Genomic DNA, 47,742 nt, shown 5'->3' with positions numbered 1-47,742 from the left:
CTTGTAGAAAACTGGCAGCGATAAGTAGCAGCATTCTTTTAGTATTATTTGGCGTGGTCCTTTCTGTGGCTTATCTTAAAGGATCTAATTCGGCTTGCGGTTGCATGCTGCCCTTTGGAAGCCAAACTATCGGTCCGGTTCATATCGTTCAAGATTTGGTCCTGCTGTTGTTATCAATTGTTATTTGGTCAAATCGAAAGTTAAATTCTCGCTAATTATGCTTAATTGGAATTAAACAAACATTCGAGCAGATAGGAGGTGCAATATGAAAAAATTAAAATTCATAATGTGCGCAATACTGCTGATGATAGCTTTGGGGTTAAGCCTCGGCACTTGGGGTTCAGGAGGTCCTCTTTTGGTCAAAATAGCTGGAGCTGCAGAAGAATGCATAAAGTGTACAGAGTTAAGCTGCGCAGGCGGTGATCTTAAGTGCGCTAGTTTTCTCTGCAGAGGTACTTTTGTGCTATGCTACACTCGGAGCCCACAGCCACAGTCACCGCCACCGCCACCACCAGCCCCAGTAGTTAATTGATTGTTTCTAGGTAAAGAATTCGCGGTCATGCTGCAGCTGCCCGACATCTCTAATGCAGTGATGACCGCTTTTCTGCGTCTAAATATTCGTGTGAGGTCTTCAATCAAGGTAGATTTAGTCCTTTTTGCAGCGTTGGTTCATGCACAGAATGTTAAATCCAAATCAAACAGGTAAAAATCATGTTTAAGCCGCGAATGTTTGTAATAGTTCTTGGACTACTTATCTTTGTAGGCCTCATAATAGGCCATTTTGCTAGCGATAATGATCGCTTCGTAAAAGTCATTCACAACCAAACAACTGCGCAAAAACTTCCGAGTGCTAAACCTCAGAATTCAGCAAATCGTCGTTTCAAACCAGCTAACGCTATGAAAGTATTCACGATAGGTTTAGGCTCCGAAGATGCTCTTTTCAATCCCTATTGGGTCAAAGTAGACAAATTTAAAAATATTTATATCCTAGATGGGGGGGATTTTACCATAAAGAAATTTAGCCCAGAGGGGAGATTCAGCAATAGATTTGGAAAAGGCAAGGGACAGGGGCCTGGAGAGTTACTAAATCCTACCGATTTTACGGTGGCAATGAACGGAGATGTTTGGATTTGTGACCCTATCGCCGGAATCATTACTATATTTAATCCAGATGGTTCTATTAAGCAGACCATCCGTCTAAAAAGTTTGCCTCAGCGAATTGTCCTTCTTAATTGCGGCGATTTTATCATAATGCCAGCCATCCCTATAACGCATTTATTTGAAAAGTATAATGCAGCTGGCAAGCTGCAATCTTCCTTTGGTTCGCTTTTGCCAAATCAAGATGAACTTCATCTTCTAATAGATGGGTGGATTGAAATCGGAAACGATAACGCATTATATTTCACTTTTGTTCGCGCTGGGCTGATAGCTTCTTTTTCTTCGCAGGGTGTGCTACGCTTCTTTGTAGAAACCATTGATCGAATCCCGCTTCCAAAGATAGAAGTTTTTGCTAAGGGATCAGGTATGCGAATCGATCAAAAAGCTCCCTTGGCAGCTTTGAGTATGAATGTCATTGATTCCACTATCTATATACTTTCTTGGGCTGGTTCTATCGGGCGAAAAGGAATGGTAGTAGATACTTATCGGACTGCTGACGGGGCTTATCTTGAATCGTTTGAGATCCCTGAGAAATGCCGATTTGCATATTTCACCGAAAAGTCTATCTATACTGTAGAAGACACTACCGTGGCAAAGTGGAAGATGGGATTCTAAGGATGGATGCTCAACAAATTTTTGACCAAGACAAACGTTTTTAAAAAGCCATCCTTTTATCTCGATTTTAAAGCGAGCACTATTTTGGTTTAACATTTTCATATGAACCAATTAGGATTGCTAGCACGGTACCCTTTAATTTGAAAAGAAGGCCTATTAACGGCTTTTTAATACTAATGAGATTATCATCACTAACATTAGATATGGCAAACCAGAAGCGATCGATGAGGAAGTCTATGCGGTTTCCAAGCTGTCTCATGCCCACGAATTTATCGGCCAATTACCCGAAGGTTACTGCACTAAAATCGGCAAACGTGGTATAGAGCTTTTTCCAGAAGAGAAACAGCGCATGTTCATCGCCCAAGCATTACTAGAAAAGCCTGACAAGCTCTTACTTAAGGAATCCGCCGCGGCTTTCGATGCCCCCCCTGAAGCAACCATCATAGCAATGATGTTCGAAAAAACCAATGGCAAAACCAGCTTCATCATTGCGCACCGCTTCTCTACTGTAACTGCCGCAGATAAAATTATTATGCTAGATAAAGGCAGGATTGTTCAAATGGGAACGCATGAGGAATTGATTGGGCAGGTGGGTTTATATCGGAGAATGTGTGAGGAGCAGATGCTGGTGAGGGATTAGTGGTTGGTGGTGAGTGCTGAGTCGTGAATGGTTAGTGGTCAGCGGTGAATCATCAAAAACATACCAGCAGTGAACAGTTCTGACCATTAGGTAGTTAAATTAACGAATTAAGTTGTTGCTTGAAATGAAATGGAAAACCAGTTTATTACCCAATTCCCAAATTACCTGATTACCCAATTACCATTTTTCTCACGAACAAATGAGTCTGATCAAATTTGCCATCAACCGTCCGACTGCGGTACTGATGTTTTTCCTCGCTATTCTGGTGACTGGCCTGATGTCGCTCTATCGTCTGCCATTGGAATTGACACCCGAGGTGGATTATCCGAAGCTTTCAGTCACCACAAGCTGGTTCAATAGCTCGGCGGAAATGGTGGAGGCCTACGTAACTTCACCGATTGAGGCAGTGGCACAAACGCTGACCGATGTGCGGAAAGTGAGCTCGGTATCCAGTGAGGGAGAATCCCAGGTAGACATCGAGTTGATTCAAGGTGCACGCACCGATTTTGTGGCATTGGAGCTCAACGAGAAACTGGCCGTTATCAGAAAAAGTTTACCTTATGGCACCTCACCTCCCAGGATCACCAAATATATCCCAGAAGAATTTCAGACCTCCGAATTTTTGTCTTACCAATTATTCGGGAATTTCTCGCCATTGGAGGTGAAGAAATATGCGCTGGAGCATCTTCGAGGGCCTTTACTAAGTGTTCCAGGAGTGGCGGAAGTAGAGATCCAGGGTGGCCTCGACGAGGAGATTCATGTCATTCTCGATGAATCAAAATGCCGTTTATTTGACATCACGCATCAACAGGTCGCACAGACGATTCGGGAGCTCTCTGCTGAACAGACGGTGGGGCATTTGGTAGAAGGAGATTATCGGTTCGATCTGGTGGTTCGCAATCCATTAGTTTCGCTCACCGAAATTGCTCAGGCGATCATCAGGACTGATAAACAACAATTAATCCGCATCCAAGATGTGGCCTCGGTGGTGCGCAATGTTCAGGATGCCACCAACCTCAGTCGGATCAATGGCAACCCTGCGATTCGGATCAACATTATTCGTGAGCCTGGCACCAATACGATCCAAGTTGCGGATCGAGTGTTCCAAAAGATCGATGAGTTATCGAAAAAATTCCCGCCGAGCATGAGATTGATCAAGTTATCCGATCAAAGCGAGGCGATCAGAGAGCAATTACGGGATCTGGGATTTCGTTCGATCTTTTCGGTGCTGGTGATCTTTCTGGTGCTTTTGCTGTTTCTCCACAAGCTGCGAATGCCGCTGATCATTTTGACCACGATCTTTTTCTCGGTTCTGCTTACCATGAACTTTTTTTATGCGGCGAAAATCGGGCTGAATCTGCTCACGTTGGCTGGGCTTTCGTTGGGATTTGGGATGCTGGTGGATAATTCCGTGGTGGTATTGGATAATATTGAGCGATATTGGCGCCGTGGTGTTCCATTGTACGATGCATGCCACCAGGGGACCGCTGCAGTGACACTGGCAATTATGGCCGCCACGCTGACTACGGTGGTCGCTTTTGTGCCATTTCTTTATTTGACTGGCGAGTTGCGGCTGTATTACGTCCCCTTTGTGATGGCTGTGGGGCTGTCGCTACTGTCGTCTCTTCTGGTCGCATTCACACTAATTCCGAGCCTTTCTTTTCAGGTTTTGAAACGAGAGCCCATGGCTCTGGAAGAGGGGAAGTCGATTGACAGCATCGTGGAATGGGGTCAGAATGTTTACCAGCGATTTTTGACTTGGGCGCTGCATCATCGATGGGTCATAGTAATTGCGACGATGTTACTTTTTATTGCCAGCTACCTCATTTTTGATAAATATGTGACTAAAGGTCGCATCTGGAGCGGCTGGGGTGGGGATACATATATTGCCGTTTCTATTCACATGCCCGGGGGGGCGGATATTGAAAGCACCGATCAAGTAGCGCGTTTCTTCGAAGAAAAAATTGCCAAACAAGAGGGGGTGGAAAAATTTGGTTCTCTGGTTACGCGTGAGCACGCTTATATTCGGGTCTACTTTCCGGATTCGCTGCAATTCACTGCCACGCCGTTGATCGTCAAAGAAAACCTGACCGCAGCGGCCACGCAATTGGCAGGCTTATCCATTGGTGTATATGGTTTTGGACCTGGCTTTTATAGCGGAGGCGGAGGGCAAGCTGCCAACTTCCGTCTGAAAGTGCTAGGGTACAATTACAATCAGGTGAAACAAATCGCCGAACAGGTAGGGCAACGATTAGAGTGTTATAGCCGAGTGAGAGATGTTGATATCAGCAGCAGCGGCTGGGGCTGGTGGGAGAATCGCTCCGAACTGGTTGTGAAACTCAATCGCGATGAGGTGGCGAAATATCGCCTTTCCAACTATGAAGTGCTGCAACAGTTGCGCACATATTTGCGGGAAAGTCTGGATTGGCAGCGCTTGAAGATCGATGGCAAGGAGATAGATTTTCGGATTAAAATGGCTGGTTTTCAGAAGTTCAATTTGCAGGATTTGAAAAATACCGTGGTGCGCTCCCCCAATGGGGAGTCGGTGCGATTAGAGCGGCTCGCCACCATCGAAGAGCGAAAAGTGTTGTCCCAGATCGTCCGTGAGGATCAGCAATATCAGCGCTGGATCACTTTTGAGTATCGCGGACCATGGAAATTAGGCGATCGGCTGGTCGAAAGCATCATCAAGACCACGCACCTGCCCCCTGGCTATGAACTGACACGCGAGACCTGGGGCTTCATGAAAGGTGAGGAACAACGCGAAATCTATCGCGTGTTAGCGCTGTCAATTTTGTTGGTGTTTATGGTTACCGCGGCGCTATTTGAATCGCTGCGCCAGCCATTCATTATTATTCTGACCATCCCGTTAGCCTTAGTTGGCGTTTTTCTGATTTTTTATTTGACAGAAACCAATTTCGATCGCTCCGCTTATATTGGTGTCATTTTTCTCTCTGGTATTGTGGTTAACAACGCGATCATTCTTGTTGATCATATAAATTTATTAAGACGTCAAGGGATGGAATTAGTTAAGGCGATCGTAAGAGGCGCTACAGATCGCGTTCGGCCGATTCTGATGACCACAGGTACAACCATTTGTGGTTTGTTGCCTTTAGTTCTATTTGCTGAAGAAAAGATCAGCATCTGGTTCTCATTGGCGCTATCAACAATCGGCGGATTAACGAGTTCCACGTTATTTGTATTGATCACGATTCCAGTTTTTTACAGCTTGATAGAGCGGAAAAGACAGATTGCCATCCGCTCTCCCAATTGAATGGAATTCATCTGAAAGCCATTCAAATGTATAAGCCGTTTCGCGTTTTGATTTTTCATTCCCTTGGCAATTTGCCGATAGAAATAAAGAAGACCAGACTCAAATTATGAGCCTGGTCTTCTCTTTTTGGTTTGCTGCCAGCCAATTTGCCAGAGAGGAGGACGGCCCTGGCAAAAGCCAGCTACATCACGTAGATCATTTTTCTGGTTGCCTGAAAACCATCGGTTTCTAATCGATAAAAATAAACGCCACTGGTTAATCTATTTCCGAAATCATCGGTCCCGTCCCAAATAACTTTGTAGCGGCCGGCCGGCTTAGTTTGGTCCACCAAGGTTCGAACCCGTTGCCCCAATCGATTGTAGATCGTAATCCGAATATGGCTTAGCTTTGGCACATCGTATCCAATTGTTGTCTCTGGATTAAATGGGTTGGGATAATTCGGATATAGCGCAAATTCAGCGGGCAAAGCGCTATCTTGGTGCGAGACATCAGCAGAATTCGATACCGTAAAAGTGGTAATCGAGCTTCCAGTTGCGCCGTAGGGATCGCGGGCATAAAAGATGATGGTCTCACTCCCCTGCCATTCGCTATTCGGCACTGTTATCGTGGCAATTCGATTCGTGATGGAAACAACCAACTCCAGAGCGCCAAAAGCTGACCATTGAATTTCTTCGTCCTTATTATCGATGTCGAACACATAATCGTCCAGCCTAATTGGCCGAAACGTTTCGCCTGGGCGAATTCGCTGGTCTGGGATCCGAGTGACTACTGGAGGATCATTTAAGGCAATCACTGTAAAACTGGCCTTGGTGCTATCACGCAATCCCTCAGGATCTGCAACCACGAGGGTCAAAACCTCTGTGCCAGCCCACTCAGAATCAGGAACTGCGACCTTCAGAATCCTATCGATGATCGATACCATCAGTTTATTATTCCCACGAAAGCTCCATGATAATTGATCATCGGCGTTATCGGGATCAGTGACGTAATTATCCAGATGCACGGCAGCGAACTGCTCATTTTCCAAAATGATCTGCTCAGGGATAGCTGAGATCACCGGTCGTTGATTTGACGGGGTCACTGTGAAAACCGTTGCGGATGTGTCGCTCCGATCTCCTGGGTCCGTGGCGATAAACAAGACCGTGTCACTCCCTACCCAGTTCTGATCCACCACAGATACTTCAGCCACACGATTCACAATGTTGACATTCACCCGTTGAACGCCACTCACCTTCCAGCGGATTTGATCGTCCAGATTATCGGGGTCTGCCACATAATCGTCCAAGTTGATTTTATTGAACGATCCTCCTTTCCGAATCGACTGATTTGGTATCTGGGAGACAACTGGAGGCTCATTCGCAATGGTGACCAGTGCAGAATCCAGTCCAACACCACCATCATCGTCCTTCACTCGCAGCCATACTTTATGCTTCTCGCCAGCGCTATAGCTTCGCTGCACATTTTTCCCAACCGTCTCGAAAATCCCATCCTCATCCAAATCCCATTCATACGTCAATACTAATGCATCATTTGGACTTGGATCTGTGGCGGAGCCGATGAAATTGATCATCTGATTCCACTTGCCATTGTATGGGCCTCCAGCCTCCGCAGTTGGTGCTATATTTGAAATGGTAACGTTCGCGCTATCTAATGAATAATCATCCTCACTATCGATGACTTTGATTTTCACCATTCCATTAAAGTCATCCGGATAGATATGACTGCTCGTGGGCACAGTCGTCGTATCGTCCCATTTGCCATCGTTTTGGAAATCCCAGAGATAGCTAACAATCGCACCATCTGGATCTGATGATTTCGAAGCATCAAATTGAATCGCCGAACCCTCTGTCCCTTTATACGGGCCAGCAACCTCTGCAACAGGTGGTTGATTAATCGTCAGCTTCAGATATCTCAATTTAATTCCAGATGTCGCGGGATAGATGACATAAAAGTTGCTCCGATAGGCTCGAACGATATGCTTGTTTCTGGCATCCGTAGTATTCCAGCCATCAGCGAGCCGGACGGGCTCCCCCCAGCTCAGACCGCCATTTTCTGAAAGTCGGGCATAAAGCGGTCCAGTTTCTGAAGCCAGGTAAGCGACAACGATCTTGGATCCATCTTCACTGGCAGCCAGAGAAGCCACCCCTACTGGAATTTTCCAGCCAGTCAATTCCCCATTTGCTGTGACACGGGTGTCTCGAACCTTATTGCCGTTTTCGATGCGTGCATATCGGACTGTGGGACCATTGATTACCGAATTATCCAGTTCGGCGCCGTAACAAACGTGAACCTTTCCCGAAGCGTCGATAAAGAGATCGGGCGAGCCGTTGGCGCCGCCGCGCGCATCACTATCATGAATGTCCCCACGGTAAACAAGCTTACCACCAGCAGAACCGGAACGCCAATAGAAAATAGGACCACCTTCCGGCGGATAAGAAAAATCACCCGATACCAGTTCAACGATCCCAGCCGAAGTGACATCCAATTCAAATCGTTCATCCCCTCGAATTTGTTGGATGTCATTCTGGCTCAATATCACTTTATTATCCTGAATGATGTAGTAATTGATCGGACCGAGCACGGTATTTAGGTCAGTCACTGATCCATGAGCAAAATGCACTCGATTAGAACCATCAATCGCTAACCGAACCACATAGCCTCGATAAACATTGTCCGCGATTTTCAATGGACTCGTCCAAGCACCGGCCTTTTTATACGTATAGAACACATCATAATAGTTATCATATTCGTTCTCTCGAAAACCAATATGGGGCATTTTATTGCTGTCGATTGCCAATGATGCTCCAAACCGCCATAAGCCGCGATCATTTTCGGTGCCAGGCACCATCTCCTGATGGAGCACCTTCCCATTTCGGTCCGTGATCACATATTTCACTCCGTTATTGGTCATCGCGGTTAAATGAAGCTGACCAGTTGCTGGATCAATTACCAAATCAGGCGTATTTCCCTGAGTGATGAAAATCTCATCCGACCATTTCACCTGGGAATAACTATTGGTCATCGTAAGAAACGCGACGATCCATAAAACAACAGCCAGTGTTCTTATTCTTTGTGCCATCTTCATGCTCCAAATCCTTTAATTCCGCTGAAAAGTTGTTGGTCATCAATTCGATTTCTCTATACTGCATCAGTTCAATGCAAACACTATGCCTCCATGATCTTAAAATTTGTTACATTTTGGCAATCAATAATCGCTAATCATTTTCAGCTTTGATTCGATCCCAATATTAATTCTATTATAATCAGAGAAAACCTGCTTAGCTTACACATTATTCAAACGACATTTAGAGATCAGCACATTGGATTCAGAAACTTTGTCCATGTTCTCAACTCCCCAATTTCATCAGCTACGAGTTCTTACAAATTTGTATCTTTAGAAATACACTTGTTTCTGCCTGAAACAAAAAATGGCTACTGGCTTTTTATTGAATTTGATAAAAATTGATCAATATTCTTGTTGATTATTAAAAGAATTCTTTTAAATTTGAAACAAGATTATGCCCAATGGAAAATGATCAATAAAAGATGCGAGGAAAGCAGCAATGGTATTTGAGCAATTTGCTGGCGTATTCGCGCCGATCCCGACTCCGTTTTCACCAAAAGATCGAGGGATCAACTTCGATTTTATACGCCGCCACATTGAATTTCTTATTGAGAAAGGTATTGATGGTATTGTTGTGCTGGGAACTAACGGTGAATTTCCCTCATTGTCGATTGAGGAACGCAAAAACGTCATTTCCTGGGTAATGAAATTCAAAAGCAATCTGAAAGTCATTGCCCAAACTGGCAGTTGCTCGTTCGTGGAAACCGTTAGTTTGTGCGATTATGCGAAGGAGCTAGGAGTTGATGGGGTGCTTATTGCAGCTCCATATTACTTTAAAAATATCAGCGAGAATGGTCTTGTCGAATATTATTTTGAGATCATGAATCGAGTGCACCATCCCATTTTTCTATATAATATGCCTCAAAACACCCATGTCCCGGTGACACATGCGGTGATCGATGAATTGCTCAGCTACCCCCATCTCCTCGGGTTGAAAGATTCTGGGGGCAAATGGGAAACACTGAAGTCTTACATTGAAAGTTATCGTCGACTTCATATCTTTGTTGGGAGTGATGAACTGCTGATGTCCGCTTTCGAACTTGGAGCAGGGGGAAGCATTACGGCTTCGGCCAATACGGTTCCAGAGTTGGTGCTGAACCTCTATCGCGCAGTACAGTATCATGGGGATGCGGGCATTTGGCAGTCGCGCTTATCTGCATTTCGACGATTAATTGCCCAATATCCCATTCAAGCAGCGACCAAATATATCCTATCGCTGCGAGGGTTTGAAGAGAGCGCGGTTCGCGCGCCGCTGACAAATTTGACCGAGGCCCAAAAACATGCATTGGAGCGCGAGCTTGAGATACAGGGTTTTCGATTCGTCAATGGAGATCTCATGTTTGATAATTGAAAGGAATTTCTATGGAATGCTTTGGAATTCAAGACAAAGTTGCGTTAATTACCGGTGCAAGCAGCGGGATCGGCAGAGCAACTGCCCTTCGCTTCGCCCAAGAGCGGGCGAAATTGATGCTTGTGGCTCGAAATGCCGATGCGCTGAGGGCGGTTGCTCAGATTGCCAGGGAATTTGGAACCACTGCTGAAATTTGCCTCGCTGACCTCACCGATGAAAAGCAAATTCATCATTGTATTAATGCCACAATTGAGGCCTTCGGTGGGATCGATATTCTAGTCAATAGCGCAGGCATTATCGGCAGTGGCAGCATCGAGACGACAAGCCTCGCCGATTGGGATTATATGATGAACATCAATCTTCGATCTATTTTTTTACTCACTCAATTGGCGCTTCCATCATTAATTGAGCGCAAGGGAAATATCGTGAACGTTTCCAGCGTAACAGGTCTGCGAGCTTTTCCGAATGTATTGGCATATTGCGTCAGCAAAGCAGGATTAGATCAATTTACCCGGTGCGTGGCCTTGGAACTTGCTGCCAAAGGGGTTCGCGTGAACGCAGTGAACCCTGGAGTAACTTTCACCAACTTGCATCGCAACAGCGGCATGGATGAACAAAGCTATCAGGCTTTTTTGGAACGCAGCAAAACCACTCATCCGCTCGGCCGGATTGGACAACCAGAGGAGATCGCCGACCTCATTTTATTTCTTGCTTCGCCACGAGCCGGATGGATTACTGGGGTGACCTATGCAATTGATGGAGGACGAAGTCAAACTTGCGCCCGATAATTCAGTAGCAATCAATAAACTTTTGATAGATAACAATACAACTACTCAATCAATTCTTGAAAGGAGCCAAGGTTGAAAAGCAAACTCACTATCGCTCTCATGAGCTCTGCATTTCTGCTTATTTTACTCAATTTTTCTTCTTGCTCTAATGAAAAGAAAACCGCTGATCAAAAGATGATGGCGGAGAAAATTTACGACGAAACAGCCGACGCTCGTGCAGATATCGAAAAAGCGATCATCAAAGCTCAGGCCCAGGGCAAGCATATTCTCCTGATGTTCGGTGGGAATTGGTGCATCTGGTGTCATCGCCTGCATCGGCTGTTCAAACAGGATCGAACAATTAGAAAATTTTTAGAGAGAAATTACGTTTTGGTGATGGTGGATGTAGGAAAACGCGATAAAAATTTGGATCTCAATGAACGGTACGGTAATCCTTTTCAGCATGGCTTTCCAGTTTTAGTTGTATTAGATAAAGATGGCCGTCAGCTTCATACTCAGGAGACCGGGAGTCTTGAATATACTGCCCTAGAGAGCAGCAAAAAAGGGCATCATCCGCAGCGTGTGTTGGAATTTTTAAAAACTTGGGCGCCGAAATCATCAGATTAAGTCCTAATTAGATTCTGTTGCAAAATGGAAATCAAAAGAAACGATGTCATTCCTGCGAATGCAGGAATCTCTTTTATAACTGATGTTTAAGTCAACCAAAAAATGAGGTGCCTGCATGCGCAGGCATGACAATTTATCCTGTTTTGATAATTTTGCAACAAGAACTGATTAGATTCTATATGAATTTCGAATGAAATTTCGTTCCCCTTTCCAAGCCAATTTTATAATCGCATCTCCCCCAAAAAGTAGATCAAGCGTCAATTTCAATTCTGAATCTGGGAATTGGTGAATCGGGAAATTAAATAAAAGAGTATCAGAGATTTTTTTCAAAAAAATAAATTCTGTGTTGACTTTTTAAAAGCAATTTGCTATATTTGACAGAAAGAAAAAAAAAAATTAAACCCCCAACCAAAATCAAGTGTCTCTTCCTTTAGGCGCGATTAGGGAGGAATGAGACGGTTATCCTGAATAAGGATACCAGCTTCCGTGAATGAGGATTAGAGCAAGCCTCGGCAAAAAATAAGCCGAGGCTTTTTTATGGAAACCTGAGATTCTAAGATCAAAAATTTATTTTTCGCTCACCTGCTAAGCACCGAAGAAAGCATCAGAGATGTCCTTGGGCTAAGATATGTCATATGATGCTATTGAATTGGCAAATAAATCAAAAATGCTATTTTTCATGACTGGGCGAGTCCGAAAAATTTACTTGGGACAGACGAACGATCTTTCATCGCTAAGTGATGACCGAGGATAACACTACCTTCTTTGGGAAATAGCCTTTTTCAATTCCTGTCCTTCAAAATCACTAATGGTGCTTAATTTTTAAAGCAAACTTGATAGATGGATGGGCGAGCATTCTTTAGATGGATTTTAAAATCTGTTTCGGTCGTTCACCATGGTTTCGCTTGTATGGATTTCTGTCAATTGTAGGGTCAACCAAATTGAAGATAACAAATATTTTTGTGACTGGGGCGATTCATTGCGGCAAAACCACGATATTAAATCGCGTGATCGCTTTTTTTCCGGAACTAAAAATCGGTGGCTTTCGCACCGTTCCAATCATCGAACATGGTGTGAAAAAGGGATTTATTCTGGAATCACTCTCTGGCGAGAGTAAGACCTTCGCTCACGTCGAGCTCAATACGAATAATCTTTTCGACATCTATCGTTATAATATCAGCATTTTTGAAGATTTTGGTGCAACGTGCTTAGCGGAGGCTCTTGCAAACAGCGATCTCATTCTGATGGATGAAATTGGTCTTATGGAACGAGATGCACACCACTTTTGTCAGATGATTTTAAGATGCTTAAATTCCAAAAGAATCGTGCTCGGGGCTTATCAAAAACGTGCCTCCTGGTTTGCCCAGATGCTTCGATTTAGAGCTGACACGCATGTCTTCGAAGTGACCATTGCCAACCGTGAGCAAATACCGGGGCAAATTATTTCTCTATTGAAAGAGTGAACATCCTCTTCCAAATTTGTAGTCCCAGGCCCTTTTCTTACGGCGCTTCAAAAATCTTAAAAAAATATTAACAACATTGATCTTGCAGGCCAGCAATTACTCAGTTTAGTCATGGGCAAAATCATCAAAATTTCCATTGCTAACTGATTATTATCTTTGGCTATTATTCATATTCGTTAATTTTTAGAAATAAGCTTGAAAAAGAACAAGCGATTCATTATATTGACATGCTGGACTTAGAAAGCGAATTATTTTTTGTGCCCGATAATTTATTGAATATCATTGCTTCTTAGTACTGCTCCTTGGTTGGCAATTCCAATGTTTTTTGCAACTCACATCAAACTTCGGGTTTTCGATGAAACTTTTGCTCATTGGTTTTCGCTACTGCGAGGTAGAACAAATTCAGGACAGGCTAATGAAGGAAATCCCGCAACTGCAGATCGATTTTGCTATTTCAGTTCGGGAAAGTTGGTATCGTTCTAATTTTGCACAATGCGATGCCGTTGTGATGGATATTAGCGATGGCATCACATCCACAAGGGACATGATCCGAGATATAATCGGCCGATGCAATGGCGCTAAACTCGTGTTTCTTTCTCCCAAAGGTCACTTGGAAGAAACCATTGGGGAGACGGGTAAATATTTGACGTGTCTTACCAAAAATCCGAACTTCATTGATAAACTAATTGCGCTGCTTAAAACCGAAAAAAACGAGAATCGTACTGAGGAACAGCTTCTCTTTGCGCTCCCAGAAATTGAAGAAAAAGCTCCATATCTGCTCCCAACCATTCAAGCTGCTTTTGAACCAATTTTAATCATCAATAAACAAATGCAAGTCGTGGCCGCAAATGAGGCTTTCTTCAAACAGTTTCGAAAATCAAGCTCTAAAGTATTGGGGAAAATGTGTTGCGAAGTGCTGGGTGACTATTTTGAATCATGTAAAAAAGATGAGCTTACTTGTCTGATACATGAAGTCATTCGCTCTGGGAGTTACTTGCAAACAACGAAAGAAGGGGATGATCAGATTGGAAAGTTTTCAGTGCGTGCCGGTCCCATTCGAAACCAGCAAGATGAGGTTGAATACGCGGTTCTTACGCTCCAGAAAACCGCCGCGGTACCTTCTGTGATCGGTCAAGTATTCTCTAATAAGAGCTTATTAGAGCAATTGCTCAGTGGTCTATCGGATGGGATCCTCTTCTGCAATGCTGAGCATCGTATCATATTTTCCAATTTGGCGGCAGAGATGATTATTGGAAAACGCCGAGCTGAATTGCTAAATCAATCGATTCTGGATCTGCCGTTGGGCGACGGGATTCAATGGTTAACCGAGGGATTGAACAACATCAGAACGGGGATCCGATTCAATTCCATTGCATTTAATGCTCTCATCAACAAGCAAAAAGTTCAAATTCGATTTGCTCCGATCTTTGGAATGGGTGACTATTATCTTGGCGGTTTTTTATATCTCACCGAAGTGGAAGAATTTCTGGCGATTGAAACAGACCCAATCCTTCAGCACGGCGATAACCAAAATTTCGAAGTGCTCCATTTGCCATCCCCTCGTGTCATTGCTGAAGGTTAGGCAATTTTTTCCTTTAACCTTCCTCAGGCTCTGTTCTCGGTTTGATTTTTCACTCAGGTCAATCTATAGACCGAAATCGTTCTCTTTTTGATTTGACAAAGTTGCTTTTTCGGCTCGGAAACGATCGAGCAATTTGCGATTTGAGAACGAGTTGATCGACTCTTCCATTTAGCATGCCTGGTTCTTCATCATAATTTGAATGTCAATGATCCCTCAAAATTAAAGCTCATTTTATGTCTTCCAATTTGATCTCCAAATTTGTTTTAAAGGTTTTGGCAATAATATCCATTTGGCGGAGATAATGCATTTTTCGGAGCCTGAAATCTGGAGAAAAGACATGCATATCAATAAAATAAATCCGAGCGGTTGGTTGATCGAAAAAGCAATACATGCGGAATGGACCGCCGGCTACCTTTTCTTCGCTTTTCCATAGACCTTTCAGTTTCATCGCACGCCGATTTAAGAAAACGACTTCCTCGGCAATGACTTGTTCATATTGTTCTTCGACGATCTCGTTTTCATAAAATTTTCTGCCGATCTCATTTCGTTTCGCAATGCACCATTCCTTGGTGATAATCGAAGGATCGGTCGCATCGATCCAGAAGACGGACATCCAGCGCAATGGTGGCTGACGTTTAAACATGATAAAACGATCACTGGCCGATTGGAGCTCGGGTCTAAAATCGATCGGCAATCGAATCGTCCATCCATAATTGCGAAGCAAATGGCGCTCAACGTCCTTCAGCTCTTTGTACTTGTAAAGCGTGGCTTCATGAAATTTATTCCAGTAGTCCTCGAATTGGTAAAAGATCTCAGCCTGCAAGTTTTCGATTCGATCCTTGAGGGTGTTTATATCAGGGCCAATAAGAAACATAACCAACTGGGGACTTGCCCATTGTTCTTTGGAGACAAAGATCAAATTGCCTGCAGCGATCTTTTTTTTGTGCTCCTCGCTGAGGCTGGCATTGATACTTTGCGATATTTCATCCGTTGCATCCAAAGTAGATATGAAAAGGATATTTTTAAACCGCTTGAAATTATTCATATCCGTTGGAATCAAGATATAATATTTCTCCGGTTGGGGATTATATTCGACGCGTTCAAAAATTTCTCGCAATAATGGCGCTGTTTGATTCCACACGGTTGAATCAGCCACCACGCGGATCTCGTGATCGACACCCAGCGGGGCCTTGGACCTGATGCAGGCGCCGAGCATAATAATGCCAACCAGCATGGTGAATTTGAATATGATGAAAAATAGTTTTCTCATTCTCATTTTCATCTCTCCTCATTTGCTAAGATCATCTAAATTTCTTAAACGGATCTTTCGAAAGCAGATTCTTGATGATGCCTCGCTTAGATGAATTTTGTAAAATACTTCAGGGAAAATCAAAGACCTCATCAAAAGATAATTCCATCTATCTTGCCCGGTGGCCTTTGTGATTGCTTTTTGAATTCGACGTTCACAATTTTTTCAAAAAATGGTCGGACCCACTTAACTTTTTTAATATAATTCAGAACGGGTTCCGCGGTTTCAATTTTTTATAGCTGATCGTTCTGATCCGACGGGATTCTCTCGGGCCTAAACATAAAGATCAATCCCCCGGGGATAGTGGCCAGCAATCCGATGAGATAGGATAGAAATTCCATTGCCACGATCGCCTCAGCCGGGATTGAATTGATCTGGGAAAACAGCGCGACCCCACTGGTCTCTCGAATGCCAATTCCTCCGATGGAGATCGGCAGACTGGATAAGAGGGCAATAGCTGGCACAAAAATGAAAAAATATTTGAGATGTACGTTAATCCCAACGGCTAATGCCGCATAATAGTGGACCACAATCCGGAGCGTTTGAATTGCAGCCGACACAATCAGCACCTGAACCAATAATTTTTGTTCGTTTTTAAACGAGTTGATGCTCACATAGACTTGTTTCATTTTCTTTTTGAGTCGAACAGGCAAAAGGAGCCGAAAAATCCAACTGATACGCCGGGCAAATCTCTCATGAAATAGCACCACAAATGAAAAGAGCCAGCAACATAAGATCGCACCGAGAACCAGGAGAATGGTATCCGACTGAAAGATGCTATGCCACAGTACCCCTGCAACGAGCGCTAACGTGGTCAGCATGACAAATCCGATCAAGCGATCCATGAGCACTGTGGAAATAGCCAGCGATGAATTGCCGGAATGTCTGGAGATGTCAAAGATACGAATGGCGTCGCCACCAACGTAGCCGATAAGAAAATTATTAAAGAATAGGCCGACATGGTAATAAGCGATCACTCGGCTTAGCGGGATATCTACGGCTTGACTTTTCAATAGCCAGAACCACTGGATTGAACCCAATAGGTTGCTGGCTATAAACAACAACGTGGCAAGCGCGATCCACCAGAGATTTGCTACTGACAATTGGGCGGCTACTTGATGCAATCCAAGCTTGGATAACAACAGGACGATGAGCGTCAAGCTCACCAGGACTTTGATAAAAGGGATCAGTATTTTTTTTATCACTCGATAAAGACTCGTCACAATATTGAATGATTGTTCACTAATTGTTATGCAAAGTATCTTGAGTTTGTTGGTTCATCGATTCGAATCGGGATAACCAAAATTTGGCCGTTGCATTATTGGGGTCCCTGGCTAATAATCGACGGGCCATGAGGATGCCGGCCTCATGATTGCGCGTTTCGGCATAGATATTAAACAGAAGATAATAGGCGTTCATAAAATCAGGTTGCTGGTCCAGCAAGTCTAAAATGATTTGTTCGGCTTTGGTGGGATGTCCAGCATCCAGATACATCCCGCTGATCGTCAACGCAATTCGTGGGTCGGGCAAAGGGATAATCGCGGGCGGAATGCGCTGCTGCATGGCATCCAGAGTTGCCACCAAATCTTGATGCATCTTCTCCCGATGGTAGAAATAAGCTAATCGTAAAAATCCAATGCGATAATTCATCAGCAGACCAATGGTGCTATCATCATAATAGACCCGAGGGTTGTCCAGATTTCGATATTGAAACACATCGCACAGGTTGCGGCGCAAACGTGCAGGCGAAATTTCCTGACCAGGGTAGGTGACCAACTTATAAGCCAGGCCATCCATCCGCAAGTAATCGGATAGATTGAGCATACTTTCGCGGGAGACCGTGACAGCAAAGTAAATCGGCTTTCGAAATTGATTTGTGGCGATGATGTTCAGCACCATCCAGTCCTGGATGCGGATCGCCTTGCCAATAAAAGTTGGCCCCAATTCAAAGATGATCTCAGGGGGCTCTTCTTTCGCTTTTTTGACAAATTCAGTTCGATGCTCCAACTCCTGAAGTTCCTGCTGATATACTTCAGGCGGCACTGGAATTTTGATGATCCTCGATTCAGGCCAAAAGATTGGGGTTAATTGATCGATTTCCACATCTTTCAAACTAATTGGCACGCGCGGTTCCTGGTCGCGCAATTGCTTGATGTACCAGGGTGTATTCAAAAGGCTCAAATTCACCACTCGGATGTCGCGTCGGATTTGCTTCACATATTGCAAAAACCAGAGCGGAAAAGTATCGTTATCACCATTGGTAAACAAGATCGCATCCGGCTCACAGCTCTGGAGCAAATTATAGGAGTAATCAAATGCCACATAATTGCCGCTGCGATCCTGTTGATGAAAATTAAATGCCAGCATTTTGATCGGGACGAGGAGAACCAACAAGGCGAATGCCAAAGCCAACAGCGCTGTGCGTCGATCAGCAGAGAGACCATGCAATTTTCTTGAAAGGGCCTCTAACCCGCTTGCACAGCCAATCCCAATCCATAGCGCAAAGGCAAAAAATGAACCTACGTAAACATAGTCTCGCTCGCGAGGCTGCGGATCGGTTTGGTTCAAATAGAGCACAATTGCCAGCCCAGTCATCAAAAAGAGCAGCAACACAGCGATCGCCCGATGCCGGTCTTTCACAAAATGATGGAACATGCCGATCATTCCCAATAAGAACGGAATGCCCCATAAACCTCGCCAGCTCACGGTCTCTTTTATTAACCCTTGCGCATCGCGGATCGTCCCCTTTCCGAAATACTGCCAGAACAAATAGCGCAAATACATCTTTTTGATCTGATATTCCCATAATGGGGCGCGACGTTCCACATAGCTCCAATCCCCATACTGTTCCCGGTTAATGTAGCTCACCAGATTTTCAAGCGTCTCTGGATCGTTCTCGTCGATGGCGGGATTCAACTGGGAGCGCAGATAGACGCTGGTATAAGTAGAAGCACCAAGGAGGATCAAAAGCAAAGATGTTAATATGATCATTAAAGTGCGCTTTTTGAGATGGATCAAGAGCGCGATGGCTAACAATAAAGCCAACACTGATGTAAATGACCAGATCAGCACAAAGCGACTGCCAAATTGTCGACTCAGGAGCAAAACAAAATTAGGGAGCCATTTGACGATCCCAGGATAGACAACACCAAGGATTCCCAGAGCCACCAGGCTGAAGACCAACAATCGAAATTGCATCGGAAATTGATGCCGCTTTCTCGCAATGGCTATACTGACCACGATGGGGATGATCAGCGCGAACAGCAGTTGTTTGGTATGGATGTAAATGGCCAGACTTATGAACGCCGTACCGAGGGCAATTGTGATAAACACCAGGAGATCGCGCAATTTCAGCATCTGATTGCGGCTGAAGAAAATGAAGCAAAGCGCTGGGATCGCCAAGATGTTGAGCAAATGAACCCCTATTGCGAGACCGATGCAATAGGCGATTATTAAGATATATTTGTCGCTATCTGGTGATTCTGCGTGCTGATGCCATACTAAAATCAACCAGAAGACCAGCACAGTGAACAGGGTACTGATGGCATAGACTTCAGCTTCGACCGCGTTAAACCACAACGTTTCAGAGAAAGCGAACGCTAATGCTCCCAGCGCACTTCCGCCGTACACGATGAGCAGATCCTCCAGCCGATCGAGCTTAGGACGCCAGAATCTAATCAGCCGAACAATGATCAGATAGGTGAGCATTGTGGTGAACGCCGTTGCGATGGCCGAAATAATATTGACGCGGAGCCCAATATCGGAGGCCAATGGGATCATGCTGAAGATCCGTCCCAATAAAATATAGAATGGGGCGCCTGGCGGATGTGGCACCCCAAGAATATAAGCGCAAGTGATAAATTCCCCGCAATCCCAAAATGACGTTGTCGGAGCGATGGTGAGAAGATAGGTCACCAAAGAACTCACCCAAACGCCAAAGGCAACTACCCGATGCACCCAATGTTTATGTTCCATCAGTTTCCTCGTCAATTTTGAGAGGCAGTATCCGATTCTGTGGGCATGTGTGGCGCAGTATCCTTTGGTGCTGTCTCCATTATCTTTTTCAGTTGTTCGATTTGTGCAGCAGTGCTTTTATCGTTCGGGTTTCGCAGCAACCATTTATTCAATATATCAATTCCGTTCTGATAATCCTTAGCGTTGATGTATTGGCGCGCCAACCAGTAATATGCGTCCTGAAATGATGGATACGCTTGATTTAAATTTTGAACCAATTTTATTACCGTTTGAGCCTCATTAGGATAGGCTTGGACGAAGATCTCAGCGTATTGAAGTTTTTCATCAATCGGTACATCGTTGCGTGCGATCAATTTCAAGAGAATTGCCTTGAATTTATCATGCTGACCAGCAAAATAGTACATTCGCCCGATCTGAAATTGGAGTTCTTTGCGAATAGGGATGACGGTATCGGGCATGATCGTTTGCAATTTATCCAATACTGTAGTCATATCATCATGCATGCGCTCGCGGAGATAGAACTGCGCCAATTGGAAAAAGGCGCCCTGATAATTGCGCAATAATCCCTTGATATTTTCGTTGAAGTAGACATTGGGATTATTCAGATTGCGATATTGAAATTTCTCGAGCAAGTTAGCTCGCAAATGGGTCGGAGAAAGCGGCAGATCTTTCGTCGGATAAGTGACCAACTTAAATACCAGTCCATCCATTCGCAGATAATCCTGGAGATTGAGCTGATTATCTGAAGAGACCGTCAGGGCAAAATAGATCGGCTTCTGAAAACGGTTGGTGGCGATAATATTGAGGATCATTTTATCCTGGACCCGAATAGCCACATTATCCAGGGTCGGCTTCAAATCGAAAACGATCTGTGGATGCTCTTCAATGTTCTGCATCAATGGCTTTCGCTCGACGCTCTCCCCAATGTCGCGCAAGTAAGCTTCGCGAGGCACATCGAGGCGGACGGTTTTGGGCTCTGGCCAATATTCCGCCTCCATCCGATCGATCTGCCAGTCACTTAAGCTAATCGGCACCCGAGGTTCTTGGTCGCGCAATTGCTTAATATACCAATGGGTATTCAAAAGGCTCAGATTGACGACGCGGACATCCTTCCGAATTCCCTCCACGAACTGCAAATACCATAATGGGAAGGTGTCGTTATCTCCATTGGTAAACAAGATCCCGTGCGGCTCGCAACTTTGCAGAATGTTATAAGAATAATCATAAGCCACATATTCGCCGGTGCGATCATGGGATTCAAAATTATGAGCTAATAAATTGATCGGCAGAATAAAAAACAGGCATAACACCACCGCAGCAAGCATGGCTATTTTCGCCCAAGGTTTAAATTTTTGGCTGAGTTTCTTGAAATAATCGGTGATCGCCGATACGCCAATGCCGATCCAGAGCGCGAAGGCAAAAAATGAGCCGACATAGACATAGTCTCGCTCCCGTGGCTGAGGATCCTCCTGATTCAAATAGATGACGATCGCTATCCCGGTCATAATGAACAACATCAAAATCACCGACGCATGCTTCCAGTCCTTTGAAAAATGATAGACCATGCCGATGATCCCAACTAAGAATGGGATTCCTAACAGTCCCAATAAGCTGAAATTTTCCTTGATACGGCCTTCTTCATCCAACGTCGTGCCATGGCCGATGAATTGCCATCCGAAATATCGGAGATACATCTCTTTGATCTGGTAATTCCAGAGAAAATCGAGCTGTCGGCCCAGATTGTAGGTTCGATAATTGCTATACGGGAATCTTCGTTCGAATTCAGGCTGAGAAAGCAAGCCGGGATAGCGTCGCGGAAAGATGCCCCAATCGCCATATTGTTCACGATTGAGATAGCTGACCATGTTCTCCATATTTTCTGGGTCGTTTTCATCAATCTCGGGATTCAAATTCGATCGAATATAAATGGCCAGGTAGCTGGAGGTAGCGAGTAAAATCAGCAAAAAAGATGTTAAAGCAAGGAATGTAATTCGTTTTTTATTATTGAATGCCCAGGCAATCAAGGCCACAACGGCGACGATGGCAGCGAAGAAAAACAAACCAGTGACTGCACCCCCGGTTTGTCGCTTCAAAAAGAGCGCAAAGTTTGGAATCCACTTGACAATTCCTGGGTAAATGGCAAAGAATCCCAACGCCAGAACCCCTAAAAAAATCCAAAATGACCGCCATTCTAATCGAGGATATTTTCTGAAATAGACGACAAACATCATCGCTGGTAACGCTAATATCATCAGCAAATGGACACCAATAGCAAGGCCGGTCAAGTAAGCGATCATCAGGAGATAGCGGTCGCTATGCGGGTCGTCCGCTTTTTCCCACCAAACCAGCATTAGCCAGACGACCAGAGAAGTGAATAACATACTGATGGCATAGACCTCGGCTTCCACCGCATTGAACCAGAAACTATCGGTGAAAGCGAAAGCCAGTGCGCCGATCACACCGCTGGAATAAAGGATGATTCGATCGGAACTATCTTTGGGTTTCCCACGGAACATGGTGATCAAACGAACGATGACCAAATAAGCGAACATCACGGTTAAAGCGCTGGAAAGCGATGAAATGACGTTCACGCGCAAAGCGATATTTGGGACAAAAGGGATCATACTGAAAATACGTCCGATCAGGATGTAAAGCGGCGCGCCAGGGGGATGCGGAATGCCCAGGATACGCGAGCAGGCGATAAACTCGCCGCAATCCCAAAATGAGACAGTTGGTGCGATCGTTCTCAAATAAATGACCAGTGAAAATAACAAGACGAAAGCAGCGAATACCTTATTCAAACGCTTGTCCAACTCCATGAATCATTTCCTCCGCGATAATACGTTTTCAATCAAATTTAGCATCGACGTAGCTGAGTGCTCCCAATTGAACTGGCGAGCCCATTGAATGCCCTGTTGAGCCAATCGCTGCCGCAGCGAATCGTTTTGAATCAATCGGATTATCCGCTCGGCCAATGCTTCCACATCGCCATAAGGGTATAAAAGACCAGTATGTCCATCGATCACCGAATCGCGCAGCCCAGGCGAATTCGCGGCCACCACTGGCACCCCACAGCAATTGGCCTCGATCACTGTCAAGCCCCACCCCTCTTTGGGTGATGGATTCACAGCCAGCCACATCCGATTCAAATATTCTATTTTTTCCTTGTGATTGATTGCACCTGTAAAATGAGCCACTTGTTCCAATTTTAATTCTCTAACCAATTTTTGTAGTACTGACAAGTAATCACCATCGCCAACGATCAATAGCCGAGCGGTGGGGATCGCCTGTATCACCATGGCGAAAGCACGGATCAAATGATCCACGCTTTTATATTTCTTGATCCGACCAAGGTAGCCGATCAGGGGGTGGGTTGATCGTAGCTCTGGACAATACGGGTAAGCATCATGATCCACCGCATTGCCCACCAGATGAAGCGCCTTGGGAGAAAAGCCCTTTTGGATCAGCTCCTGACGGGTGCTCTCAGAAACAACAGCCAGCGGCACACTTCTATAGATCCGCGGGATCAGACTCTCCGCAAGCTTCACATAGAGCGCAATTGGCAAGATCGATTCCCTAAAAATACTCTCCCCAAACAAATGATGCACAATACCGATCAACGGTTCTTTAACAAATAGCGGGGTGTAAAATGGGATCTTATTGATATCATCGATCACAATATCGAATGACTGCTTTCGCGACTGACTTCGATATAACCAAGGAACGACGTAATTGAACAGTTGCCTGGGACCACGTCGAATTACTTGAATGCCATCTATGATCTCATGTTGCGTCAGATCGGGATGGGCGCAACTGAGCAGCGTCACCTCATGGCCCCGTCGCACGATACGTTTAAAAATCTCATGGAAATGAACCTCCGCTCCTCCGCCCAATGGATTTCTAATATCCTGCCAATTGATTACCAAAATCCTGTATCCCATAGCATATCCATCAAATAATCCCACCAACCCTATTCACTGATTTCCATTCCCATTAGCGGAAGCGTTCCATCGGCGTTCAGCAGACGGTTTCTGAGCAATGACTCCTATATCCAAAAAAGTGTAGAACGCCCATGACTGCTGAGCCAGCACCTGGCTCAGCCGCTGGCGAAGCTGGCGAAACAACGGAATGCCTGGGGGATATAATGGCAATTGCAGCCCGAGCTTTTTCAATAGCTCTCTTGACATTCGATAGAATAGACTCGGCCGCATCCAGCGACCATATTGGTGGACAACTGTAAAACCTGCTTGTTGAACGATTCGCTTCAGTTGACCAATAGAGAACTGAGTTTCCCAGCCTGCAAACCAGCGATTCAACAAAATAAGAACATGCTTGATCAAGGTGTAAATATGATACCGCTGTGGCACATCGACCAACAGCAGCCCTCCAGGTTTGAGCACCCGAAATTGCTCGCTCAACAATGGCCCTGGTTCAGCAAAATGCTCCATGAGTCCTTGATGAAATACTATATCCAGAGTTTCATTCGCAAAAGGAAGGTGGAGCGCATCGGATTGGATCAAAATCAAGGATACTCCTTGCTGCTCATCCAATTTTTTTATGATCTCTAACGCCCGAGGCGAGTAATCTAGCACATAAACTATCGCATTCTTGCGCGCCAGTTGAAAGCTATCCCGACCACTTCCTGCGCCAACCTCGAGGATCTTCTTACCATCAAAACCGGTCACTCGATTCAAATTTTGATAGATCCGATCTTCGTTCGAATAAACCTGCTCAATCTGCTGCTTATCTTGCCAAAATTTCTCCCAATGGTCTAAAGTTGATCGCTTCTGTGCCATTTATTTTCCTATTCAGCTCGCTGTTCTCTATCTTGGATGGATTTTCGACCCACATGCTAAAAATAAAAATCTGCCCCTCCTTTTCGTTCTTCTCGACAATTTCTCTTGATTCCACTATCGGCTCATCAACTGGGTTGGTTGAAAAAAGCCAAATGCCCTGGCTCTCTCACGCTGATGATTTCGACTCAGCGCCAGCGGTTTCTTTGATATATGCCAATCTCAATTCTCTCAAGACACTTTCGAGCAATTCCGCTTCGTCTTTGGTCAGATTGTTTTTGGTTTTTTCTTGCAGCATTCCCAAAATATCAATGGATAATTTGGCTGTTTCGAGGTCCTTTTCTACTTGTTGAGTGCGCGGGTCTTTAAGTTGCCCCAATTGCATCAGCGCCGCTGTCTGATAACTCATCACCAGAAAAGAAAATAAAAATTTGCTTCGCTCTTCATTGGATAATGTTTCTGGCATGATTTGCTCCCATTTTTTCACTTTCGCAAAACTTAAATTAAGCCGAACCAGCCTCACTCCTATAAAAGCAAGAAACTTTTTGGAAATTGGCGCTTCGTATGTGTGCTAATGCTTCTCCACCAGGAGTGGTGTGGCATGATGGAATAACCTGTTTTGGAAATTTGGAAACAACTGCCATTTAGCCAATTCGCGTTAATTCAAGCTTATCGCGATAGTCCTGGAACAGAGGATTGCGTGCCAGCGCCTTGGCTGTTGCTTCGAATTCAACCTGATTGGTTACCAAGCTGAATGCTTCCTGACGCGCTTTTGTTAAAAGTGCCAAATCTTCGATCGGATCGGCGATTTTCAGTTCAGGCAATCCGTGCTGGCGTGTCCCGAAAAATTCTCCAGGGCCGCGCAATTTCAAGTCCACTTCAGCGATCTTGAAGCCATCCGTGGTCTGCGTCATCGTATTTAGTCGAGTAATAGCCTCTTGGGTAAGGGGAGGCTTCGCAATGAGAATACAATAGGATTGTTCCGTTCCTCGGCCCACACGACCGCGAAGCTGATGCAATTGGGTTAGACCAAATCGTTCTGCGTTTTCAATCACCATAATGGTAGCATTCGGCACGTCTACCCCAACTTCAATGACGGTGGTGCTCACCAAAATTTGAATCTCGCCATTTTTGAACGCCATCATAATTGCATCCTTCTGGTCCGTGCTCATGCGTCCATGTAGCAGAGCCAACTTGAATTGCGAAAAAACGCCCTGGGCCATTTGCTCATAGCTTTCAGTCGCTGCTTGGAGATCTAGCTTCTCGGATTCTTCAATCAGCGGAAAAACGATGTAGGCTTGCCGCCCCTCGGCCACTTTGGTCCGGACAAAATTGTAGATATCATTCCTTTTATTTTCGTATCGCCATGAAGTTCTCACTGGGAGCCGACCCTCGGGCATTTCGTCCAGGATTGAAACGTCCAAATCGCCGTAAATAGTGAGCGACAGAGTTCGCGGGATCGGGGTTGCGGTCATGACCAATACATCGGGTCGCTCGCCTTTCGCGGTCAGCATCGCCCGCTGGGCCACACCAAAGCGGTGTTGCTCATCGATCACCACCAGTCCCAACCGATGAAATTTTACCGGCTCTTGGATCAGGGCATGGGTTCCAACAACGATATCGCATTCGCCGCGCTCCATCGCTGCCAGGATTTCCTCGCGCTGGCGATTCCCCTGCCCTCCGATCAGCAAATGGATCTGCACGCCCAATCCAGCTAACCATCGCTTGAAGGTCAAATAATGCTGTTCAGCAAGAATTTCCGTTGGCGCCATTAACGCCGCTTGATAACCGTTCTCCACGGCGATCAACATGCTCACTAATGCAACAATGGTCTTTCCCGATCCCACATCACCTTGTAGCAGACGATACATTGGCCGCGGGCTTTTCATATCCGCTCGGATCTCGCGCAAGACCTTCTTCTGTGCCTCAGTCAGCTCAAATGGCAACAGATCGACTAAAGTTTTCACCCGCTCCCCGACCGTAGCAAATTGAATCCCCTTCTGCTGACCAGTGATATAATGCCTCCGATAGGCTAACAAAAACTCCATCAGAAACAGCTCATTGAATTTTAATCGGCGCTTGGCCTGGCCTAATCGCGTAAAATCGCTCGGAAAATGGATGTTCTGAAACGCTTCTGCCAAAGGCATTAAATTGTGCCGCTGCAGAATCGTTTGAGGTAAAATTTCTTCGATCTCATCCCCATGGGTCGACAGCATTTGGCGAATGACGCGACGGAACCCACGGCTATCCAGCCCCACCTGACTCAGCGATTCGCTTGATGGATACAGCGGGATGATCTTCCCAGTGTTGACAAACTCTTCCTCGCGATCCTCTCCATCTTCAGACAAAAGATCGAACTCAGGATGAACGATCTGAAGTCCGCCGTAATAGCCGAACTTACCACTCACTGCAATCGTCTGCCCTACCTTGAACCGCTTTTGCCAATAATTGAGCTGATGAAACCAAACACAGTGAACAATCCCAGTGTTGTCGCTGATCACCACGATAAACCGCGAGCGAATCCCCTTCTTGATCCCTTGGGTCAGGATCTTGCCCACTACGGTTGCAGTGTCATTGGGACGAACATTTCGGATCTGTGTGATGTTGCTGCGGTCGAGGTAACGACGAGGATAATGCTGCAGCAGATCACCAATGGTGTAAATTCCAGCCTGATTCAGTTTCTCAGCCCGTTTCTCTCCGATCCCTTTGAGGTATTGTATCGGTGTGGTCAACAACTTGTCGAATCTCTCGATCAATTAGCTATTTTCAGTCATTTCATTCAAAAAAGTGATCACCCAATTCGGCGTACTAAAAATGAGCGAATTATCTGGCGCGATAAAGGTAAACCAGCGTTCCAGCTCAGCAACGCCCACCCGACAGATAAGCAATCAGAATCACTTCAATTCCAATGCGCCATGAAATTGAATCTCCTTTCACCCATCATTTTTATTCGTTCATCTTTTCGCCTTCAATCCAAAAGGCTACCCATGCAAGCCATGCTGCTGAATGGCCAGAATCAATCATTTTTTAAATGGCGGACGATCATCGCGTCCGGATCGCTACCGTATACTCCAGAGTTACCTCCTGATCGCGGGGGACATTCACCAGAAATTCTACCGTGTTGGCATCTTTCTTTTTATAGGTGTGCGTCGATTTTTTAATCTCCCAGAACCCATAAAATTTCTCGACGACCACAATTTCCACCGGCACATCTTTATGGTTACGGAGTTTTATCTGATAGCTCTCATCCCAAGAATTTTTGCCCGTGGAGACCCGATTGGTCATTGCGCGTTCTGCCTTGAGATCGAAGGCATTACCCAGAAACAGACGGACTTTTTCATCTTTGGGAGTATGATCGACCAGGTCCTCCCCCACATATTCAAGCGAACCGTCGGCTGGATCCTGTTTATAGACTCGCACTTTTCCAGCCGGCAATGGCATCCCCAATCCGTTTTGTTGGCTGTTAAAAAATTCCAGATTAACCCGGATGTCATCCTGTGAACGATGCGATTCGTAGCTGTAAATTTTCTTCACCGGCGTTTCAGCCGCAGGAAACAATGAGATCTGCTTGATCTGATTATCCAAGATGGTGGCGGGTCGCGTCAGCGTGTACATGTGATATTCGAAAAATGATTTTTCTTCGAATTGCGGAGCAGCTACATCCATAGCTTCCAATGCCAGGCCTTTGGCAGCACGCCGCGGAATTGCCTGAGGAATGCGATGAACTTCACCGGCGATGAGCTTGAGCCGCGCATCTGGATATGCAGCGCCAGATCGGTTATCGATCGATACCCAAGCGTTCAATTCCAGCCGTTGGTCATCGTTCTTGACAACTGCTACATATTCGGCGCTCCACCGCATTCCCGAGGTCATGTAGCTTACCTCGGTTTGATGCTTACCGGCCTGATCGCTATCGATTATCCATACCAGAGTTGGACGCGTGATCAACCCTTCAGGCAGCTTGGGAAAATCTATGTTTAGAATATTGCTTCGCGAAATCAACTTCACGGTATCGGCATCGGTTTTAACAATCACATTGCCCCCATCATAGCTGAGCAAGGTGCCATGAAAAATCCCCTCTTTCAAGTCGATCCTGATCTTGCGATCAATATATTTTTGAAGGATCTTGTCGGTATGGATCAAATCGTACTCATAATTTTGTTCGACGATGGCCACCTTATCTGGAGCAGTAAGCGATTTGAAGTGCACCGAGGTTGGATCGATTGAGGCGGCCACATCCTGAAATTTGAGCTCGGAGCGGCCTTTTTGCAGCTCGATCTCTCGAACATCTTTGACCACGGCAAGATCGTTATTGTAAACAGTTACCGCAAGACGTCGGCTCTGGCTCCAGACATTCCCAAACACCGTCGCACCAAGCAGCATGAATAAAATGAATGTTCTCATATTTCAATTCTCCTTCTGCATAGGGCGCAACCCGAGACTTCATTTCATTCGTTGTTGCGCCCCGTGAATATTTTGTTGGCGAAAAAGCCACATGGGGATGATGCTTATCTCCGAAAATAGAAATGGGATCCTCTCCCCATTCCAGAATCATCCAGCCCAGCGCATTTTAAAAATCGTTTATCAAAATATGACACATATTGGATCTGAGCCAATCGTATTGCACAAGACAGAAAATCGTTACTCGGTATCTTAACCACAAACAAGTTCCATCTGACGCCTTACCCTTCTAAGCTTCGCAAATTCTCCTGAAGTTTGGTCACATTGGCCTGAAAATCATTGCACTTCTGACGCTCTCGATCTACAACCTCTTTGGGGGCTTTGGCCAGGAAATCTTGATTCAGCAACTTCGCATTGATCGCTTCGATCTGCTTTTCCAATCGCACGATCTCCTTGGTCAAGCGATTGCGCTCGACTTCAATATCGATCAGTCCTTCCAAAGGCACGAAGATCTCCAGATCGGCAACCACGGAACTGGCAGAATACCGCGGTTTCGTCAGATCGCTGCCGAGAACTACATCACTCAGTCGCGCCAAAGAAGTCAAATAGACCTGATTTTGCTCGATCAATGCAAGATGCTTTTGATTGCTGCTTTTAATGAGCACCTGGGCTTGCTTGGCTGGGGGCACATTCATCTCACCGCGGATATTGCGGATCGATCCAATAAGCTGCTGCAGCAAGGCCAGGTCTTTTTCTGCATCATCATTCCAATAGCGCTGATCTGCAATAGGCCAGGAAGAAACGATGATATCTGGTTCTGACGGCAGCTTCAAGCCGTGCCAGATTTCTTCAGTGATGAATGGAATCACAGGATGCAATAATTGGACGACATTGCGCAGCACATGAATTCCAATCCCCAGTGCTAATTCGCGGGCAGCCTGATCTTTTCCATACAGTCTTGGCTTGATAAGCTCTAAATACCAATCGCAGAATTCGCGCCAGAAAAACGAATACAAATTGTCCACTGCTTCATTGAGATGAAATTCGTCCAGAGCTTTGGTAACAGCCACGATGGTCCGATGCAATCGGCTCAAAATCCATCGATCGGCCAATTGCAATCCGTCTGCCTGATCCAGAAATTTGCCATTTTTCAGCAGCCGTGGCAGCTCTTCTTCGTCAAAGCTCAGGGCCAGAAAACGATAGGCATTCCACAGTTTATTGGAGAAGTTGCGTCCGATTTCGAAATTCGATTCAGCCAGATTGATATCTTGTCCTTCAGAGGTCAGCATCAGCAACGAGAACCGTACGGCATCGGCGCTGTATTTTTCCACCATTTGTAATGGGTCGATGCCATTGCCCAAGGTTTTGCTCATCTTTCGGCCCTGAGCATCGCGGATCAACCCATTGAAATAGACGTGACGAAATGGCACATCGCCCATGAACTCCAGCCCAGACATGATCATCCGTGCCACCCAGAAGAAAATAATATCGGGGGCAGTAACCAGCGTGTGGGTGGGATAAAAATATTTCAATTCAGGCGTTTCCTCAGGCCAGCCCATGGTAGAAAACGGCCAGAGCCATGACGAAAACCATGTATCCAACACATCCTCGTCTTGGACTATCCGGGTGCTTTGGCATTTGCTGCAACTTTGCGGGGCCTCGCGACGCACCATCATTTCATTACAATCTTGGCAATAATATACCGGAATGCGATGCCCCCACCATAATTGCCGCGAAATGCACCAATCCCGAATGTTCTCGATCCAATTCGCATAAACTTTTACCCATTTATCAGGATGAAATTGGATGCGGCCATCCAGCACCGCCTTCAGTGCTGGTTCGGCCAAAGGTTTAATTTTCACGAACCACTGGGCCGATAGGTATGGTTCTATGATCGTATCACATCGCTGACAATGCGCGATGGCATGTTGGTGATTTTCGATCTTCTCCAAAAGTCCAGCGTCGTCAAGTTCTTTCACCAATGCCTCGCGACATTTGAACCGATCGAACCCATTATATTTGCCGGCATTCTCGTTCATCGTCCCGTCCTCGTTCATCACATTGATCGGCTGCAGTTGATGGCGCAGCCCGATCTCGAAATCGTTCGGATCATGCGCCGGGGTGACCTTCACCGCACCAGTGCCGAATTGGGCATCGACAATTTCATCAGCAATGATCGGGATCTCTCGGTTCATCACTGGCAGAATAACGGTCTTTCCAATCAGTCCAGCATAGCGCTCGTCATTGGGATTTACCGCAACGGCCACATCCCCCAACATGGTCTCGGGACGCGTGGTCGCTACAGTAATATATGAACCGTTGCCTTTCAATGGGTAGCGGATGTACCAGAGCTTTCCTTGTTCATCGCGATGAATTGCCTCTTCATCCGATAGCGCTGTACTACAACGCGGGCACCAATTGATAATGTATCTGCCTCGATAAATGAGTCCTTTTTCATATAGCCGACAGAACACTTCAATCACGGTCCGAGATAAACCCTCGTCCATCGTGAAGCGCTCCCGTTGCCAATCGCAAGAGCAACCCAGTTTTTTCAACTGCTCGATGATAACGCTGCCATATTTTTCTTTCCATTGCCAGACGCGACGGACAAATTCTTCACGGCCCAATTGATGTCGGGTGACTTGCTCAGTCCGCTTCAAATGCCGCTCTACCACATTCTGGGTGGCGATTCCTGCATGATCAGTTCCCGGAAGCCACATCGTCTCATATCCGGCCATCCGATGATAGCGAATCAGAATATCCTGGATCGTATTATTGTAAGCATGGCCCATGTGCAAGACATCGGTCACATTCGGTGGCGGGATAACGATCGAATAGGGCTTTTTATCTGGATTCACTTCCCCATGAAAATAGTTTTCCTCCATCCAATGACGATACCATTTTTCTTCCACCTGTTTGGGATCGTACACCTTGGCAATTTCTTTCTCGGCCATAACTCTATCAAACTCCTCTTAAAACAACCTTCAGCCAATGAACCCCATGATTGGCTTCCTCTGCTTGCTCTATTCTAATTTGAGCACTAAATATAAAAAATAAATTTATAAAATGAAAGATAAATTTAGTGGCAATGTTAAGAAAATCATCGCTAAAAATCAAGGGAAAAATTTGCCACAAATCATGATCGGCATTGGTTCAAACTGATCAATCGTTCTATAACCCATCATCGTCTTCGGCCACAGCAAGAGTGCGATCTTTAAGCCTTTTCAAACCAATTCATCCTTAATCAGGCAGGCAGAGGAGTGATTATCATATAACAATGATCGAACAAATTGACACAATCGGGATGCGAAGCAGCTCGAATCTCAGAACTAACGAGCGGGGCTTAAAATCGATGGCCCCAAAAAGAGTAAGGGCAAACCTAAAATCTTTTGAAATTTTCCTTGATTATTTCCTCTTAAATTCCTATACTTGTGCCTGAAATTTGGCAAATCATATAAAGTGGGTAACAGGTCGAGGAGGTTTCGTTGAAATTATTTTCATTTCTCAACAAAGATCAACTGGTGCGGATTGGGATTGAACTGGACGGGAGAAAATATGATTTTTCCCGCATCTGGGAGATGTTTAAGGATATCCGTGGCAAACATCATTTTCCCGAATTGAGTTTCCTCCAAGTGATGATCGAACTGGAGCTCTTCAATAAAGAAAATATTACCGAGGTCATAAAGACCGTGAGCGATCTCCGACCGTTGGATGATTTAAGAATTCAAGCGCCGATCCGATTTGACGTGCCGATCGCACGTCCGCAGAAAATTATCTGTTTAGGCCGCAATTATCGCAAACATGCGGAAGAGTTCAAAAATCCTGTGCCAAAAGAGCCAATCATCTTTGCCAAAATGCCATCATCATTATTGGCCCATGAAGGAACCATATTGCTTCCCAAAAATGTAGGTCGGGTCGACCATGAGGGGGAATTGGCTGTGGTGATCGGCAAGTCGGGCAAATATATCTCCGAGTCCCGAGCTTATGAATTTGTTGCCGGTTACACCATAGTTAACGATGTCACAGCGCGGGAGCTCCAGATAAAAGACATTGAAAATAAGCTTCCCTGGATGCGAAGCAAAAGCTTCGACACCTTTTGTCCGATCGGCCCATATCTGGTGCCTCACGGCGTCATTGATAACCCTCATCAGCTTGAGCTGACGGTTACGGTGAATGGCGCAGTACGACAAAAATCCAATACCTCGCAATTCATATTCAAAGTGCCCGAGATTATCCAATTCATCTCCAGACATCTAACTCTCTCACCTGGCGACATCATTGCCACCGGGACTCCAGAGGGGGTTGCTGAACTGAAGCCTGGGGATGTTGTGATTGTAGAAATCGATCAGATTGGCCGTCTGCAAAATTATGTGGCGGCAGAATAGAGCGCCCTGCTTCCACCTAACTTCTCGGTCCTCAGCGATGATCGGATGATTCCAAAGGAAAAATAACTCTAGTTTGATTGATTATCTGATGAAACCAGTTCAGAGTAACTTGCAGTGCTACAAAGAAAAATAAATCTCCTGCTGCTTGTAACTTGTGTATTTTAGATCCGAGCGTCAACACGATTATTTTGATCAATGACGATCTTCAGCTTCTGAAATCACTTCATCTTTGTTTCATAAAATCAGATAGTGAAGAACGCGAGAACAGCAGCGGCATGAAAAAGAACGAAATTTAACAGAAGGATTTGAACAATGAGCACACCAAAAAGAATAGGAATTTTGACTGGCGGCGGAGATTGCCCTGGTTTGAATGCAGTCATCCGCGCCGTTGTGAAAACCGCAGTCAAAAATTACAATATGGCTGTGGTGGGATTTTTAGATGGATTTGAAGGTTTAGTAGAAAAACGTTTCATTAATTTGACCAATGATGTGGTTTCTGGAATTTTGACGCGCGGTGGGACGATCCTGGGGACGAGCAACCGCGCGGATCCGTTCCGATACCCGGTTCTTGTGGATGGAAAATACGAATTTCGCGACCGTTCGGACCAAGCGCTCAAGACCATCGACGAGCTCGGCCTAGAGGCGTTGGTCTGTATCGGCGGCGATGGTACTATGGTGGTAAGTCAAAAACTGGCCAATCGAAACGTCCCGATCGTTGGAATCCCGAAGACCATCGACAATGACCTGGTCGGCACGGACGTGACTTTCGGCTTTGATTCTGCGTTGACGACGGCCACTGAAGCGATCGATAAGATTCATACCACCGCACAATCGCACCATCGCGTGATGGTGATCGAGGTCATGGGGCGCTATGCTGGCTGGTTGGCATTATGCTCTGGAATTGCAGGTGGTGGTGACATCATTTTGATCCCAGAGATCCCCTACGATATCGATAGCGTCTGCAACGCGATTAAAGAACGAAAATATCAGGGAAGATACTTCAGCATTTTGGTTGTCGGTGAAGGGGCAAAGCCCAAGGGAGGTGAAATGGTGGTGAAGAAACGCATCGAAGGGAGTCCAGAGCCTGTGCGGCTTGGTGGCATCAGTCATAAAGTGGCCGATGACATCGAAGACAAAATCCAGGTTGAAACGCGGGTGACCATCCTGGGGCACCTGTTGCGCGGCGGCGTTCCCTCGCCAGCAGACCGATTATTAGCGAGCCGCTTTGGCGTCTGTGCAGCCGAACAAGTGGCAAAGCGAAATTTCGGTCAGATGGTGGCGCTGCGAGGCAGCGATATCATCACCGTTCCTATCAAAGACGTGGCGGGAAAAACCCGAACCGTCCCATTAGATCATCCTTACATCGCGATGGCGCGCTCCCTGGGCACCTGCCTGGGAGATTGATCACGAATTACCTCCAACGCCAGCCGATTGCTCTCGCAATGGGCTGGCGCAGGAGCATCATTTAATAGCCAAGGTAATCGCTTCCCGGCATCCTAATGACTCTACCCACTCCTCAAATCAGCTAATCAAGTGCAGCACCTGCTCTACGCATTGCTCGATCCCTTTAGCGACATGGGCAATGGTAGGACCTAACATATAGGCTGGGGTAGAAACGATTTTATGCGCTTTATCACATTCTGCCTCTTCCACTTTTCGAATTACATGCTTCCCACCCAATTTTTCGATGGCGTTCGCTGTATCTGGGTCATTGCCAATCGTCAATTTCGGATGATAATCCCCAAGGACCTTGGCAGCGATTACTGGAGCGATACAAATAAACCCCATCGGCTTCTTCGCCTGGTACATCTCCTTTATTAAGCGCTCCACTTCGGCATTGACCTTGCAGTTAATACCATCGACCGCGAACGTGCACAAATTTTTGGCGGCTCCGTAACCACCGGGGAAAATCAAAGCATCCAAATCCTCCGCTTTCACCTGATCCATGGGTCTGATTTCGCCTCGCGCAATTCGCGCCGCCTCAACCAAAACATTACGAGTCTCGCCGCTAACTGGCTGCCCCTTCACATGATCTACGACATGCATTTGTGCCACATTCGGGGCCATGCAGATCGCCGTAGCTCCAGCTCTGTCGATCGCTAGGAGCGTCAGTACCGCCTCATGGATCTCCGATCCATCATAGACACCACATCCCGAAAGGACAACACCGACCTTTTTACCAGCATATTTTGCCATAGCCTGTCCTCCATTATTTGGTTGAAAATTTTCTTCATCCATTCCAACTTCAAACTCATGAAAAAAATTGGCCGCTTTGTTTCGAGAACCCTTCGATACTTGATTGGTTTTTAATATAACCAAATTGCACTTATTTGTCAACACAAAATTCGTGGAATAGCATTTGTCCACAAGGCAGTCATCCCCCAAAAAAATTTATAGCAAAATGAGTGATACCCCCAAAATGAACCAATATCGAACAAATATTGCAGCACCTCCAGAAGATGATGCACGACTCTTTCTGGTGCAACCGATTAATAAGTTTAGACCCTCTTTCCGTCTCAGGCATGACGATAATTTTGCAAATTTTGAATTTTTCAGCAGTCTAAAAAAAATGATTTCCCCAATTATTTTGATAATCGCCTTGTTTGCTGCTTAACTTGATTGTTCATTGTCAGGCGGCTGCTAAATAATTCTGCTAAGCCAGATTCAATTGAGTGAGCTGTTTTGACGCTCAATTTCAGCTTATCGCATAGAAGTTGCCGATGATTTTAAAATGAGTTCCTTATTGCTCACAAGAAATGATTCGAATAGGTGTTTAAAGAATTGATAGTAATTTCTGTTTTTTGCTTGGATAATGGACAGGCGTCAAGTTAAAATCCATTTGGAGGGTCCTATGTTATCAAGAACGTCTCATTTACTCATGAGCTGCTGGATTTTCGTGATTCTGGCAGTTGCGATGATTCATGGCTCTGCAGTTGCCGCTCCGCAATCTGAAATTTCTCTTGCTTACAAAGCACAGGCGGGTGATCTGCTGAGCTATCAGAGCAGCCGGACCGACACTCGGGCAACTGAGCGCGAGGGAGAAACCACGGAATTCACTACGACAAGAATCTTCGATTTTGATTTGCAGGCAGAGCATGCGGACAGTTTGCTTAGCTTCGTTCTCACGGTAAAGAAATTGGAAATTACCATGGAAGGAGCCCGAGGGGGACGCGGTTTTCCGCCTCTCGATCCAAAGGTATTGGAGGGAAAGCGCCTTCGTATCAAAATTACCCCCGCTGGGGAACAGCGAGACATTTCGGCGATCGATAGCATCCCCATGCCAGAGCGTCCTGAGCGGGCGGATGACCGACCGATGAGAGGCCGCTTTGGCAATCCCTTGAATCAGGTGCGAATCAATTTCATTCAATTGCCTACCAGACGGGTGAAGGTGGGCGACACATGGACCGAGCCTTTCAAAGATATGGATGGAGGCGCTGCCGGCTTTTTTGGACGAATGATTCAGGATCAAAAAATCACAGGTACCACAAAGTACACAGTGATCGGGGAAGAACAGAAAAATGGGTTCAAATGCCTCCATCTTCGGATCGAGTCTAATTATTCCCGTTCATTCGAAAGCCAACGCCAGGGTAACAGGATCAGTGGTGAGAGCGAAGGGGAAACTAAAGCAGATGTCTGGTTTGCTCCGAAAGAGGGGCTTCTGGTGGAATATAGTCTCAACGATTTTAATGAAGGCAGCACGGCTTTCTCCGGGAGAACGGTACCAAATTCCAATGAATCCAAGGTTACTTTAAAGCTGGTCTCGTGGAAGCCGAAAAAGTAGCAAGGAATCAAATTTTTTCACCGTGGGACATTTTGGAAGCTCCATACAAATTATCCACGCAATTTTCCGTGGATCTTCCATGATTCATTTTTTTCAACCATGAAAAACTGATTTTATTTGGGAATAAAGCTCCCTTTTCAATGGTCTAACAAATGAAGAGGAAAATGGCCGTGACTGACCAGCAACTTATAGAAGCGACACTTCAAGGTGATGAAAATGCGTTTCGGGAATTGATCAAACGCTATGAGTCCCGCGTTGCCTCCACGGTCATCGGAATGCTGGGAGCTTGTCCAGAGGCCGAAGATGTCGGTCAGGAGACGTTTATTCGATTCTATAAAAAATTGAAGCAATTCCGTGGTGAGGCAAGTGTGGGAACTTATCTCACTCGGATCGCGATTAACTTATCACTGAACGAATTGAAACGCCGGAAGCGAAAGTCTTTGCTTTTTTTTCGGAAACTGTCAGACGAAGATTTGAACATCCCGGATGAAAAAGAGCGAAATGAATTCGATGACCGCAGAGACGTAGTGCAGCAGGCGATTCAGCAACTTGAGCCAAAATTTCGTTCTGTAATTGTCTTGCGGCTGATCGACGGCTACTCCACTGCTGAAACAGCGAAAATTTTAAATTTGCCGATTGGGACCGTATTATCCCGATTAGCTCGAGCGCAACAAAAATTGAAAAAGTTGTTAGCAACGCACTTAGGAGATCTAAAATGAACCAAAAGCTGTTGTCATTGCTCTATCGATCGTTCGACGGACAATTAAGCCCTGCCGAGCAGAAGCAATTAGACCAGGCGCTCTCTGACTCAGCAGCCCTAAGAGCAGAGAAAAATCGGATCGAACAGTTGCGTTCAATGATTTCCCATAGCGGCCATCGAACATTTCGGCCCTTTTTCGCGGAAAAAGTCATCCAAAAAATCCGTGACTATCGGCGTCCTGCGGAAAGCTTCGTTGATTCGCTGATCACCGTGTTTCGGCCAGTGGCGATTGCAGTGACCATACTGCTTGTTGTGCTTTTGAGCTATAATTTATTCATGAGTGAAGACAAATCGCTATCGAGCGCCTTTGCCGAACCAGAGATCAAGCTGGAACAGGCGCTCGATCCCGCCATTGTATGGGCAATGGAGTAATGATCATGACAACAAAAACGAAAACGACTTTCATTCTGCTCATCACTTTACTGATCGGTGTTGTGTTGGGAGTTTTTCTAGATCGAACAATCCAGAGATTTCGGTTTCAGAAGCGATTTGCGGAATTTCGACAACCTCAGGGGATCTCTCGCATCCTTGAAAATTTAATTCGGCCCGATGAATCCCAATATCAGGCCGTGCGAGATATTCTGGGGAAATATTCAAGAAAACTTCATGAACAGCGCGAAAAATCGTTTCAGCAAATGGAAGCGATTATGGATTCTTTGCGAACCGAACTGGATCAGGTCTTGACAGATGAACAGAAAGCACGTTTGAAAAATGAGATGGAACGAGTCAGGCAACGCCGTGGTCATCGACCCCCACCGGGAAGAATGCCGCCTCCCCCTCCGATGCCTTTTGATCGCGACTTGGGACGACCGCCCTTGAATGATGATAGGCAACCGCCGCCTCCATATTAGTCTTTTAAAATTTGTGCTCCTTGAGACAATTAACTTTGCAAGCTTACAATTCGCACGCTTGTTACGGCGGCCCGAAATACATCGGAAGACGGGTTTATGATCGATCTGAAAGTTATTCTCATCAGTATTAACCTGGACTCAAACTCCTTTTTGCAAATCTTTGATAAGGTCCCGTTTTGTTTCGGGTCTTTGTGGCATTAAAAATACCAATCTTTTGAAAACTATCATATCGGCTAAAAACTGCGGCTCATCCACTCACCTCAGCAATATCATTTTTTTCGTCGCTCGATAATCCCCTGCCTTGATCTGATAGAAATAAAATCCGCTCGGAATATTTTCCGCTTCCCATCGGACCGAATGAAGTCCTGGCGGGAGAATTTCATCAATCAAAGTCACAACTTTCTGCCCCAGCATATTATAGATCGCCAGCGTGACCCTCTCCCTGCTTGGGATGGAAAATGAGATCGAGGTCGCTGCATTGAATGGGTTCGGATAATTCTGGTGCAGCGCAAATTGCAACGGAATTGCGGTTTGGTCGTTTTTCACAGCGGTGAGTTGGTTCGCTGCCCCTTTGGTGGGCTCATTGAAGAATCGCCACGTATTGGTGCCATCAGGGTAGCGGCCCTCGCTTTTGTCTGGCTGTTGGGGACCGAAATCGTAGAAATCCAGTCCCGTGGTGCTATCAGCGGCAGTGAGCATGATGACGTCACTTCCTTCCGAGGAAAATCCGAAGCCGAGCGCGTCTTCATAAATGACCAGATATTCGCCAGGTTTTAAAATTTTGCCCTGGGGAAATTTCCATTTGGTATTATTGGTCCGCTCATCGGATAAAAAGCAGCCCGATAGGTCGAACGGCTGGGTGCCACGGTTGTAGATTTCCACCCAATCATCGGTGCCGCCAAAGGCGCTGGTGGCTTGAAATTCATTGATGCAGACGGGTGAAAATAGCTGGCTGGTTGCATTGCTGGCGCCTGGTGTAGGAGGTTTCAGATACTCAGGAGCGGTACCCGTTTCAGGCATGAAGCCCATTGAAACATCAGCGCTCATGCGACCAAATTTCCAGCCATGAATCAGCACATTGCCATGGTCCACCGTTTCAAAAATGCCCACTTCCTCACCCAATGATGACAGCTTAAAATCCACATGCCAGTTGCCCTGAGTTGGCGTATTGTCCGCCCAGAAAATTTTATATTCCCCAGGAGCGATGCTGATAGCGGGCAATTTGAATGCCCTGGGATTATTCAAATTATTGCTTACGAACATGCCGTTCAAATTGATAGTTCGGGTATCTTCATTGTGAATTTCAAACCAATCATCGTATTCACCATATTCATCTTTATTGACGGTATTGTTGACCGCCAACAGTTCAGTGATCCGCAGTTTTGGGGGCTTATAGTCCACTGTATAGGCATGATAATCGGTCGGCGCGTTGTTGGGCCAACTATCCTGTTGACCGATATTGTCGGTCGCCACGGCATAATATTTCACCACCTTGCCGCTGGCCTGGGCAGGGATGATAGTGCTGTATAATGAATCGCCAGCTTTGGCATCGCCGTTGGTGCCGTCATCGTACATGGCCTGCGCTTTATAGCCAGAGCCGAGATTGACGAACAGTTCCACTTTCGACAGTCCTTCATTATCAAAAGCCAGAACTGATATGGTCACGTTATCAGAGCTGGTTGGCAGCTCAGGGGAACGAAAACCATCTTTGCAGGTGGGCTGGACATTTTCCGTGTAAACGCTGTTTTTCGCTCCAGGCGTCCCGCCGCTTATTTTGCTCGGATCCCAACTGGTGGGCAACGAGTTGTCCAGCGAGGGATGGAGCAATTCCAGCGAAGGTCCATTGCCATCGGGTGATGTGGGCCAGTCCCCCCCATCGCTGTAAACCACAATATCGTGCAGCGTTTTGTTGCTATCAAATAATCGGACGGCATCTCCAGCGTTGCCCAATGACCAGCCTGCTCCGCCCGTGTCGAAGGCATTGGGGTTAATTTTAGTGACTGTGGGGTATTTCTGCTTGAATTGAGAGATATCGCTGACGATGACCAAATACTCCCCTGGTTTTAACACCCAATTCAAATAGCAAGGACTGTGGCTATCATTATCATCGAGGATATACCAGTTCTGCAGGTTATACTCTTTGGTCGAGTTGTTATACAACTCAACAAATTCGACATCATTCCCGATGCTGTTGTACATGATTTCATTGATCACGATGTCGCTGCCTGCCAGAACAGATGTGGCTAATAAGAATGGGAAGATTGAAGCAACTGAAAATAATTTTTTCATTTGAAGCTCCTTAAAAGTTACAGATGTAGTCCACTTTAGCAGTCTACGTTGTCATTCCGAATGGAGCGAAGCGGAATGAGGAATCCGTCCATTAAAAGACAAATGACTTATACAGATTCCTCATTTCGTTCGGAATGACGTATTTTGAACAACAATTTTTTATAAATTCTGTAAGGCGGACTATCTTTTAGATGTTCACCTTCGTCACAACACTCGAGATCGTAAAGCTCTTTCTCAATGATCCGCCCGAATAGCTTCCACCCACATATAGCCCATTGGTATTGGTGCCCGTCGATGAACCTCCTGTATAAATCGAATAGGTTGATCCTCTGGTCAGCTTTGGCGATGAGAACACAAAATAATAGCAATTCCGAACAGGTTTGAACGTCACGAGATCGTTGCCGCCAGCATCTTCAATATGGAATAAAGATGATGCAGAAAAGCCACCTGAAAAAGCCACATAGACCGAATATTGGCTCGATGAATTGCTTGGGACTTCTATCATGAATCCTGAATTAGGTCCTGTTGCTATAAACAACCCACCTGAAACGTTAAATGTTCCATTGATATCAAAGGCAACCTCTGGCTGCGACTGCGGCCCATGAACGATGACGGTGCCACCAGAAATGGAGGCATTGCCATTGCTATCCAAACCATCCCCCCGAGAGGAATTGACAGCGATAAATCCACCATTGATCATCAAACTGCTACCATCATTCGCCTCGGTTCGTTTACCCTTGGTAGCGTTAAAGCCATCATCGCTGGTCACCATGTTAAGATAGCCGTCGTTGATGGTAATAGCAGCGGCTTCGATGCCTTCATAACTTTTGGAGATGTTCAAAGTGCCAGCATTAATGGTTGCTATACGATCGGCATGGATCGCCGCATCTTTGGTGGTAATGGCAAAGGTGCCGTTGTCTATGATCACCGCATCGTTCGAGTGAATGGCATCATCGGCAGCATCGATTGTAAAATTGCCGCCAGCGATAATCGTCAGCACCAACCCCTTGATCCCCTTGGCTGACGTACCAATGGGAACGCTGGAATTGCTGCCGCCGCCGCAAGTAAGGTTGAATGTCCCATCGCTGATTAACGCATCCGTTTCGGCACTGATAGCATCTTTTCCTGACGCAATATTTATGCCACCGCTTTGGATCCAGATATAGCCTCGGGTCGCATCAGTCGCATTATCGGATTTCAAGCCATCGCCGCCAGCCTTGACCGTGATCTCTGCATCCCGAATGACCACGTAGTCCTTGCCACGGATGCCATCATCCTTGGCAGTTACGTTGAGGGACACGCTGGCATCAGCCGTTTTGGGTCGACCATCATCGACGGAGGTAATCTTTTCAGAGCCACCTGCGATGATGAGCCCATCCTTGCTGGCAATCCCATCATTATAATTTCCCTTGACGGTCAACGAACCGCTGCCATAAATCGTGAGGTCGGCCTTGCTGAAAATGGCCGCATTGGGCTCGTCTTGATTTGGAGTATCGAAAATATAGGAGGCACCATCGGTCACAACATTTTCCGTCCCACTGGCGAGGATGATGATGACTTTTTTGGCAGCCTGAATATTGATCGGCGCACTGGTCGAATTACTGATATTGACTCCGTTCAGGATCAGCCGCACTACTCCCTTATCTTCGGTATTCACGATGATCTGCCCGTCCGTCAGCGTGCCATTGAGGCTATAAGTGCCTGCCAAGCTAATGACCACTCTGCGATCGGTAACTGTCGCACCAGCTCCATTGACGGTTATCGAATTTATGTTCAGTGAGATTTGGGTCACTTGAGAATTGTCCCAGGCGTAATCATCAGCTTCTTCGTGATGCCAGCTATTCTCTGCCATTGCCTTTGCTAATGCTTCGGAATAACCTCCACTATGGCTGACCACGGTATTCCCGCTGCCATCCGAAACATTTTCATCAGTGGGTGCGATGGGCTTGGTAGCTTTTTCACAAGCTAAGGGCATTAACAGGATAAGAGCGCAGGTCCCAAGTAATATAATTTTTCTTTTACGCATTTTTTCTCCTCTCAGAAGACCTGGATATTTTGGTTTGAGAGATAAACGAAACGGAGGCTTTTTCATCTATTGACAAAGCACGGGAATATTTTATTCCAAATTTAACAACAAAAAATTGGAAAGATGATTTAAAATTTCGGGTGAGATGACCGTTTCACATGTTGGAAATCGGATTGAAATCTGAAGCGAAGTCATTTGTAGATGCAAAACGGTAGGTTGAATTGGAATAATCGCCCGAGAAATACAATGTGATGGTATCAGCTTTAATCGAAAATTGAAGTCCTTCCCCCTCCGCTAACTCCAAAGATGCTCTCAATGCCATAACAATATTTCGAAAATCCCCGTTGCTGGAGATTGAATTTGCGGATCAGCTCGATGGCCCAGATCGGGATCAAGGTTTCGACTTTGATTTCCAGGATCACGGGCGAATCAGCGCTTCGGGCATTCATGGGATCATCATAGTAGATCATCTCCTGCTCATCGTAATTCAAATCGAATGAACCATGGGTAGGACGGCAGCACAATTGGCGGTCAAAGGTAACACGGCCATATTCTTCCAATTCAGTCACGTAAGGTTCCCGAAAGTAACGGACATGCAACACAGGCTGAGCGCCGTACCAGTAAATCAGATCATCGAAAGTATCCAAATGCGGTTTGACCATGGGTTTGCGCTCATCTGCCAAACCTGGATGGAACAAGTTGGGCCATTCCGTCACTGGAATGCAATAGCGCCGCTTCCAGATCACACTGGCATTGCGATATTTGATCTCAGGCCAGATGAGGTCGGTGGCTTTTTCGCCGTAAAAACGGGCTCGGGGCTTATAGCGAGTCAGTTTGCGGAATTTGGTATCATAATAAAATCTCAGATCAGGCGTATCAAAATACAAATTATTGACAATGTAACCCTGTTCTCCTGGCGGAACATGGATATCGTAGGTGCAAATATGCTTGATATGTTCTCGAATTTGAGCTGCCAACTCTTCGGTGATGGTGTATTTCAATTCGTAGCGTTTTATTTCACTCAGTTCTTTTGACATCATTTACAATTCTTGTCTAAAATATCAAATATCAAACATCGAGTTACAAATAATACACTTAATCAGATTAGCGGTAACATCCCCCTAAATCCCCCTTCAAAGGGGGACTTGCGTTCCCCCCTTTGAAGGGGGGCCAGGAGGGATGTTCGTTAACCTGAAGTTGAAAAATTGATATTGCCTAATTTAATCTGACCAGGTAGTGACAACATTCAATGATCAAAACATCAAATTCCAAACAGACGGAGATTTGGTATTTGGAAATTTGAATTTGAAAATTTTTGAAATTTGGTTTTTGGGATCTGGAAGTTATTCTCAATTTATCTATTCATCGTATCAATTGTTCGTATCCCTCGATCCCAATGGCAAAGTACAGATCCGCCAAGGCATGAGCTACTTCCCTTCTTTTTTCGGCCAGTAATCGCTGCGTATCAAAAATGGTCCATTCCATCTCCACCACTTCATCAGGCATCAGGGTTTCATGTTGTCGGGCTTCGGTGACCAGTTTGGTAGCATTGGCAATCAGCTCGGCCCCACTGGCACTGAAATTTTTCCAATCCAATAGCAGATCTTTGTAAATGTTGTAAGCAGATCGCACCTCTTCGGCGACGGATTCTCTGATGGCATCGGATTCATCGGTCTTCTTTTTCACCGCCAGATGCGTCGCCTGAATATTTCCGATATTCCAATTGAACAGCGGCAGATTGATGCCCGCCATGAACTCACCCCAATCCTCACGGCGCTCCTTTTCCGCATGATACGACAGCTCGATAAAGTTGAACCAAGGGATCAATTTCAGATATTCCAGCTTTTGTTGTTTATTGGCCAATTCGATCCGCTGTTGCACCAGGTCGATTTCGGGGCGATGAGCGATCGCCAGTTTGATCAGCTCATCCACATCCTGGGTCACCTCTGGCAGCTCATGATAAACAATCGGCAAATTTTCGGGTAGACCAGTCCGTTTCGATAGCTTTCGACGAGCCAGGCCCTGGTTTTGCAATGCCAGTGCCAGATCGTTTTTCGATTCCGCATGCCACATTTTGGCCTTGGTAAAATAAACGACAGAACGACGGCCTAATTCCACCAGTTTTTCGATGATCTGAATTCTTTCGTCCGCCTTAGCTACCCGTTGCCGAGCGATCTCCGCCAATTGGTCGTACATCAACACATCGGCATAATCCTTGCGAACCCTAGCGATAAGCTCCTGGCGATACCGAACCTCCTCGACTTTTCGATCCCAAAGATCGACTCGTGCCTCTTGTTTTTCTTCACCGAGTTCACCCAACTGCGGCAAACGAAAGCGCAAGCCAAGTCGCAGCTCATCGAATTCCTGGGTGTAATAGCGAGTTGAAACTTCGCTGATGCGTAGCTCGGGATTCCGCATCGAGCCGCTGGATCGAAGCCGATAATTAGCAATGGCGACATTCGTGACCAATGATTGGAGCTTTCGGCTATTTTTCAAAGCCAATTCGATCACCTGCTGCTCCGAAACCGCAGTGCCAGTTAACGCAGGAAAATAAGTGGCTTCATTCTCCCCTTTCATATCATTCGGAGCGTCGTCCGATTGAGCAAAAATCGGGATGGAAAAGACCATCGAATGGATCAGGCAGATCAAATTTAAAAAAAGGTGGTGATGCTTTGTTCTGAACATTCTTTGAGTCCCTAAAAAGTTGCCATTCATTGATAGATATCTTCAAGATGCGGAAATCCGTCATTCCGAGCCGTCAGTCGGCGGTGAGGAATCTCTTAGCTCTTTAATAGAAGGGATCGCTCCGCTTGCGTCCGCCGTTTTCGCAGATTTAGTGGAATCTGGCTAAAAAATCAATTTTGAGATATGCAGATTCCTCACTCCGCTTCGCTTCGTTCGGAATGACAAAATCCTGTATTTTGCAGATGTCCAATTGAATGAAAAACCGAGCTCATGAGTGATAATTTTCCAACTCAATACTCCAATAATCCATCACTCCAGTCATAGCTCCTTCACATCAACAAAACAAAACACTGGATTCTCATTATCCTTGTCAAACACAATGAGAAATCGCTCACTTCCCTGCCAGCAAATCCCCTCAGGCTTCAAATTTGGAAAACTAAAAATCCGAGTCGCTGCCAGTCGCCCATCGGCAAAGCGGTCGATGCGATGGAAGCCGCCCAATTGGTCATCATCTTTGGCATCCACAATGGTGGAGAGCGCCCACAATCGGCCATTTTGATCGAACATCAAATCTGAAATGCCCGCCGATTTATTTTTATGATGCCCCAATTGCACAAAGCCATAGACGGATAATTGATTCGGCGCTAATTTTCGACTTGTAAAAATGTCATCCACATTTTCCAGCTTCCAGATAATGGCGCCTTTGTTGGTAACAGGCTCCTTCAAGCCAAGATAAAGCGCATGGTCATGAAACGCCGCCCCCTCGATATTCAAGACAGGCTGGCCATCGGCTTCGAATTTTTCCAGACCCAACGCTCGCAATTCTGGCAATGAAAAAGAATTCAGCAAGAGTGATAAAAATTGAACCTGTCCCTGCACCACCAATTTTTCACCATCTCGCTGGACTTTGATGATCAGTTCTCTGCTACCAGGTCGTTTATTTTTTTTACTGATGTTTTGAGAAGAAATCAAATAGAAAGCACCATTCCCCGCTGGTGCAATGGCTTCAAGATCATTAATCTTTTCGATACCGAGCAGGGGCATAGGTGCTTCAGCCACGTTACCGCTCTCGTCCATCAAAAACAGGTATGGCGCATGATCGTTAAGAGCGTCCTGAATGCCTGTATCATCACTCACGATCAAAAATTTTTGAATATCAGGTAACCAGGCAACGCCCGAAGGCTCAAAGCGGGTTTTGTTCCATAGATTTTGTGGTACCTCCATTGGAATCACTGATGGTGCCTTCTTTTGAAGCGGATTGGCATCCGCAGATTTTTTTTCTGAGGCGATCAGCGAAGCCGATTGATTGGCCGCATTTTTTTTCAGGATGCGAACATTCACCACCTCGCCAGGGAGCAACTGATGATCCTTTGGCAATTCGACCCGCACTTTGCGGGCCCAGAAAATTTGCCCTCGAAACGACAACCGCTCCGAGGCTCGGGTGAATTCAGGATGGATGAATGTCACCATCCCAGTCGTATTGTAATTGCGACTGCGGGAAGAATAAATTTCTGCCTTCATGCCCACCTGAAGTGCCAGGTTGGATTGCTCGGGAATGTAAACGTCCAGGTAAGTTGGCCTGGCCTCTTCCACCGTGATAATGGGCAGAAAGGCATCGATCACATCGCCAGGCCGAGCCAGAATTTCAGTTACAAAGCCATCGCAGGGCGCAATGACGGAGCGCAGATTGATCCGATGCTCGGTCTCTGCAACCAGTCGGCGTAGGGATTCGGCGTATTCCATTTGCTCCCAGAGCAGCGATTCCGCCATGCTATCGATATCAGCGGCGCTGAGCATCTGGCGGGATTTTCGAGTTCTCTCTAATTTTTGAGTTTGAAACGCCAGGTCTTTATTCAACTCGTTGAGATATGTTGCCAGCGCATCCC

At 45.8% G+C, this 47,742-nt stretch carries 32 protein-coding genes; 15 read left to right on the top strand and 17 right to left on the bottom strand.

Going from position 1 to position 47,742, the window contains the following annotated elements:
• The 4 genes from ONB37_17595 to ONB37_17580 all read left to right on the top strand — a co-directional run.
• On the top strand, positions 1-215 hold a 215-nt coding region (locus ONB37_17595; protein MDZ7401976.1), incomplete at its 5' end, for a hypothetical protein.
• Positions 216-711: 496 nt separating this feature from the next.
• Entirely contained in the window at positions 712-1,773 is a 1,062-nt protein-coding gene (locus tag ONB37_17590; protein ID MDZ7401975.1) for a 6-bladed beta-propeller, read from the top strand.
• Positions 1,774-2,122: 349 nt separating this feature from the next.
• Positions 2,123-2,413, top strand: a complete 291-nt coding sequence (locus ONB37_17585; GenBank protein MDZ7401974.1) for a hypothetical protein — start codon at positions 2,123-2,125, stop codon at positions 2,411-2,413.
• Between the two features lie 199 nt (positions 2,414-2,612).
• Complete coding sequence (locus ONB37_17580) at positions 2,613-5,687, top strand: efflux RND transporter permease subunit (GenBank protein ID MDZ7401973.1); 3,075 nt, start codon at positions 2,613-2,615, stop codon at positions 5,685-5,687.
• 181 nt (positions 5,688-5,868) lie between these two features.
• Here ONB37_17580 and ONB37_17575 read toward each other — a convergent pair whose 3' ends face one another.
• Positions 5,869-8,766: a PKD domain-containing protein gene (locus ONB37_17575; protein ID MDZ7401972.1), complete on the bottom strand. Its 2,898-nt coding sequence runs from the start codon at positions 8,764-8,766 to the stop codon at positions 5,869-5,871.
• A gap of 484 nt (positions 8,767-9,250) precedes the next feature.
• Here ONB37_17575 and ONB37_17570 point away from each other — a divergent pair, with 484 nt between their 5' ends.
• From ONB37_17570 to ONB37_17550, 5 genes are all read left to right on the top strand, one after another.
• On the top strand, positions 9,251-10,162 hold the full coding sequence (locus tag ONB37_17570) for a dihydrodipicolinate synthase family protein (GenBank protein MDZ7401971.1): 912 nt from the start codon (positions 9,251-9,253) through the stop codon (positions 10,160-10,162).
• Between the two features lie 11 nt (positions 10,163-10,173).
• Positions 10,174-10,950 (top strand): SDR family oxidoreductase, encoded by a 777-nt coding sequence (locus ONB37_17565; GenBank protein ID MDZ7401970.1) that lies wholly within the window; start codon positions 10,174-10,176, stop codon positions 10,948-10,950.
• 72 nt (positions 10,951-11,022) lie between these two features.
• Positions 11,023-11,556, top strand: a complete 534-nt coding sequence (locus ONB37_17560) for a thioredoxin family protein (protein MDZ7401969.1) — start codon at positions 11,023-11,025, stop codon at positions 11,554-11,556.
• 863 nt (positions 11,557-12,419) lie between these two features.
• Entirely contained in the window at positions 12,420-13,019 is a 600-nt protein-coding gene (locus ONB37_17555; protein MDZ7401968.1) for a nucleoside-triphosphatase, read from the top strand.
• A 415-nt stretch (positions 13,020-13,434) separates the two neighbouring features.
• Positions 13,435-14,601, top strand: coding sequence for a PAS domain-containing protein (locus ONB37_17550; protein MDZ7401967.1), 1,167 nt, complete (start codon positions 13,435-13,437; stop codon positions 14,599-14,601).
• A 226-nt stretch (positions 14,602-14,827) separates the two neighbouring features.
• Here ONB37_17550 and ONB37_17545 read toward each other — a convergent pair whose 3' ends face one another.
• The 10 genes from ONB37_17545 to ONB37_17500 form a co-directional block, all read right to left on the bottom strand.
• Positions 14,828-15,877, bottom strand: coding sequence for a DUF4837 family protein (locus ONB37_17545; GenBank protein ID MDZ7401966.1), 1,050 nt, complete (start codon positions 15,875-15,877; stop codon positions 14,828-14,830).
• Positions 15,878-16,143: 266 nt separating this feature from the next.
• Entirely contained in the window at positions 16,144-17,115 is a 972-nt protein-coding gene (locus ONB37_17540) for a flippase-like domain-containing protein (GenBank protein MDZ7401965.1), read from the bottom strand.
• 37 nt (positions 17,116-17,152) lie between these two features.
• Positions 17,153-19,885 carry a DUF2723 domain-containing protein gene (locus ONB37_17535; GenBank protein MDZ7401964.1) on the bottom strand — a complete coding sequence of 911 codons (2,733 nt, stop codon included), beginning with the start codon at positions 19,883-19,885 and terminating at the stop codon, positions 17,153-17,155.
• Between the two features lie 11 nt (positions 19,886-19,896).
• The gene (locus ONB37_17530; GenBank protein MDZ7401963.1) at positions 19,897-22,704 is read right to left on the bottom strand and encodes a DUF2723 domain-containing protein; all 2,808 of its coding nucleotides are present in this window, start codon (positions 22,702-22,704) and stop codon (positions 19,897-19,899) included.
• A 3-nt stretch (positions 22,705-22,707) separates the two neighbouring features.
• Entirely contained in the window at positions 22,708-23,826 is a 1,119-nt protein-coding gene (locus ONB37_17525; GenBank protein MDZ7401962.1) for a glycosyltransferase family 4 protein, read from the bottom strand.
• 33 nt (positions 23,827-23,859) lie between these two features.
• Positions 23,860-24,681, bottom strand: coding sequence for a methyltransferase domain-containing protein (locus tag ONB37_17520; protein MDZ7401961.1), 822 nt, complete (start codon positions 24,679-24,681; stop codon positions 23,860-23,862).
• A gap of 166 nt (positions 24,682-24,847) precedes the next feature.
• Positions 24,848-25,144, bottom strand: a complete 297-nt coding sequence (locus ONB37_17515; protein MDZ7401960.1) for a DUF1844 domain-containing protein — start codon at positions 25,142-25,144, stop codon at positions 24,848-24,850.
• Positions 25,145-25,322: 178 nt separating this feature from the next.
• Positions 25,323-27,434, bottom strand: coding sequence for an ATP-dependent DNA helicase RecG (recG, locus tag ONB37_17510; protein MDZ7401959.1), 2,112 nt, complete (start codon positions 27,432-27,434; stop codon positions 25,323-25,325).
• A 286-nt stretch (positions 27,435-27,720) separates the two neighbouring features.
• Positions 27,721-29,082 carry a DUF4139 domain-containing protein gene (locus ONB37_17505; GenBank protein MDZ7401958.1) on the bottom strand — a complete coding sequence of 454 codons (1,362 nt, stop codon included), beginning with the start codon at positions 29,080-29,082 and terminating at the stop codon, positions 27,721-27,723.
• A gap of 278 nt (positions 29,083-29,360) precedes the next feature.
• Positions 29,361-32,033, bottom strand: a complete 2,673-nt coding sequence (locus ONB37_17500; GenBank protein ID MDZ7401957.1) for a valine--tRNA ligase — start codon at positions 32,031-32,033, stop codon at positions 29,361-29,363.
• Between the two features lie 531 nt (positions 32,034-32,564).
• Here ONB37_17500 and ONB37_17495 point away from each other — a divergent pair.
• Together ONB37_17495 and ONB37_17490 are read left to right on the top strand one after the other, a co-directional pair.
• On the top strand, positions 32,565-33,464 hold the full coding sequence (locus tag ONB37_17495; GenBank protein MDZ7401956.1) for a fumarylacetoacetate hydrolase family protein: 900 nt from the start codon (positions 32,565-32,567) through the stop codon (positions 33,462-33,464).
• 312 nt (positions 33,465-33,776) lie between these two features.
• Positions 33,777-34,868 (top strand): ATP-dependent 6-phosphofructokinase, encoded by a 1,092-nt coding sequence (locus ONB37_17490; GenBank protein MDZ7401955.1) that lies wholly within the window; start codon positions 33,777-33,779, stop codon positions 34,866-34,868.
• Between the two features lie 117 nt (positions 34,869-34,985).
• Here ONB37_17490 and elbB read toward each other — a convergent pair whose 3' ends face one another.
• Positions 34,986-35,660 carry an isoprenoid biosynthesis glyoxalase ElbB gene (gene elbB, locus ONB37_17485; GenBank protein ID MDZ7401954.1) on the bottom strand — a complete coding sequence of 225 codons (675 nt, stop codon included), beginning with the start codon at positions 35,658-35,660 and terminating at the stop codon, positions 34,986-34,988.
• A gap of 655 nt (positions 35,661-36,315) precedes the next feature.
• Here elbB and ONB37_17480 point away from each other — a divergent pair.
• The 4 genes from ONB37_17480 to ONB37_17465 all read left to right on the top strand — a co-directional run bounded on the left by ONB37_17480 (position 36,316) and on the right by ONB37_17465 (position 38,856).
• Positions 36,316-37,245 carry a hypothetical protein gene (locus tag ONB37_17480; protein ID MDZ7401953.1) on the top strand — a complete coding sequence of 310 codons (930 nt, stop codon included), beginning with the start codon at positions 36,316-36,318 and terminating at the stop codon, positions 37,243-37,245.
• A 164-nt stretch (positions 37,246-37,409) separates the two neighbouring features.
• Positions 37,410-37,964: a sigma-70 family RNA polymerase sigma factor gene (locus tag ONB37_17475; GenBank protein MDZ7401952.1), complete on the top strand. Its 555-nt coding sequence runs from the start codon at positions 37,410-37,412 to the stop codon at positions 37,962-37,964.
• Positions 37,961-38,377: a hypothetical protein gene (locus ONB37_17470; GenBank protein MDZ7401951.1), complete on the top strand. Its 417-nt coding sequence runs from the start codon at positions 37,961-37,963 to the stop codon at positions 38,375-38,377. Before ONB37_17475 ends, ONB37_17470 begins: the two co-directional genes overlap by 4 nt.
• A 5-nt stretch (positions 38,378-38,382) precedes the next feature.
• Positions 38,383-38,856, top strand: a complete 474-nt coding sequence (locus ONB37_17465) for a hypothetical protein (protein ID MDZ7401950.1) — start codon at positions 38,383-38,385, stop codon at positions 38,854-38,856.
• 255 nt (positions 38,857-39,111) lie between these two features.
• Here ONB37_17465 and ONB37_17460 read toward each other — a convergent pair whose 3' ends face one another.
• The 5 genes from ONB37_17460 to ONB37_17440 all read right to left on the bottom strand — a co-directional run.
• A complete protein-coding gene (locus tag ONB37_17460) occupies positions 39,112-41,145 on the bottom strand; it encodes a lamin tail domain-containing protein (GenBank protein MDZ7401949.1) in 2,034 nt (677 codons plus the stop codon).
• A gap of 187 nt (positions 41,146-41,332) precedes the next feature.
• On the bottom strand, positions 41,333-43,171 hold the full coding sequence (locus ONB37_17455) for a carbohydrate-binding domain-containing protein (protein ID MDZ7401948.1): 1,839 nt from the start codon (positions 43,169-43,171) through the stop codon (positions 41,333-41,335).
• A 263-nt stretch (positions 43,172-43,434) separates the two neighbouring features.
• Complete coding sequence (locus tag ONB37_17450; protein MDZ7401947.1) at positions 43,435-44,211, bottom strand: polyphosphate polymerase domain-containing protein; 777 nt, start codon at positions 44,209-44,211, stop codon at positions 43,435-43,437.
• Between the two features lie 322 nt (positions 44,212-44,533).
• Entirely contained in the window at positions 44,534-45,856 is a 1,323-nt protein-coding gene (locus ONB37_17445; protein ID MDZ7401946.1) for a TolC family protein, read from the bottom strand.
• 318 nt (positions 45,857-46,174) lie between these two features.
• Positions 46,175-47,742, bottom strand: a 1,568-nt coding sequence (locus ONB37_17440) for an efflux RND transporter periplasmic adaptor subunit (GenBank protein MDZ7401945.1), incomplete at its 5' end; no start/stop codon positions are given.

This window comes from candidate division KSB1 bacterium (assembly GCA_034506395.1).
In the GTDB taxonomy this organism is placed as follows: Bacteria; Zhuqueibacterota; Zhuqueibacteria; order Thermofontimicrobiales; family Thermofontimicrobiaceae; genus Thermofontimicrobium.
This window is presented reverse-complemented; position numbering and strand designations above follow the sequence as displayed.

Coding starts and splice junctions, on each gene's coding strand:
- ONB37_17590 (MDZ7401975.1), top strand. CDS start 712: ATGTTTAAGCCGCGAATGTTTGTAATAGTTCTTGGACTACTTATCTTT.
- ONB37_17585 (MDZ7401974.1), top strand. CDS start 2,123: ATGTTCATCGCCCAAGCATTACTAGAAAAGCCTGACAAGCTCTTACTT.
- ONB37_17580 (MDZ7401973.1), top strand. CDS start 2,613: ATGAGTCTGATCAAATTTGCCATCAACCGTCCGACTGCGGTACTGATG.
- ONB37_17575 (MDZ7401972.1), bottom strand. CDS start 8,766: ATGGCACAAAGAATAAGAACACTGGCTGTTGTTTTATGGATCGTCGCG.
- ONB37_17570 (MDZ7401971.1), top strand. CDS start 9,251: ATGGTATTTGAGCAATTTGCTGGCGTATTCGCGCCGATCCCGACTCCG.
- ONB37_17565 (MDZ7401970.1), top strand. CDS start 10,174: ATGGAATGCTTTGGAATTCAAGACAAAGTTGCGTTAATTACCGGTGCA.
- ONB37_17555 (MDZ7401968.1), top strand. CDS start 12,420: ATGGATTTTAAAATCTGTTTCGGTCGTTCACCATGGTTTCGCTTGTAT.
- ONB37_17550 (MDZ7401967.1), top strand. CDS start 13,435: ATGAAGGAAATCCCGCAACTGCAGATCGATTTTGCTATTTCAGTTCGG.
- ONB37_17545 (MDZ7401966.1), bottom strand. CDS start 15,877: ATGAGAATGAGAAAACTATTTTTCATCATATTCAAATTCACCATGCTG.
- ONB37_17535 (MDZ7401964.1), bottom strand. CDS start 19,885: ATGGAACATAAACATTGGGTGCATCGGGTAGTTGCCTTTGGCGTTTGG.
- ONB37_17530 (MDZ7401963.1), bottom strand. CDS start 22,704: ATGGAGTTGGACAAGCGTTTGAATAAGGTATTCGCTGCTTTCGTCTTG.
- ONB37_17525 (MDZ7401962.1), bottom strand. CDS start 23,826: ATGGGATACAGGATTTTGGTAATCAATTGGCAGGATATTAGAAATCCA.
- ONB37_17520 (MDZ7401961.1), bottom strand. CDS start 24,681: ATGGCACAGAAGCGATCAACTTTAGACCATTGGGAGAAATTTTGGCAA.
- ONB37_17515 (MDZ7401960.1), bottom strand. CDS start 25,144: ATGCCAGAAACATTATCCAATGAAGAGCGAAGCAAATTTTTATTTTCT.
- ONB37_17505 (MDZ7401958.1), bottom strand. CDS start 29,082: ATGAGAACATTCATTTTATTCATGCTGCTTGGTGCGACGGTGTTTGGG.
- ONB37_17500 (MDZ7401957.1), bottom strand. CDS start 32,033: ATGGCCGAGAAAGAAATTGCCAAGGTGTACGATCCCAAACAGGTGGAA.
- ONB37_17490 (MDZ7401955.1), top strand. CDS start 33,777: ATGAGCACACCAAAAAGAATAGGAATTTTGACTGGCGGCGGAGATTGC.
- elbB (MDZ7401954.1), bottom strand. CDS start 35,660: ATGGCAAAATATGCTGGTAAAAAGGTCGGTGTTGTCCTTTCGGGATGT.
- ONB37_17480 (MDZ7401953.1), top strand. CDS start 36,316: ATGTTATCAAGAACGTCTCATTTACTCATGAGCTGCTGGATTTTCGTG.
- ONB37_17475 (MDZ7401952.1), top strand. CDS start 37,410: ATGGCCGTGACTGACCAGCAACTTATAGAAGCGACACTTCAAGGTGAT.
- ONB37_17470 (MDZ7401951.1), top strand. CDS start 37,961: ATGAACCAAAAGCTGTTGTCATTGCTCTATCGATCGTTCGACGGACAA.
- ONB37_17465 (MDZ7401950.1), top strand. CDS start 38,383: ATGACAACAAAAACGAAAACGACTTTCATTCTGCTCATCACTTTACTG.
- ONB37_17460 (MDZ7401949.1), bottom strand. CDS start 41,145: ATGAAAAAATTATTTTCAGTTGCTTCAATCTTCCCATTCTTATTAGCC.
- ONB37_17455 (MDZ7401948.1), bottom strand. CDS start 43,171: ATGCGTAAAAGAAAAATTATATTACTTGGGACCTGCGCTCTTATCCTG.
- ONB37_17450 (MDZ7401947.1), bottom strand. CDS start 44,211: ATGATGTCAAAAGAACTGAGTGAAATAAAACGCTACGAATTGAAATAC.
- ONB37_17445 (MDZ7401946.1), bottom strand. CDS start 45,856: ATGTTCAGAACAAAGCATCACCACCTTTTTTTAAATTTGATCTGCCTG.